Source organism: Nocardia sp. TBRC8007 (genome assembly GCF_056629435.1).
In genome coordinates, this window is sequence record NZ_JBWSOR010000034.1 from 1 (window position 1) to 49,098 (window position 49,098).

A 49,098-nucleotide genomic window follows, 5' to 3' on the forward strand; every position below is an offset into this window, starting at 1 on the left:
TACCAGCGGGCAGACGAAGCGCAACGGAGGAACTGCCAGGTCTGCTGCCAGTAAGAGCTGTGCGGTCAGGGGAACTGCGGCGACTGACCGCTCGGACCGATTCGAATCGTCTATTGCGTTTGTTGCAAGTAGCCCTTCGAAATGTCTTAGGCCTCGATCTTTGGCTCTGTCCGTTGGATATGGACAGAGCCAAAGATCGGTCAGGCTATGGCATTGGCATCGTCGGACGAGCGCCACTGCTGCAGTCGCGGCGCCAGGTACAGCACTATCCCGCGAATCGCGCAGGTGATCACTAGCGCGAAGAATATCGCGTACGCGACCTGCATAGTGATGAGAAGTCCGTATACGCCTGCGACGGTGAGCCCGAAGACCACCTGTCCCCGTGTCGAAAACGGAGTAGTACCAGGATCGGTAATCATGTAGTTGGTGAAAAGCACGAAGGCGACGCCGGTCATCGACCCGAGCACCGACAAGAAGGCATCGTCGACCCAGATCGCGCGCACGAGACCTTGGAGAACGAAGCCACCCACCCACGCGGCTATCAGCGGCATTTTGCCTGTGAGCTTGCCATTCAGCATGGTGCCTGCCATCAGCACACCGAGCGGGATCAGCACATCGAGCGCGACGCCAGTGTTGTTCAGGAACATGTATGGCGGGGTGAAGCCCACTAACGGTATGAGCAGCAGGGTCACTGCTATGCCGGTATTCGATGGATTGAGGTAGTGCTTGAGACGACCCTTTACCCGTACTCTAAATATGTACTTCGAAGCCGCCGCGACAGTCACCGCGAACAGGAAAGGCCATACAGTACTTGTGTAGATGAGCATCGCGCAGGCCAAAGCGGAGATGTGTGCTGGTAGCAGGAAATAGAACAGTTCCGTACGGCCTCCGGCGTACTCGGGCGGCCGTCGATGCGCCCATGCGTCAAATGTTTCCAGTAACAAATGTACTGCGTAGCTGACAGCGACAGCGACGATCGGTACGATCGGCGCCTGCTCGAACCCGAGAAACAGATGCCCGACCACGTTGAAAGCGGTAATCGAAATCGCGAACCTCAGTAGCGCTTTGCGTCGAGGGTCGGCGGGTTTCGGGGAAATCTTTTCCGTTGAGGTGACGCCGTCGGCAGCCGGTCCGTGCGTCTCGGACGACGCGATCTGGATAGTCATGATTGCACCTTCAGTGTGGTCGTCGGCTCGTCGGGATCAATTAGGTCTTCCAGAGCGAATCTGCGCTGATGTAATTCGCCGCCTTGACGCCATGTCACGGTTGCGCTGAGTACATCGCCACGGTGGGTATCAGGAATGCCGAAGTGCGCTATGTCGTCGCTGACTCCAGAATGTCCGTTCGCGGGGTACACCTGCGTTTCCCTGCGGTAGCCGTTCTCCCCTTCGAGGGTCACCGTTGCACCGATCACGGGCGTGTGCGCGCCGCCGATTCCTTCGGTTACCACTCTCAGACTGACGTGACGGTTATCGGTTTCGGAGGTATTCACGTAGGCAAAGGAATCCTCCCACTGATTGGCGATCACGAAGTCCCGCAGTCCGTCGCCATTGAGGTCGGCAGTGGCGATCCCACGCGAGACCTCGTCGTTGAAACCGATCTGCTGACCGATGTCGACCCACTGGTCGTTCATCTCTCGCCACAGTCGGTTGGGTTCATGGCCAGATAGGTCGTCTCCCTCGTTGATACGTAGCCACAGCTCGGGATGTTTGAGGACCTGATCGTTTCCCATCGCAGTTTCCTGCAAACGCGGCCATACGTTGCGGCTGCCTTTGATGAAACCAGTCGCCTGCAACAGGTCATCACGGCCCTCATTGAGGATATCTATGGATTTGAGATCCCAAGACCATCCGCTGTGTGCGATACCGGTCTGCGCAGAGCGGTCTGTGAACGGAACTTCGCCCTTCAGCAGATCTTCGGGGTCGCCATCGGGGTAGAACGCGAAATTCGACTCTTGCAATGCCCAAGGGCTGGTGATGTTGCTGACGATCATCCGAGGCAACTCATCTCCCTCAGCATACGAGAAAACAACCCCCATGCCCTTGAAGGAGTCGTGGCCGAGTACGGTCGATCGACGTTCGGTGAGGGAGCGCCGATCACGCACCGCCTCGAATCGCACGTCACCGGGTTTCGAGTGGTTGACCAACAACTGGTCCGGACCGAAGTCGTTTGCCACGTAGGTCTCAGGCAGGCCATCGCCGGTGAGGTCTTGGAACCCGAACGATAGAGTCCACGAACTAGCCGATTCCTCCGGAATCCGGTTGCTGACGTCGATGAATTCCGGCATCTCACCAACTTCGTCAACGGGGCTGCCGAGGAAAAGCCGGTTTGTACCGGCATTGCGTGCCATGTTCATCCCGGCCTGCATCTGAATTCGCGAGTCCGCGGCGGCAGCAGGATCGAGCACACGTGCTCCGTCGGGGAAATAGTTTCCGACCATGATGTCGAGAACTCCGTCGCCATCGATATCCGCAATATTGAGTGCGGTCGAGTTCCACACGTCCATTGGAGCGACGAGCTCACGCGGCTTGAAGTCGGCGCGGCGAGGTGTGCCATCATCGCTGGACTTACGTTGGTTAAGGAACAGTACGGGTGAGCGGCCCCAGTAGTAGACGATGATGTCGATGCTGCCGTCGTGATTGATGTCGGCGGGTACACAACCTATCGGCGCCATAGTGTCGTCGTAACGTAGACCGTCAGGCCGTAACTCGAACGGCTCGAACGGCTCACCCGTACTGCCTGGTACCGGGAATACTCGCACCTCGTCGTCACGTGGGTCAGTAGTGCATGCGTCGCCCGCGTAGCCCTGGCCTCGTAGGTCCATCGACCCCACCGATGCCCCGACCGCAGAGATCCACGGCTGGATGGGCTCGAAGTCCTGCGCGACGGGCCGTACCCGCTGGTCGGTAGGGGACGGAGGCAGCAGGTGACGGTCGAAGGCGACCCTCGCCGAGGCCTGGCTGACCAACTCGTCGCTCGCCCCTACTGGCCGCATGGTCCAGGTACCCAGACACAGCGCTATCGATAACGCAGGTACCAGCAAACGTCTCATTGTCGCTCCATAACGGTCTCGCATCTCAGGTCGGTGACTCCATCCCAATGGCCCAGCCCCTTCGCGGCATCTCGTCCTGTGCGCGCTCAGTGACTCAGACGGAACGGCGGACTCGGGACGGGTGCTGTGCTGGCCATTCGTAGCCAGACCTCCCGCCCCGCACGGGTGTGGAATTCATTGCCCTTATCGGGCTGTGCGGTCGCCACCGATTGGCTCATACTCTTGGTCTCGCCGAGTAGCAAGACTGTCGGGCACCGGATCGGGATCGAGGTCGAATCGTCGAAGAGTAGCCAGTCGAAGGCACCCGACGGTAAAAATCAGGATGCCACTGGCGAAGAGCACCACTTCACCACGTCCGATCGGCACCAAGGCGACAGTCGAGATGAATTCCACCGTGATCAGGAAATATAGGATCCGTGCGATCGAAGTACTCGAAAGCCGGGTACAGATAAGCGCACCCAGAGGGGCGCCTATGCAAACCACCGGCACTGCCGCGAGCCACATGTCCACTACCGGGCCCGTGAAAGAGCCTTTCGTCAAGGAGGTAGCGAATCCGGCGAGCGTCACCATCGTCATCAGGACCACCGTCGTCGGCGTCACCGTTTTTTCGCTGACCCGGAACAGCAGCACGAGGGCCACAAACATGATGGTGTTTTCCCCGACAGCGGCAATGCCTGATAGCAATCCACCGACGCTTCCTGCCAATACCAGCACAACCTTGTCCTGCAACGGCAACGCCGGCTCGACCAGATCCGTTCGCCGCTCGAAGATCCGTGTGCGCCGGGCAGGACGATAACGTCGACCGATGATCAGCGCGATCATGAGTCCGACGAGGACTGCGGTGAAGATGAGGCGCACATGAGGCGCACTGACCAGGGGCGCAATATTCAGAAAGCTGAAGATGACGGCGACTACACCGGGTAATCCGCCGTACGCGAGTGCGGTCCATTCCAGCGGAACCCGATTCCACAAAATCGAGAGGCTCGCCGCGGTCATGCCGATGCTCTGGATTGCAAAGCTGAAGAGCCGTGCATCTTCCGGCGGCACGGCAAGCACCTTGGTGAGGATCGGAAAAGCCACTGCTCCCCCGCCTTCCGATGTACCGCCGCCTACGAGCGAGCCCAACGTCATCGTGAGCGACACCTGCCAGTGTTCTCCGATGGCCTCGACGGCGCGTGAGCCTCCAATCGCGGCCCAACCTGCGATCACTATCGCCCCGAGCACAACATTGACGATCAGCATCCGGCGAAACGAGACGACGGGTGTGTCTTTCTCATCGGTCGATCCCATAGCGACTACCGCTTCCTCACTCGGACCCATCCAGCAGGGTCGGCGATCTCACGGCGACACTAGAGCCCAGCAGTGCACCCACAGCTCTCATGCATTGCCAACGTTGTAGCAATCGGTAAGAGGTTCGGGACGAAGTGACGTGCCATCGTCGTCCCATCTGCTCGACCCACCCGGACCAGACAAGGAACTATCGATGACCACAGTGCCGACCGATCCAACCGTCATCCCCCAGCGCATCATGGATGCCTGGAAGAACAACGACGCCGTCGCTTTCGCCTCCGTATTCACCGAGGACGGCACGATGATCCTCCCCGGAGTGCACCAGAAGGGCCGCAACGCCATTGCCGGATTCATGACTGAAGCGTTTGCCGGCCCATATGCGGGAACTCAGGTCATGGGTACACCATTCGACGTCAAGTCCCTCACCGACGATGTTGTCATCCTCTTTACCGAGGGCGGGGTACGTCCGGCCGATGCTGATTCGATTCCCGACGGTGCGCGGGTCCGGGCGACCTGGGTCTTGGTACGCAATGGTGATTCCTGGTCTCTCGCGTCGTACACGAACGCACCGTACTGACTGATCTGGATCCGCTACCCGAGGGTGCTCGAGTCACGACGACTGCCCTGAAATATCACCCACCACAACAACGTAAGGAAGGGAGTCAGGACTGTCCGATGAGTGTGGAACCGGCTTTCGCATCCGATGGTTCGCACTCGATGTGCCGCGGCCTTCGAAGGTGACAGCGAAGGAGTCCAAGGCAGGTTTCCACCTCATCGCGCCCTTCCCCGAGACAGATCGGTACTACTGGTGGAATGCCGACTAAGCCGATGTTGTTCGGGCTACGGTCCGCCGCGCGATCAGATAAGTTGTCCCCGGCATCGTCGTCAGGGACATCCTCGCCAATGCTCGGGTCCTGCGCCCGAGCGTCGGCCGCAGCGTCAACCGACGGCTCGCCTCGGCAAGCCACAGCGTGGCTTCCAGATGTGCCAGGGAAGCACCGGGACAGCCACGTGGCCCAAGTCCGAACGGCAGGTATCGCCCGTGGTCGTCGTGGGTGAGGAAGCGGGTCGGGTCGAAGAGGTCGGGCTCAGCCCATCCCTGCCGTTGTACCTCGGCGATCACAACGCAGACGTCGTCGCCGGTACGGATCGGCCAACCGGCTACGACATCGTCGCGGCGGGCACGTCTGCTGACCAGCCATACTGCGGGATGCAGGCGAAGCACCTCCTTGATGACGGCGTTGGTGAGCCGCAATTGCCCCATCAAGCGCAGCAGATCGGCTGGGTCATCGGTGGGTTCATCGGCAGCTTCACGCTCTTCGGCGACAGCATCGGCCAGGTCGGGCCGTCGGCTCAACTCGTCGACCGCCCAGGCCAAAGTGGATGATGTGGTCTCATAGCCAGCAAGTAACAGCGATATGACATCGTCGCGGTTAGCCCAAGTAGGCGGATTATTTTCTGAGACAACAGCATTGGCAGCAGCGATAACCTCGTCTGCGGCATGGTCGAGGACCGTGCGCGCTGCGCGCAGGCGCTGTTCTGCCCGAGGGCGTAGTACGGCGGGGACCCGGTCCTGGGTGACTACCCTGAACATCGCGTCGTCTTGTACGACGTCCAGCGCCGTGAGTATCGGCGCTACATGCGGAGCCGGAACGCCGAGAACCACAGCCAAGCAACGCAGAGTGTATTCCGCGAGCAAGCCGTCGATCGGCATCCGGCGTGGATGGAATCCTGCCAGCTCTGTGACCGATTCGACCGCATACCGGTGAACAGCAGGCGCATGCTGCTGTATCCGACGTGCTCGCAGCCATGGACCGAGGGAGCCACGTGCTCGCATCCATGTCTCGCCTTCGTCGGTCAAGATGCCGCGCCCGAGACCAGCCCGGGCCTCAGCTTGACCAATGCCTTTCTCGTAGCGGTCGGCCGCTGTGACCAGAACATGTTTGACGGCTTCCGGCCCGTTGAGCACATGCAGTGAGCGTCCGGGTAACGGTACCGTGACTCCAGCAGGATAACGGCGTGCCAGACCGGCCAATGTACCACCACGATCGGACAGCATCCCATGCAGCAGTTTCGGCAACCGGCTACGCGGCACCTGCGCGCGGATCATGCCAGCCTGCCTGCAATGGCTCGCCGCCACTCTTCGTAGACCGACCAATCTCCTGCATCGATTCTCGTAGGGTCGGGACGTGCTTGCCAAGTAATCGAGGAGGCCTCCGCCGCACTGCGGCCGCACAATTCCTGCGCTGCGGTTTCTGTGTGTGACACATCGAGGCCTGCTCGCAACCGAGCTTCGATGGCGAACGCGGCCCCCTGAGCGACCCAGCGCCCGTGCTCGTGGGCGCACGCACGGAGCCGTCGTAGCGTCACCGCGTCACGGCCTCCTGCATAGGCGGCCGCCAAACCTACACCCGCCCACAACGATCCGTGAGTGCTGGAGTCGAAGCGATCGACTATTTCGGCAAGCATATCCGGGCTGCCGCCGGCAACGAACCACAGCGCACGGCCGATACCCTGCATCAACTGCTGCTCGCTATCGGCGCGTGTTCCGGGCCAGTACCGCTCGGGGAACGGAACCGCACGTCGCTCTAATACTTCCTTGGTATGGAAGAACGTCTCGTGGAAGCCGTACCCGTCCAAGACAAGCGGAGCAACAAGTGGGTCGAGTCGATCGAGCCGCGGCCAGGCGAACCGTGGCAACCTGGCCAGCGACCAGCCGAGACCGACGTAGAGCATGTAGCTGTGCCGTTCGCCGCTGCAGACCATCAGGTCGGCGAACTGGTGGCCACCAGGACGGAGCCCGTCACGTACGCCGGCCGCCATGCCAAGGCCCTCCATAGCGAAGCCGCGCCACCGAGGGGCCAAGACCTGCAACGCGGCGGCCGCCTGCTGTGGCGTACGGGCTCGGAGCCCAGTGCCGTAGCCAGTGAGGAACGCCCGCCCGACATACTCTGTGATACTCGGCCCCTCCGACCAGGCGAAAAAGCCACGATATGCGGGATCGACCTGTCGTTCGTGCGGCAGCATCATCCGCTCACGCAGCCACGCTCCCGGACCGTTTCGATCGACGAGCAACATCACCGAATCCAAACCGCCATCGAAAGAAGTACGCGCTTGGGGGCAGGTGCCTGTTTCCGGCGCCTCGGTGCTCGCTTTGGTCGTGGGGATATTGCTCATGGGTGTGCTCCTACAGAAGTCTGTTCGGTGATCTGTAGTGCCACGGGAAGTATCTGCTGCCATCCACACGTCGTAGTGCTCATCGGACCGCCACCGTAGCGCTCATGTACGGACGCAACGCCTCGATCAACGGTTCTGGAACTCGGGTCGGGCGGGTGTCACCATTCGGGCCTCGCATGCAGACGATCCGTTGCCTACCTCGTCCGACCAATAACGGACCGTCTGAGTGTTCGCACCAGTACTCGAATTCGAGCTCGAGTGTGGTTTGGCCGAGATCGGCCAACACCATCGAGATCACCAAGTTGTCGAACGCGGTGATCTCGGCGATATATTCGCACTCGACTTTTTGAGTAAAGAGCTTGAGGTCGCCGCGCACGTCATCCAGTACTTCGGGTGCCTTTTCTTTCAGGAACATCTCCCGGCACCGTCCTTGCCAGCGCAGGTAGTTGACGTAGTAGACGTTGCCGACGAGGTTTGTCTCCTCGAAGCCGACAATGTGCCGGTACTCATACGCCGGCGCTCTCATGCGACCACCTTGTCCTCACGTACCGACACCACCGATAGCCAGGCGACAGTCAGGCTCACACGCTGCTTCCATGTAGTCTCTACGTCGGCTACCAGGGCCTGTGCTGGTCCGGCAGCCATTCGGTGGAGCCCGCGCGTACTACCGAGGTCGCGCACCTCGATCTCGCCGGATTCAATGGTGCGCCCGAGGATCTCACCGAAAGCTTCGCGAGTGAGGTCGTCGATAGTGTCGTTGGCGCATCGCACCGCACACGACGCGCCCTCGAGTGTGGCATTCACCATAAGAGTGCACTCAGGCGAAGCCGTGACCTGCACCGAGCCGAGTACTCCCGCATCAGCGAGTACTCGCTCGAAGTGCGGACCGAGCAAAGCTGGTGGCCACCGGTCGGGAACTCGCTGTCGCACCGCGCGCAGGTGCAGTCCGCGCCACCGCTCGACGAGCACTCCGCGCTCATCGAACACATCTATGTCGTATACGTGCAGGGTGCCGCTATGACGGGTCTCGTGGGCTACGAATACTCGCTCGCCGACCGGTGTGGGGTCGAGCACCTCGAGCAGGTCGATCCGCTGCGGTAGTAATGTGGCATCAGGGACACTTACCTGGTTGCCGTGCATCAGTGCGTCACGGATACCAGGGTCGCCGAGTAGCAGATCGGCGGGAAGAGCACTGGAGAACCAGTCGACCTCCGCACCGGATACCCGGCAGCGCACCTGTGTAGAACTCAGGATGTCATAGCCACGAACCCGCTGGAATCTTCCACGTTGGAACAGCAGCTTGCCGTAGAGTTCGGCGTCAGGATCCACCGGCACCGGCTCGGAAGCCTGCGATACCGGTAGTAGGTCCTGGCCCGCGTCGATCGTGGCACCGGTTTCGACAGTCGCCGCGAAATGTGCTACCGCGTAGTCCGATTCCTCAGCGAGCAGCACGACTTCGACCGCACCGTCGACACGACGGACTGCACTGAGACGTATGGTGTAGTCGTCGCCGGCGGGCACGATGACCGGGCGGTCCAGGCGCACATCTGTGAAGCGGACCGGGCCCACGACTCCGGTGATCGCGCTTGCGAACTGGGCCATTGCCTCGAGGCCCATCACGGCGGGCAACACGTAGTCGCCATCGATCTCGTGATCGAGAAGGTAGGGATCACTGCTCAAAGAGAGCACGGCGTCAGCCACCAGCTCAAAGCCCGGATGATGTCGTCGCACCCGGTCCACGAATCGACTGAGTGGTAGATCGACGGGACGAGTACGCAGGGTTGGCACATTGTCTGTGCGCCCGCAGACCACCAGTGTCGACGGCGCATCATGGGTCACAGTCCGGATGAACAATTCAGTGCCGTCCGCAGGCGGGATCGCGGAAATCCCGGCGGCGGCAAGGCTCTCGACCGCGCCCATCTTGACGCCCATACCGATGCCCGACCACACCGACCACTCCAAACATGTTGTCCGGCAGTGTGGGTTGCGCTCGCCATGGCTGCGGGTCACCCGAGAGAGTTCGGCGTTGGCCATGGCATAGTGCGCATCGCCCCACATCCCAGCACGACCGATGACACTGCCGAATGTCACTACATGCCGGAGTGCTTTGCCATCGGCCTCGGTCAGGGTCGATAACAAGGTAATAAGTGAGTCGACTTTCGGGGCAAACGTATTCTCGACGTCTGCCCACGTGAGGCTGTCCAGGTTCGCAGGCTCGTTACGCCCTGCTCCGTGTAGCAGGTGGGTAACCGGGCCGAACCGAGCCACGATCTGCTCGACAGCATTGCGGATGGCGACGGAGTCGGCGAGATCGGCTTGCACATAATGAACCTCGAGGTCGGCGTCTTTGAACCGTCGGAGTGTCTCGGAGACTTCGTCGGTCGTCGCGACAGAGCGCCCCACGATAGCGACTCGTGCGCTCAAATGACGTGCCCATTCGAGCGCGCACTCGGCAGTGATCCCCTTGCCGCCTCCCGTAGCCAGCAGCACAGGCTTGTCGCCTGTCACAGCCACGCTGCCGAAGCCTGGAGCAGGTGTCTCGTCGAGCACATATGGCACAAGGTGGGGTACGTGCCGAATTCCTTCGAGGTAGCGCACGTGGGCAAATCCGTCAGTGACGGCGACCTCAGCGGCGAGCTGCTCAGGCTGAACTGAACCGTCACCGTCGACAACGGTGACCTGAAGCTCGGGGTGTTCCAGAAAAAGCGTCTTGGCGAGCGCTGTCGTCGTATCGTGCCCACCGAGCACTACCAGCCGGCGGCCTGAGCCAAGCGTCGCCGCCTCTTGAACCGCAGAGAACGCAGTGCGCAGGTTTCCGCGGTCTGCGTCGACGGGCAGACTCAGCAGAATGCCACCATCGGTGTTACCCGCGAGCGCCGACAACCAAGCCGTCTCGGTAACGGGCGTCCAACCTTCTGCGTACACGATCCAGGTTGCGGGCTCGGCGGCAGGGTCAGGCGCACTGGTGCGCAGCGGTATGGGAGAGAACTCTTCGATCCATGTGCCGACGAAAGCGTTGACCGCCCCAAGAGGATCTGAGCCTCTGGACGTTCTAGTGCTACCTCGCAGCGACTCCAGTCCGGAAGCAAGCTCACCAATTGTCGATGCCGCCAGGTTCAACGACCCGAAGTCGGTGACACCCACCGCGCTGGCAACCCGAGCTACGACCTGTCCCACCGTGATCGAGCTCAGATGCAGGTCGTCGAGCATCCGGCTCTCCATATGGACCGCATCGAGGGGGAGTTCGGCTCGTTCGGCCGTCATCCTGATCAGAAGATCGAGCACATCGACGTCGCTGCCGGCCAACACCACAGCATCTTTTCCGGGCACTGTGGTGTTGCCACCTCGGTTCCGCAGCCCATCTGCTGCGACATTCTCGGCGGGATTCGAGAGAAAGGTCTGTTCGCGGCTCGGCAGATCACGGTGAAAGCGGTCACTGTTCACGATGGTGGGGTCGGGCAGTGCACCGCCGACCCAGGCCGCAGCCGCGACAGCAAGATACGAGGTCAGATCTGGGTCGTCGGTGTCAAGACTGACAACGGGCACAGTCACGGCGTTCGCCATCGCGAGCCGCGCCATGCTGCGACCTGGACCGACCTCGATCAATAGGTCGCTGCGGGTGGCTACCTCCGCCACCGCTTCGGCGAATCGTACCGGCTCGACGATCTGTCGGCACAGCAGTTCGGCGAGCTCGGAAACGGGCATCTCGCGGTCAGCGGCAAGAACTGCACCGGTTACGGTGGAGACCACGGTGCGCTCCCCCGCGAGTGGCAGAGCACTCAGCCGGACCTTGTCCAGACACCCCGCGAACACCTCGGCAGCTGGCTGCGCTAGAGGAGAGTGGAAGGCATGTGAGACCGGCAACCGGTTACCGGCGATGCCAGCGGATTCAGCGTCAGCGAGCAACCTCTCGACAGCCTCGCACTCCCCCGCGACGACGGTGTGCCGGGGCGAGTTGAGAGCTGCGACGCTCACCTCATGGGTCGGCGGAAGCAATGACAGGACCACGTCCTGTGGTGCGTCAAGGTTAGCCATCGTGCCGGGTAATCCGTTCTCGGCCATGATGGTTCCACGCATCCGGGCCAGCTCGACAAGTGCATCGCTGTCGATGGCACCTGCCCAGGCCAGAGCGCACAGCTCCCCTAGGGAGTGCCCGGTGGCGGACGAAGCGTTGATGCCGATATCGCGCAGCGCCGCGAGGCCGCAGAGGCTACCGGTCACCGTCAGCGGCTGGGCATTTTGAGTAGCGACGACGTCGGTGAGTAAGTCTGCATCGGCACGCTGCTGATGTAGCGTGACGGCGGACAGATGGCGAGCCAAGGCACCCCCTTGCAGGTGACTGCCAGTGCCTTGGCCAGGGAAAAGCAGCCCGATCCGAGCACTCGCGCCGTCCGTTGTGCGGCCGAGGTAGCCCCCGCCAGGTACCTCGACCACTGCCGGGCTTAGCGGATCGTCGGTGAGTGGTCTGCCTTCTTCAAGGCGATCCGCGAGGAGAACGAGCTTGCGCACGGCCTCCTTAGGGGCGGTGGCGACAGCGGCCGCTCGATACGTACCGGCGACTTCCCGCGCCCAGCTCATCGAGTAGTCGGTGAGTTCTGAGTAGCTACTGGTGCGTAGGGTGACGGCGGCCTCGCGCAGTCGGGCAGCAAGTTCTGCTGGAGTGTCGGCAGCGAACAGGAGCAACTCGGCGTCGTGACGTGAAGTAGCTAGCGCACGCACATCCGGTCGCCGGTCCCAGTCGACCACCTCGGCGCCGCCCGGATCGCCCTCCACCACAATATGAGTATTGATACCTCCGAAACCCATGGAACTGACACCGGCACGTAACGGAGCGTCATCGGGCCAGGGCTCGGCGAGCATCACCGGACGGACCGTGCTGTCATGGTCGCTGAAGCGAGGGTGGGGACGACGGCAGCCGATCGTCGGCGGAACGACAGCGTGTCGCACCGCCTGGACCGCCTTGATCAGCCCCGCCACGCCAGCCGCGGCCTTGGTGTGGCCGATCTGGGCCTTGATCGAGCCGATTGCGGCGCGATCAGTGGCACCGGCGGCGCGGCGAGCGTTGGATACGGCCGAGAGTTCGAGATCGTCGCCGACGGGTGTCCCAGTGCCGTGGCCTTCGAAGTAGGGCACGGTTTCGATGCCGAAGCCCGCACGCTCGTAGGCACGGCGAAGGGCGAGTTGATACCCCATCAGGTCGGGGCGAGTCATCGCGCCGGCGCCGTCGGATGAAACTCCCCAGCCGGCGATGTGAGCCAGCGGTTTGCGGCCAGCGGCCAGCGCATCCTCCTCGCGCATCAGCACGACCATTCCGCAGCCTTCGCCTGGCCAGAAACCGTTCGATCCTTTGTCGTAGAGCTTCATCTCTGTCCGGGCAAGAGCGCCTGTCTTGGCGAAACCGACAATCTCGAAGGGGTCGATAGACAGATCGACGCCACCTGCGATCGCCACATCCAACTCGCCGTCGACGAGCGAGCGAGCGGCTGTCGTTACCGACAACAACGAAGACGAACAAGCGCCGTCAACGGTGTAACCGCCTCCATGCAGGTCGAAATAGTTGCAGATGCGACCGGCGATCGTGTTCGCGAGCGAGCCCGCCAGAGTGTCTTCGTCGACGCCGGGGAAGGGTGCCTTGTACGGATCTTCCATAGCGTTGACGAAGTCGGCGACCGCATCGTCGTCCCAACCGATTTCGCGTAGTTGCGCGGCAACGACTCGGCGTACGTACGGCCACCGCAATCTCATCAGGTTGGCGCGGGAGAACTCGCCTGTAAGGGTGTTGCCGACGACGACACCTGTCCGCTCGCGAGGCAGCCCTTCGCCATTCTCGAATCCGGCATCTGCTAGCGCTCTGCTCGCGACGTCAAGGGCCAGCCAGTGGGTGAGGTCTGTGGAATGGTAAGTGCTGCCGGCGATTTTGAAAGCCATCCGGTCGAACTTGTAATCGGCTAAGACCGCCGCATTGTCGGCGTAGAAAGTATCCGGCGTAGCCGGGTCGGCACTGTAGTAGTCGGCCAAGGAGGTTCGTACATCTGGGATGCTCCGGAAGGCTCGACGGCCGCTCACCGAATTCTCCCATAACTGCCGCGGGTCAGTGGCGTCAGGATAGACGCAGCCCATGCCAACGATGGCGATTCGATTCACAGTGCGTTCCTCCAAACGGGATTGGACCGTCACCCGACGGCCCAGCCTTGCTATCGATCGTCTTGATCGGCGACCGTTGCGGCCACTTCATCGTTGCGGGGCTGTGAGTGCTTGTGGTCAGCGCCTGGACCGCCGAGGAGGTCGGGAGCGAGCTGCCTGCGCAATCGGTCGCGCCAGGTGGCGTAGTGAGGTACGGGGCGGTCGTCGGGTCCGGACACCTCGGTGGCATCCACGAGATCCACAGCGTCCAGCACACTCAGCCCGGTGATGGTGGAGAGCGTCTCGACGGTGTGAGTGGGCAGTAGGCCCGCGGTATGACGCGCTTTCACCGCAAGGAGGGCACCGACGCCGAGATCAGGCGCGAATGTCTTGGCTGCAGGCACTAAGGCCGCCAGGTCGTCAGCCTGGCCCGCGAAGGTCGCGGCCAGCCCTACACCGGACCACAGGTCCTCATGGCGTTCGGGTGCGAACCGTTCGATGGCGCGCGCCACCTCGGCCACCTGGCCGGCGTAGGCGAACCACAGGGCTCGCCCCACACCTTGGTCGACAGCCTTCTCGAAATACCACTGCTGGCCTGCGCGCCAGGAGTAGGGCGCGGGCCGCTGCTGGCGACGAAGATAGCGCTCGGGTTGGAAGTAGGCGAGGTCGAAGCCGTAGCCGTCGACAGCGAGCCAGGCCATCGCCGGGTGGGAGGGGAGATCGGCCGGAAGCACCTGGGACCACAGGCGACGAGGAAGGCGCGCCATGGCGAAGCCGATACCGATGTAGTTGAGAAACTGATGCGGAAGCCCGGCTCCGGTCATGATCAGCTCAGTGGCCCTCGGCTCGCGGCGGGACGGAATCGATACCGCATCGAGAATGGTGGCAGCCATCGTGGCGCCTTCGTAGGCGAAACCACGGTACCCCTCCTCGACGAGCGCGAGTCGCGCGTGCACGCCATCAGGGTCACTCTCGCACAATGAGTGCTCCAAACCAATGACCACCGCCTGCGGTACAGCCGAGAGGGATCGCACACGGGGGTCATCGGGATCGTGTCCGAATCGAGCAGCGAGGGTGACTTCTTTGATGCCGGGTGAGACGGCGCCAGCGAGAGTACCGCGAACGAGTTTATGCAGCCGGTTCACAAGATACCTCCACGAGTGAGGGTTCGGATGAGAGAGGTGCCATCTCGAAGCTGTGGTGTGAGAGAGCCGTCGGCGAGCACGGCCAGTGCCGCGGCGTAGTCGGCATGGGCGCGGCTCAGGTCTATATCACAAAGTGTCACAGGCGCATTCAGCTTCGGGAACGACACCAGCCCCGCTTCTTGATCCGGGGCGGTCACCCGGACCTCCCGTAAGGGGATCGAGATGCCGACACCGCAGGCTTTGACCACTGCCTCCTTGCGACACCAGGTTCGGTAGAACTCAGTGAGACCGACTGGTGCCTGCTCGTCGGGAACGACGATGTACCCGGCGATCAGATCGACTTCGGTACCGCTGTCTCGCTTCTCGACGTCGACCCCAACGGGAGCGACCTCAGTGAGCGCGACCAGGACCAAGTTCGAGGAGTGTGCGATCGACACGTACTCACCGCGATCCTCGAGATAGGGCTTGCCGTGTTCTCTGGAACCGCACAGCACGCAGCGACTGGCCACATGAACAGACCCGGGCTCGACTCCGGCGCGCTCGGCGACAGCCGCGCGCAATAGGGAGCGACCGCCGGCATGGCGCAATCGGTCGCCTCGGTTGCGCAGCCGCTTCAGACGACGCTGTTCCTCAGGGGTAAGAAATCCCGCGACCTGTTCTTCGTCTATCTCATCGAGACGCAGCATCCATACGTCGCAATCGATCTGTCTCATGCTATTTGCCACACGGAACGATCGCCGAGCATGCCGGCCCGTGACGCGATGGCAATAGCCTCGCTACGTGAGGCAACCCCTAATCGCTGATAGACCTCCGATAGTCTCCGATACATCGCTCGTTCCGAGAGTGCCTCCGACTCCGCGAGTTCGAGCACAGAAGAGCCGGCTACCAGCCGGTTCAGCCACGCGACCTCCCGAGCGTCGAGCGTATCGTCGGGCGTCGGAGAGCCTAGTGCGAGACGTCGAGCAATGTCATAGGGGAGCGTGCACTGGCCATGCAGAGCAGCCCGCACCGCGATAGTGATGGCCTCTGGTGACGCTCCGAGGTCCACCGCCCCGTGATATCCGGCCGCCAGTGCTGCCACCAGAGTTCTTTCTTCATACGCTGCCGCGACGGTGACGTGGAGTCGCGAGCCGGTGGGAATCAAAGGTCGTGGAAGCTCACCACGATCGTGCACGGCGACCGCCACCACAGCGGAATCCGAGTTTTCCGAGGAATCGTCCAACGATCCGAGGTCAGGTCGCATGCCGGCAGTGCGAAGGATCGCAGTGAGACCACAACGAAGTGTCGGTGATCCTCCCTCCACACGGAAGATGAGAGTCGGCCCAACAACTTCAGGGACAGTCAAGGGTCCACAGCTGAACACCGGGGAATTCACGCCCTCAGGAGGACAGCCATGCGCAGTGATGACATCGTGGCTGTCAGTGGGCCAGCCCTCAGCGGCCATCGTCGTGTGCATCAGTTGGACCTCCGTGTATTCCCTTGCAGGCGGCATTATGCCCTGTGCAGTATTGGTTCGGGCACTGTAAAATTCCGAGTCTGATTGCCTCAATGACAGCCGAGGTGCGGTTGGGAGAATCCAGCTTCACCATGGCGCTAGCAATCAGTCGCTTGACTCCGTGCGGCGAAATTCCCAGTTTCCGAGCGACTTGATCATTGCTCAGTCCATCAGCGATATACTCGAGCGTCTCCTTCTCACGTGCGGTGATGGCATACGCACTGCGAGCGGAACTTCCGGCTGGTCGCTTGCCCATCATCCCACGCAGCATGCTAGGGGGAATTGGATAGGCGCCTTCGAGACACAAGCGCACGACCTCGTCCAGTACGGACGGCGAAAGGTTAGCAATTTCAACGTAACCATCGGCCACCACAGCTCGTGGCGATCCAACTATCGCTCGAGCGTCGACGAGTGATGTCACAGCAACAAGCACGCGAGCATTGATGCCGAGAGGAATCATATCTATGCAATCGTCCGAGACGATCAGCAGGTCGTAGCTACTCAATGAAGACCGATCGGGATTTGGATATCCCACGAATTCGACCAATTTCACCTGCTCGAGCATTGCCCGCAGTCCAGTGCTGATGACCGAACTCGACGATATGACTCCGACGGCAATGCTGCCTTGCGTAGAAGAATCTGAAATTGGTGTACCGCAGTCCCTATACATTATTCCCTGCCGATTGATATTGCGAGGTTCTCGCTCCGTCTTCGTTACCGCGGGTACCACAGAGTCCACGGTGGTCGCGTCGAACCCATAAGAACCCAGGATTTTCGACGCCGCCATGAGCGCGGCCCAGGCTTCGGCTTCCGATGTGTTGGCAGAGTGTTCCGGTGCAGGAGCCGGGACGGGTGTGCTCGGCGCAAGTTTGGCGTTACCCTCCCTGACCTGCCCCTGGATAGTGACTTCATCCTTGAAGCGCCTGAAGGTGCGTCAGGGGTGAAGTCGGTCGTCCGGCTGTAGTCGCCAGCGGGCGCCCACGGTCTGAAAACCCTAGGCGCCACTGTTGTTCGTAGTATCCGCACGTCGTCAATGTGACGTAGGTTGTCTTCGGTCGCAACAGGAAGGCGAGCCCATCGTGGCTGAGGTCGACGAAGACACCACGGACTGCGATTCCCCTTGTACTGTGGAGGCCGGACCATAGCGGAAAGGCCAGATGGCGTAGAAGAGAAGCAAATTCGATGCGAAGTTCCGTGAGGGAGCAGGGCTCCTCTGAGGTCGCGTTTCAGCAGGTGAGAAGTAGTTGGATGAGGCGGTTGAAGTCCTCGGCGTGACGTCGGCAGGCGGCTGCGATGTTGGTCTGGGCGGCGAGGTGGAGCAGGTTGATGGCGCAGAAGGTTTCGCCGGTCTGTTTACGCTTGCCGCGGTGCGGATGATGTGCGGCATCTGGGCTGCGCCGGGGAATCCGACGCCGGCATGGACTTCAGTGGCGTTCAGGGGTGGGTGTCACGGTGTAGGTGAATGTGGTCGTGCGAGGTCGGCAGAGCCGAAATGTCTTTCCAGGGCGGTGTTTCCACTCGTGCGTGCTGGGCTGGTTGCGTTCCACGGTGAAGGTGCAGCGACCGTGGTGATCTGTGCTAGGACGATGCCATTGCGCCGACACAACCCGATCGGCAGATGTACCAGGTTCCCGGCCCCATCCCCGGCGTTCTTCAGGGTTACACCGTCCAGGAATCGGCCCAGAACCTCGATGAGGAAATGCTCTGCTTCGCAAAGAGTGAAACCTGTGAGTCCGTCAGCTCGAGAATCGCGATGTCGAGAACGGCGCTGACGGGGGTCCGGGCCGAACATCCCGATGAACTCAGTGATGCCTCCGACCAAGAAGACTTTCTGGTCGGTACAGAACCGACCAGAAAGATCATCTACGTTCGCTCCTCCGCTCGACGAAACGCACTACGGCATAGGACCTGCTGGCCCACAAGAAATCGAGCGATAGCGCTCTGCGGCTCTCGCCGTGGCGCGGTAGCGTCATTGCCGATACGGAATGTACCGGTCAACGCTGATCTTGCGTGTATTCGCTGAGACCTCGTGCCTGCGTACCGCCCCAACCAGACATCATCGCGCCCTCTCGCAATTATCGGGTTTCGCAGCATAGTCTGGCTGTTAGGTCCCCAAGAGATCGTAGATAGGAAACGCGTGTGATTCTGATGCGTTCGGCAGCGCTCGACGGGGCTGTATAGGATACCGAACGGTTCGATCGGGTTCTGGCTCCGACTACCTCGATCAACCCATCGTGCGTAGTTCGCTGGAGCACCGACGACCGAGAAATCAGTCGTCACATTCGTGTTGTGATGTGACACCGAGACGCTACCGCTCATCATCGGCAGAGAAGACTTTGTCTGTCGATACATTGTCGACTTCGGCTTCTGGCAGGTCTGTACTCGGTTGCGGAGTTCGTGCGCCACGCAACGCCACTACTGCAATACCGGCCAGAGCGGCAAACAGGCCGACGCCGACCCATGCCGTGGCATGCATGCCTGATACGAAGGCCCCGTTCATGTCGTTGACGAACACGCGCAACGAATCCTGAGGAAGATCACGCACCACAGTCGCTGCCTGCATCACGCTCTCTTTGACCCCGACGCTATCGGCCGGGACGTCGACCTCTCCCATCTGGGAGCGGTATACAGCCGATGCGATAGATCCGAACGCAGCGATTCCTACAGCAATACCGAGATGGTTACTGCTCTCGGACAGTGACGCCGCGGACCCGGCACGCTCGGGGGGCGCCCCGCTGACAACTAGGTCCGTGCCGACTGCCCCCATGGGGCCGAGGCCAAGGAAGGCCAGTACGAAGGCGGTCACGAGGAAGATCATGCTGCCCTGCTCGGGAACCTGCGTCATCAGCAAATAGCCTGCAGCCGTGACTAACAGACCACCAGCCACTAAGTGGTTGATGCGAACTTTGCCGAGTAGCCCCGGTGCAGCCATTGAGCCTATGACGATCGCCGCAGTCGATGGCAAGAGCCATAGACCGGCGATAAGAGGCGAATGCCGCTCGACGGTCTGAAGATAGAGGCTGACCACGAGATACATGCCTCCGGTGGTCATGGACCCGAAGAAGAGGATGACCAAAGAAGCTGACAACTGTCGGCTTCGGAACAACCGCAGGTCCACCATCGGGTCGGTGATGACCTGCTGACGACGAAGGAAGATCAGTCCAACCAAGACTCCGCACATGAGCGGAACCCACACTGCCGCTCCGCCTGCGCCGGTCGCAAACTCTTTGAGGGAATATACGATCGGGAGAATGGCTCCCAGCGACAACGGTACGCTGAGTAAATCGATACGACCAGCGTTCGGATCGCGGTATTCGGGGAGCAATCGTGGGCCCAGTATGAGCAAGATGGCCATGATCGGGACTCCGACGAGAAATACCGAGCCCCACCAAAACCAGCTGAGCAGTGCGCCGCCGATAATCGGTCCCAGTGCACCCCCGACCATCAAGCAGCTGAACCATGCGGCTATCGCACTACCCCGCTCGCGGGGGTTGGTGAAGATGTTCGAAATCAAGGCCAGCGTCGATGGCAACAGGGTGGCACCAGCAATACCCATCGCTGCCCGAGCGACGATCAAGGCGGTTGGGGTCGGCGAGAACGCGGCGACCACTGTTGCCACAGTGAATACAGTGGCCCCGAGCAGCAAAAGCTTACGCCGTCCTACACGGTCACCCAGCGACCCCATGGTGATCAGGGAGCCCGCCAACAGGAAGCCGTACATGTCCATGATCCACAGCGACTCGGTGCTCGTCGCACCGAGTTCTCTCGACAGCGCCGGCAACGCCAGATAGAGGATGCTCTGATCCATCGATATCAAGATCGTCGGTAAGCCGAGGACTGCGAAAGCCCACCAGCGTGCGTCGTGCCCACGCGAAGCATTCATCGAATCTCCCAATCAGATCGGTGAGTATTCCGGGCGAGATCAGAGCGCGTTGGCAAGGTTGTCGAGAGCCATCGTGAGTCCTTCGCGAGTGCCGGTGATCATGTCGTCACCCACGAACGAGCAGATCTGCGAGACCACGGTGACCTCGGTCCCGATGTCATTCGGGTCGAGGCTCCACGTCACCAACGAGATAGCCAGCGGTTCCGAGCCCAGCGCTATCGTCTCGCTGTAAACAATGCGGACACCCTCTTTGATATCGAGGTAGCGGACTCTGCCGGTGAGTTCTGCCCGGCCGACAGGTCCGCACCGGAAGTCATCCACCCCGTCCAAGTCGAACGAGGTGCTTACGTATACCACCTCGTGCCCCTCGGGTGCCGTCCATGAAGCGCGCCGGTCGGCGTCTGCATAGGCCGCGAAGATCTTGTCGGGCGACACCGGATAACTGCGGGCCACCTCCACTGTGCTGTGGCTCAGGGTGGGAGTGCTCATCAGGATCCTTTCTCGTCGGTCTGATCTGCCGATTCGGCGGCCATCAGGGCGGCGACCACCTCGTCGAGCCGATCCAAACATGCCTCGTAGCGATTTCGTCTGCTTGCCGACCACCGCTCCAGGCGCAAAAGCCCGTCCTTTCGCAGCTCGTACACCCTGATCCGTCCGACCTTGCGCGATACGACCAAATCGGCCGATTCGAGGTACTGCAAGTGTTGGACTACTGCGGCCAAGGACATATCGAGCGGTCCCGCGAGTGCCGATGTGGTCGCAGGCCCGTAGGCCAGACGCGTGATGACATCACGCCGGGCGGGATTCGCCAGCGCTTTGAAGACTGCATCGATCTCATCTGCATCGATGTCCCCTGCATCGATGTCATCGGGCACGCTACCACCGTAGGCGTGGGCACTGATAACAGTCAAGTAAATACTTAAGTAACAAGGCACCGCACCGTAGGAGAGGTCGCGGTTCAACTGCTCGGACATCTTTGAGGTGACACGGAGGAACGAACCAAGTGCCGTAGGCCCACCAAAATGTCGGTAGTCCGGCCTGCCACTCGAACCTCCCAGAGCAGAGTCAATCGAACGAACGGTGGTGGAGGCATGGCCGAGACGGACCACGACATCCTTGCGAAGCCGCGGGCCAAGCTGGACGAACTCGACGATTCGATCCTCGCTTTGTTGTCGGCGCGTCTGCAGGTGTGCTTGGAAATCGCAGACCTGAAGGCACAGGCAGAGATAGCCATGATGCAACCACACCGTGTCGACGTGGTTCTCGGCCGCGCCCGAGCCGCAGCCGAGGAATACGACGTCGATGCCGAATTTCTTGTCAGCGTCTACCAGCGCATCATCGACGGAACCTGCCGGGCTGAGGAACAGCGTATGGCGCGAAGCGAGGAGACGGCGGGATGACCCGCATCCTGATCATCGACAACCTCGACTCATTCACCAACAACCTGGCCGCACAAGTACACGCAGTGACCGGTAACCCGGCGCTGATTGTCGACAACACGACTCCGTACGGAGACCTGCCGATGGACAAGGTCGACGGAGTGATCATTTCGCCAGGTCCTGGGCACCCTGGGGTACCAGAGGACTTCGGCGTCTGCCGTGAAGTGATCGAACGGTGTGAACGACCGGTGCTCGGAGTCTGCCTGGGTCATCAGGGAATCGCGGAAGTCTTCGGTGGCACTGTAACGCACGCACCCCAGCCGGCCCACGGCGTGACAGACCTTGTAGCGCATTGTGCCGAAGAGCTTTTCGCTGGCTTGCCTGCACCGCTGCGAGTTGTCCGCTACCACTCGCTCGTCGTACGCGATCTCCCCGAGGAACTAGAGGTGACTTCGACGACTTCCGATGGACTGGTGATGGCTCTGCGACACCGTAGACTCCCGATGTGGGGTGTTCAGTTCCACCCGGAATCGATCGAGGCGCAATACGGCACCGCACTGATAGCAAACTTCGTGCGGCTGGCCCGAACCGGAACGCCCCCGAGCACCGGAGAGATGACAGAGAGCGCCACCGCCTTTGTCACCGCTGGCGGGCGCCTCCGCGTCCGCCCGGAGATAGCCGAGATCCCATGGCCGGGTGAACCAGCACACTACTTCCGCACTCAGTTCGAGAGTGCGACCTCGTTCTGGCTCGACGCCGAGAACAGTGACCACACTGACGCCAGATATTCCGTGATGGGCGGGACCAAGGACGACGTCCACCTCACCTATGATGTGGCCCGCAGGCAACTCACGGTGCGCGGACCAACCGGTGCCCGCACTGTGGTCGGTGATCTCTTCGCCTTGATCGGCGATCTGCTAGAGGCAATGTCGGTCGATTCCGACGAACTCCCCGCCGATATCCCATACCGAGGAGGTCTGGTCGGATACCTCGGATACGAGTTGAAGGCGCTTTGTGGAGGAACGTCCGCCCATACCGCGCCTACTTCCGACGCATCTCTGCTCTGGCCGGCACGCTTCGTCGTCCTCGACCATCATGAACGCCGCGCATGGAGTGTTGCGACAGTCCCGCCACCGCGGGAGGCCACACGATCGGAGTCGTCTACAGCACTTCGAGACACATCTGCGGTGGCTTCTAGCGCGGACTATCGACCGGGTCCGGTCGAGGCGGGCGCGCTCAATCTGCGTGATGACCGAACCACCTATCTATGGAATATCCGCGAAGCGAGTCGCCTGATCCGGAACGGCGAGTCGTACGAGGTGTGCCTGACGAACCGGGCGACCTTGCCTGCCCCGCGTGATCCGCTCACCGCCTACGAGCGGATGCGTGCGGCCAGTCCAGTTCCTTACGGGGCCTACCTCAGGCTCGGGGATATCGCCGTGCTCAGCTCCTCGCCGGAGTTATTCCTAGAGGTCGCCGCATCTCGCGAGGTCAGTAGCGCCCCGATCAAAGGAACAAGACCTCGGGGCCGTTCACCTATGGAGGACGAGCACCTGCGGCGCGAACTCGCCGCAAGCGTGAAGGACCGCGCTGAGAACCTGATGATCGTAGATTTGGTACGTCATGACCTCAATGCGGTGTGCGAGCCCGGCTCCGTACATGTCCCAGAGCCATTCACGATCCAGTCCTTTCGCTCTGTACATCAGATGGTCTCAGTCGTCAGGGGCAAGCTGCGTGAAGGCGTGCGTTCAGTCGAGGCCGTGCGCTCGTGCTTCCCCCCAGGGTCCATGGTCGGAGCGCCGAAGATTCGCACGATGGAGATCATCGACCGCCTCGAGAACGAAGCACGCGGTGTTTACTCGGGTGCTATCGGATGGCTCGACGCATCAGGAGCTGTCCGACTGAGCGTGGTGATCCGTACCGCGGTGCTGCGCGACGACGAGGCCAAAGTTGGGATCGGCGGGGCAATCACCGCGCTATCGGACCCTGAGGACGAGTTCACCGAGACGCTGGTCAAAGCGAGTGTGCCTCATCATGCCCTCGCCGGTGCGCCCGCTGTACGTCCCGAGCGGAAGGTAGCACCGTGAGCCCTCGCGTCGTCATCCTCGGAAATGGAATGATCGGGCAATGGATCGCCCGGGACATACTGGCGTCCGAGAACAACGTTGTCAGAGTCGACCTGCATGACGGCGATGTCATTGCTGACGTGACATCGCCGGATCCCGAGTTACGAGCGCTGGTGGGACATGCAGAGATTGTCGTCATATCACTGCCGGATTCCGTCGGCATCATGACATTGCGATGGGTGGCCGGGGCCGTCGGCGCGAACGTGCCAGTGGTGACTACATCGTCGGTGCAAACACCGTACTTCGAGGTCCCGCGCGAGCCTGACTTCCGAGGCACACTCGTGGGGTTCACACCGATGTTCAGTCCCGTGCTCCCTGCTGAAGGCCGTCCGATTCTGGTGATCGCTGACGACCGCAGCCGACCAGCCGCAGTCGATCAGCTGACCGAGTGGGCCCGGACGGTCGGCGCCGCTCCCACTGTCGCTTCACCGGACGAGCACGACGAGGCCATTCGTTTGGTACAGATATTGCCGCACGCAGCAGCACTCGGTGTCGCTGGGGTCTTGGCGTCGTCAGGTGCCGACGCCCGCATGCTCTGGAGCATCGCACCGCCACCGGCCAAGGTTCTTCTCGCTGTTGTCGCTCGTATCCTCGGGGGGTCGCGGGAAGTGTACGGCGATATCCAGCGCGCCGCGCCCGCGCTGGACGTCCGACATCAGCTTCGTGAGGCCATCGGTCGTCTCGATGAACTGAGTTCCGACGGTTTCACAGCACTACTCGACGAGTGGGCGAACAACATCGGGCTCGAGGTGCTCACCGAGGCCAATCGCACCGCTCGAGACTTGTATCGCCTGGCTTAGCAGGAGAGAAAACCGCGACCGTCTGCGCCCGGAACACGCGCTGACCCTAGAACAGACGAAAGAGTGGTGCCCTATGAGTAGCGCCTGTCCGTACCCTGCCCACCGGACCTCGCGGCTGCATCCACCGCGAGAGTACTCGGAGCTACAGGACAAGCATCCTATCCAACGCTCACTGTTACCGAGCGGACGGACCGGCGTAGTCGTCACGAGGTACAGCCACATCCGGCAACTTCTCGACGACGACCGGCTCAGCGCAGATGAGCGCCAACCCGGCTATCCCTTTCTGTACGAGGACGATTTCGAGTCACCACTCGCAGGAACCTTCGCTCACAGCGACGGCGAGCGCCACCTGAAAGTGCGCCGGATCCTCGGCCGCGAGTTCACCCGTAACCGGGTCGAGGAGACCCGTCCGCTGGTCACACGCCTCGCAAACGAGGCACTCGATGCCATGGAGCGCTCCGGACCGCCTGCCGAACTCGTCGGAGACTACGCGCTCCCGGTTGCCGCGGGCACGATCTTCCGATCTCTCGGCGTCTCTGACACCGACCGGTCCATCATCGAATCGAACACGCGGGCGATGATGGACGCCACCAGTTCAGAGCATGAAGTAGGCGCCGCTGTCGGGGCAATCATCGCGCATCTGGACAAGATCATCACCACCAAGGAGCGAGCAGCCGGTGATGATCTTCTGTCCCGCCTGGTTCATGGCGAGCTGCTACCGGGAAACCTCGACCGCGATGACGTGGTCTCGATCGCAATGATCGTGTTGGTTTCCGGCTCGGAGACCACCGCGACAATGATCGGCCTTGGTACCTACTCTCTCTTGCAACACCCGGACCAGTTGCGCCGATTACAAGAAGATCCTTCGCTCTGGAGATATGCCGTCGACGAATTGATGCGGCACCAGACAATCATCACCAACCCGATTCAACGAGTGGCCTTGGCGGACATCGAGGTCGAAGGCGAGGTGATCAAGGCTGGTGAGGGTGTACTGATGGTTCTCGAGGCAGGAAACCGCGACCCGCGGCATTACCCGGATCCCCACACTTTCGACATAACCAGACATGCACGTGACCACCTCACGTTCAGCCATGGGCCGCACACCTGTCTCGCGAGTTCGTTCGCCCGAATGGAGCTCGAAGTGATTTTCGCAGCACTGTTCGCGCGGTTCCCGCGACTACGTTTGGCCGTTGACCCTGAAGACGTGCCGATGAGGCCCGAATCAGTCGGCATGTACGGCGTGGAGCGGCTGCCTGTGGCCTGGTAGCGGCGCGACCGGACCACAGGGCAACGGACTGCCGGTTCAGTCTCTGGCTTGCTCCCGTAGCCGCCACCGGTCGACCTTTCCGTTCACATTCTGCGGAAGGACTGCCAGGCGTTGAGTTCGTGCCGGAACCATATGGTCTGGGAGACGCGCACGCAGGTGCGTGAGTAGCGCGTCGTCCTGAACATTCCCTACGACGAATGCGGTCAACTCGGTTCCCTCACCCACCCTATGGGCTATGACAGCCACGTCGTCTACTCCGGCGCAAGTTCGGGCGCAGTGCTCGATCTCCTGTGGCTCCACGCGGTGGCCGTCGATCTTGACTTGGTCGTCTGTCCGTCCAACGACATACAGCAGAGCACGGCCGTGCTCGTCCGAGCGCTCCTCCACCAGGTCGCCGGTGCGGTACCAGTCCGAATTCTCGGGCTGGTCGACAGCCTCCCACCCCTCGCGAGTGCTGCCCCGGACGAAGGCGCCGTGGTCATCGCGCGATGCGATGTACCCGGCGAATCGCTGCGCGCCACGCACAACCAACTCACCGCGGTTCGCGGCTTCATCCACCGGTATGAGCGAATGGTCGATCGCCGGATGGGGGCGACCGACAGGGAGGACTCCGCGCTGGTCTACCAGCCAGTCAGCGGGGTCACGTGGAGCAATGTAATCGAAGCAAGTGCAGGTGAGTTCGGTTGGTCCGTACACGTTCGCAAGCCTGCTGGCAGAAGCCGCTTCCATCCAGCGCCGCGTCTGGTCGTATCGCAGCAATTCACCCCCGAACAGGCTCCACCGCAGGCCGTCCATCGCCCCTGGCTTCAGGTCGCCTAGCAGATCAGCCATAGTTATCGATTGGGGAGTGGAGAACCAGTGTGTGATGCGAGCCTCTGCGACGAACGAGGCAGGCATCACCAGTACCTCATGCCCGGGATCCACCAAGGCGCCACCAGCGGACCACGCCAGCCACATATTGAAAACTGAGAGATCCCAAGCGATATCAGCTGTCTGAGCAACACGCATCGGCTCGGTTGTCGCATAAGTGCGGACGACATGGGGAAGCCAGCTCCGCAAGTTGTCGTCGGTGATGGGAACGCCTTTGGGCGTTCCCGTCGAACCGGAGGTGAAAATGGCGTAGGCCTCGTTGCGGGGATTGTCGGTTCTCGTGGTCGGGTAGGCCAGGTCAGCGCCTTCCGTCGAGGGATCAACTTGTTCGAGAATCAGTCCTGCGCAACGAATGCTCAACTCATGAGCAAGCCCGACATGGTGTTCAGTGTGCAGCAGTATGCCGACCTCGGCATCTTGCAATGCCGCAGCCAATCGAGAGGCAGTCATCGATGGGTTGAGCGGCACGATGGAGCACCCCAGACGCACCATCGCCCAATACGCGACGTACGTTTCCAGGGTGCGGCTGGTCAGCACACCCACGCGGGTCGGCATGCCCAGGTCGTGGACGATCCTCTGTCCGAGGGCTCCCGCGCGGTCCCACATTTCCCGATAGGTAAGGTCCTCCCCCGCAACAGAAACCGCAGCCGCACCAGGCACGCGGTCCACTGAACGTTGCAGAACATTCCTCAAGAACCGGCCGCTCATCGGTCGTGCCCGTTCGTAACGACACCGAAGACCTCGGACGCGGTTGCTGCCGCGAACACTGCCGTCACATCGAGATCGGTGTCCGGATGTAGCTCGCACAGGGCGGCCATGAGCCGGACTCGGTGCATGGAGCGCCAACGCACCTCCTGATCGAAATCGGAATGCAAACCAGCTGCGTTCACAGGCAATTCGAGACGTTCGACAACCTCGATGAATTCATCCTTGGTCGGCCCGCTCATGCCTCGGTCTCCATGACGGTTACGACGACTGAAGTGAAGGTGAAGCCCGTTCCCGAGCCGTTGATCACAACGTGGTCACCCGGGGTCAACTGCCCCTCGATATGGTTGAGCGCCGCGAATTGGTCACCTGCACCGAGATGTCCAACCGTCCGCCCCCACTCCCAGGTCGATCGTTCGACTGCGACTCCTGCGGCGGTTCGCGCGTCCCAGTCGGTGAGGGTGAGACCCATATTCGGAAAGATCCATGCGGTGACTTGGTCGGTGGCTACGCCCGCCTCGGACAGCGCAGTGTCGATCGTGGACCGTTCAGTGGCTCGAATCCGGGAGACGAGATCGATCATCGCCTCAGGGCCGTGCTCTTCGACGTAGGTTGCGACGCGACCCGCGACGTCGATCGGCCAACCGGATTGTCCGGCATGGCGCACCCAGCTCGCGCCCGCTCGCTGCAATGGCTCGTGCGTGGTGTCGCTTGCCGAGACGATCGAGCGGATCTGTAGTCGCTGAGGCCGATTCGACAGCACCAACGCAGTGCCGGCATCGCCATACAGCGTGCCGGGAGTGCCATAGCGGGCATACATCGGTGGAGCGAATACATCGCTCGTAGCCAGGAGCGCATACGCGGGATCGGTCCGCGCGGCAATGAACGCGGCACCTAATTCGAGCGATGCCAACGCGCCGTTGGACGCCTGCCGTACCTCTGAGGGGACCCCATCGCCCTTGAGTAGCCGGTGGTGCAAGTAGGCGGCGCTTGCAAAGTCGTCCAGGCCCTGGAAGCCCACGCACGCATGTAGTAGCAGGTCTGCGTGAGCTCCGAGCGCTGCGCGGTCCAGCGCCTGCTCCGCGGCGCCTACCGCCAGTTCAATTGCCGGGACATCCTCGCAGATCGACACCGATACATAGCCATCGTCCTCGGCGAGGTCGATCGGGTACTCCCCGGCCGTCACTGCCTCATCGACCGACCGCAACTCACCTAAAACAGTACCGGTTCCAGCGATGTAGATATTTTCCAGTCGCACCATGGCTCCTATCGCCCATTCGATCTACTTCCTCACCGTCGCGAGTCGCCACGCTCCTGCCTTCTCCTGACGTGCGCAGCAGCACGGCAACCCAGAGCAAAGTGGACGAACAACGGATGACGAAGGAGCACAAGGCACGCGCAGAGATGAACAGAAGCCTGCGCGCGCGCGATCGTGATGGTCCCTGTTCTCGAACCAGAGGTGTGACACATGAGTATCGAGGATCAAATCCGATCCATCATCGATGACGACATGATGACGGAATCCGACGCAATGTCCATCAAGGACAGCGACAGTCTTCGTTCCGACCACGGCATGGACTCCCTGGGATTCGTCGAATTACGGGTCCAGTGCGAGAACAAGTTCGGCATCCGTATCAGTGATGACGACTTCACCCCGGAGAACTTCCGTTCTGTCAGCACAATCGCCGAGCTCGTACGAACCCGCCAATGATGGCGAAACGACGTCCCGAAGGGCGGACCACCGACGCACAACGTCTGGCCGACGGCATGGATCTTCATCTCGACCACTACGGCGGCAGGCAGCTCGATCTCGCGATCATAGGCGGTGATGGCATCTGGGCCGATGCCGTTGTCACCGCAGGCGCTCGACGTGGTGAGCTGATACGCGCTATGGACGCCAGCGGCACCTACGCCAGCGCTTGTCTAGGAGCCGCACATCCTGTGGTTGCGGACGCCCTGGCCACCGGACTGGCTGCCGGGCAGGCTACCGACGAAATCGGTGCCGCCGAGCGCTCGGAGTTCCTCCTGGATCTGCTCGGCCCCAATGGGCTGCTCGCTGATCACTTCCCATACGGCGACTATGTTGCGAGCGGCCGTAGCTCGGGGTCGGAGGGGCTGGAGCTCGCGCTGCGACTCGTGCTGGAATCTCGGGTCGACATGTCCACCGGTCGGGCCGGTCCGCGTGCAGGCCGGGACACTGTGCTCGCTTTCGAGGGCGCATGGCACGGTTGGACGGGGGGCCTGCTTCCATTACTGAATCGCCGTCATTACCGACGCGGGCTGCCGACACCGGATACGACGGCGGCTTCAGGGCTGAACGTGCGACACATCCCTTTCGGCGACGAAGACGCGCTGCATGCGTTCGTTGACGAGCACAGTGACCGCTTACTGGCGACCGTGATCGAGCCCGTCCAAGGCGATGCGGGCATCCTCGAACCTCCCGACGGATATCTGCGCGAGGTCGCTGACCTCACCGCGCGTGCCGGGGGCCTGCTCGTCGCCGACGAAGTACTGACCTTCGCCAAAACGGGTGCGCTGCTAGCCATGCGCGACTCCCGCGGACCCGTGCCCACCGACGTGACAGTTGTGGGCAAGAGCATCGGAATGGGAGCTATCCCCTTCTCTGTGGTGATTGCACGTCGCGAGCTGCGTATCCGCACATCAGGCGCAGTGTCCACCAATGACCTACGTCCGCTCGCGTGCAGCGTAGCCAGATACGGGTTGCGCCACATCCATGACACCGGACTACTCGCGTCCTCTGCGGAACGTGGCAACGAACTGATCTGCCGAATGAATCATGAGCTGGTCGAACAGCGGGGCCATCTCTTCCGGGAAGTGCGCGGGACCGGGGCGCTGCTCGGCGTAGAGATGACCGAGCTCGGATCCGAGCGAATCCCCGCACTGCGCCGCTCGCTCGCGGAACACGGCGTACTGGTCGAGTTCATGGCAGGCGCCGGACGCCGCTCCCGGAATCACCGCTACGTGTTTCCCACATTACGTATCGTCCCGCCCCTGACGATCACCTCCGATGAGTCGGCGGAGCTGGTCGACCGGCTGACACGAGGCATCGATGCTTTCGAGGCAGCGGGAGCCTCCACATGAGTCTGGGTTCGCTGCGCCATGTGATCGAGCACGTCGACACCGACGCGCAGGGTGTTGTTCACTTCACGAGGTATCTTTCCTTGTTCGAAACCGTAGCTCTGCGCGGTCTCGATAAGCATGCCGCGGACTCGGTGAACTGGATAGGGGCCCATCAAGATCTGGCCATTGCCACCGTCTCGGCGGTGTACCGTTCCCCGGCACGGTACGCCGAACTGCTCGAAATCACGGCAGAGGTCGAGCGGGTCACTGGAGCGCGCATCGTAGTCCACGCGAGGGCCACTACCCACGAGGGAAGGGTAGAAATCGCCACTGGCATGCTGACGTTCTGCCTCGTCGATCGCGAAGGCCGTGCTCAGCCCATTCCCGCAGAACTGCGGTCGAGTCTCGTGAGCGGACCACCAATCATTTCGCAGGAGAACAACCATGTCTGATGTGTCGACAAGCATCTCCGCCGCACCTACCGAGGATCCCACCGGCCATCGAGTGGCTCACCGTACCGACAGCATGCTCGGCTTCAGCCAGATCAAGGATCTACTGCGGCATCGTCACCCTATGCTCTACCTCGACCGGGTAACGAGGCACGTCCCGGGAGAATCACTTACTGGACTTTTGGCCGTGTCCGGGAACATGGACGCGATCGCCGGTCATTTCCCAGAGCGGGCGGTGTTTCCGGGCACCCATCTCGCGCAGGCATTCTCCCAAGCAGGCATCGTGCTCTACTTGCTGAGTTCCCGCCCGCTCCGGGACGACGAGATGACCCTTATCGGTGCATTGAATTCGCGTTTCACCGCTCCGGTTGTCCCAGGGGATGTGGTCCAGTTCGATCTCCGTGTGCGGCGACTGCTAGACGACACGATGCTCTTCGGCGCCCGAGCTCATGTCGAGCAGCGTACTGTCGCGTTCTTCCGTGGAACATTGAGTCGGGTGTCGCTCGATCGTATGGGCGAGCAACTGTGGTGACACCGGTCGCGATTACCGGCTATGCCTGGTCGACCCCTCTCGGGACCGGGATCGACGAGGTGTGGAGTGCCCTGATCCAGGGCAAAGGGGGCCTCGGACCAGTACCGAGTCCACACCAGCTGCGTAATTCCGACGCAGGGTTGGCCGCAGGGTTAGACTACACCCGGACCAGTCCGGCAGACCGGCTCACATATCTGACTCGGCACGGTCTCTCGGCTGTGCTGAAGAACGCCGGACTTGACGCCGCGGTGTCGACGAAGCAGTGGGCGGTGGTCCTCGGCACAAGTTTCGGCGCATCCCTCGACACTGAGCAGGAATTGTTCGCGTGGGCCGAACAGTCTTGCATCGAGCTCGGATTACCGGCACCAGTCGTGCTATCCACCACCTGTTCGAGCGGAGTAGACGCGATCTCCTTCGGTCGCGACCTAGTTTTGGCCGGTCTCGTCGACGTATGCCTGTGCGGTGGCGTCGATGTACTCACAGAGGCCAAGCGGCTGGGGCATTCCTTACTCGGGACGATGTCACCGCGTACTGTCCGCTCATTCGACACCAGTGCCGACGGCATGCTGATCAGTGAAGGATACGGATTGGTTGTCCTGGAGTCCGATCACCATCTCCGAGCCCGTGGCGGTGCGGTTCTCGGCGAGGTAATCGGCTGCGGCTCGAGTAACGACGCCGTCGGCCTCACCGAACTCGACTCCTCTGGATCACATGTGGCCAGAGCGATCGGAATCGCGCTTCGGGAGGCGGGCGCCGAACCATCGGATATCGCCGTAGTAAGCGCTCATGCCACCGGAACCAGTATCAACGACCATGCGGAGGCGAATGCGCTCGACCTTGCTTTCGGTGACATCGAGCAGGGTCCGATGGTGGCCGCTACCAAAGGCGCGCTGGGGCACAGTCTCGGTGCCACCGGAGCTGTCGAGATGATCGTCACCTTGCAGATGCTTCGTACTCGACAGGTCCCTCCGGTGCTCGGTCTGCGAGAACCTCGATCCGAGCTCCGGCTGCGTGTCTGCGCGACGGCTCAGACCATCGAGCCAGGCGACAACATCGGGGTCACCGTGAGTCTCGGTTTCGGTGGCTTCAACACCTGCGTCGTAGTGAGGGCCACATCATGACTGAAGGGCGATGCCGCCGACACGTGTTCGATCTCGTCGAGAACCCGATGAAACCACCTCGCGGGCGGCTCAAGGCCGACCCCATTGCGTGGATGGTCAGTCATGCTGTGGGCGAACGGATTGCCGAGGAGCCTGTCCCTTCCGAGGCGGGGCCGACCGGTTTGGTGGTGGTGTCTCGTATCGGTCCGGTCATGACCCTGGCGCAGGTGCGGGTCCACATCGACACGGGTCGATTATCGCCGAGGCTATTCGCCGCAGCCTCACCCGGCACGCTCGCAGCGGTGGCCTGCATCGTGCACGGTCTACACGGACCGTCGCTGGTGCTCACCTCTCTGGGCGATCACGGCATGGACATGCTCGGTCCAGTAGTCACTCGCTGGCTGTCGTCGGGCTGCGGGCGCGTCGTCATCGCCTGCCATGAGCAGACCTCGCCTGATTGCCACATAGTGACAACGACAATCCGGCCGAATGGGGCGTCGTGATCGACCATAGCCACCTGCTCCGGTTTCTCGGCACGGCCGTCGATGCGGGTGACAGTGAAGCAAGCGCGCTGGCATCATTCGAACAGACTGCGGCCGTCCTGAGGAAGGCGTCATTCCAGGCAGGAGATGCTGTCTTACTGGCATCGACGCATGGTCTCGGCACCGTCGGCGCATTCTTCGCCATACTCGACGCCGGCCTGGTGCCGGTTCCTCATGGTCCAGGACGCGGCGATCGGCTTCTTTCAGCCGCTTCCACACTGCACTGCTGTGCTGTGCTCATGTTGTCGGGCACAGGGTTACGTCCGAAAATCGACCTGCGCTTCGTCCCGGCGCAGAACAATGAACAGCGGCCATACCGTCCTGGTGAGGTCGTACTGCTGACCTCAGGAACATCCGGCATTGCCACCGGATGTGTGCACGACATCGATTCGCTGCTCACCAACGGACTCCGGCATCTCCGTTCGCTCGGTATCGGTACTGGGCACCGGACGTTGGTGAACTTGCCCCTCTACTTCTCCTTCGCTCTTGTCGCTCAAGTGCTTGCCGCCTTCCAGAGTGACGGCTCGATAGTGTTGGCACCACCACCTTTCACACCAACCAATTTCGATGCGACCGTGTCGCGCTACGAGATCGACATCGCCGCGCTGACCCCGTGGCTGGTTCACGACCTATTGTCCACTGAATGGCAGTCCCCGAGCTCGCTGCGAACACTTTCTGTCGGTGGCGCCCAGTTGCCACTCGAAGAGGTCCGTCGACTCCGTGACCGGTGCAACACCACAAGTCTCGCGATAACCTACGGCTTGACCGAGGCAGGCCCGCGGGTCTCGACTCTGCTCACCGACAACATCGACGATGCCCGGCTCGCCTCCGTCGGGCTGCCGATCGAGGGTGTAAAGGTGGTTTCCCCAACGGTTCCAGGTGAAGTCCGGGAATTGATCGTCCACACAGACACTGCGACGAAACGGCGCGTCGGCGCCGTCCGGCGAAACCGACATCAAGACCAGCGCGGAACGGTCCGCACGGGCGATATGTTCTCAGCCGACGAAGACGGCTATTTATTCTTCCACGAGCGCCATCGCGACATCATCGTGCACCGTGGGAGCAAACTCAACCTGCGCTCGGTACGGCAACTTGTCGAGGAGTCGCCGCTGGTTGTCTATAGCCGCACCAGACCGACACGCGAGGGCTACGCCCTCGATCTGTTCGCCCAACCCACCGCGGACGCTTCCGATAGTGAGATCAGCCGGAGCGCCTTGCGCCGCCTCGCGCTGCGGGAGCGCCCCACACAGATCACGATTTCGCGGGCTGAACGGCCACACAAGTAGCGCAGCCACAGGTGTCCAGTGGTTGCTCAGGATAGGGCAGCAACGCATGAGAGAAGGTGAAGACGGGGTCGAAGTCCGAGCACCATGGCAGTCAAAGCCGCTGATGCGGACAAATTGACGACGAACGAGGCAGGTATGTCCGACCCCACACTCGAGCTGTCTCATATCCGATTCTTCGCAGAAGACGCTGAGGAATCAGCCCGCACATTAGAGCGAGAGTCGGGGCTTCGCCGGATCGATTCAGGCCCCTGGGCTGTGCGGGCTGCTGAGCGGACAGTCTGGCTGCGAGCAGGCAATGCAGTGGGTGTCGTAATCGAACCTCGGCGCGAGCCCCGCGCTGCTGCTTATCTGGCCCGCCATGGCTTCGGCGTCGCCGATATCGCGCTCGAGACCCCTGATGTCGGTGCGGCTTATGCCGCGCTGGTCGAGCGAGGGGTCGAGGGGGTCGAGGAGCCCAGCTCGGTCGCCGGGCAATTGCAGGCTGTCGTCGCGGGCTTCGGCGACATCACTCACACTCTGGTGGAGCCGGTGGAGCATGATGCCGTACTCAGCCCGGACCGAAATCCTGTGGGAGTTCAGGAGATCGACCACTTCGCTTTCCTGGTACCGGGAGGCCAGCTCGAGCCCACCGTGGAGTATTACACCCTCGGATTCGGTTTCGAGCGGGTCTTCTCCGAACGCACAGAGGTGGGTGGCCAGGCAATGAACTCCTGGGTGGTCACCAGTGCCGGGCACAGTCTTACGCTGACGATCCTCGAGCCCGACCTCACTCTCAACCCAGGACCAGTCGACCATTTCCTCAAGAACCACGTCGGCGCTGGGGTCCAGCATGTGGCCTACCGCGTGGAAGACATCGTTCACGCTGTCGAGACCCTCATCGACGGCGGTATCAAGTTCCTCGATACCCCGGACGCCTACTACGACCGGCTGCCGGACCGGGTGCCCGGCCTCGACCGCGATCTAGAGGATCTACGTCGGCTCGGAATTCTTGCCGACCAAGATCACGGCGGCCATCTCTACCAGATTTTCGCCCACTCACAGCACCCACAACGGACTTCCTTCGCTGAGATCATCGAGCGCCGTGGTGCCGAGCTATTCGGCAAGGGCAATATCGCCGCGCTATACGATGCCATCCGACGGGCCGTCTGACGTGACAACTACCGACTGGCTCTCCCGGCTCGGCATGCCCCAATCTCTGGACCAGCGTGACAAACCACAACACTGGCGCCGTCTTCGCGACGCAGGCGCTGCTCACTGGGCGCCGCCGACTGACGGCCGACCGGGGTTCTGGGTAGTACCACGGTACGCGGATGTGCAGGCACTCGCCTCCGATCGACGACTGATATCCAGTCGAGGAAACATGCTGCTGTCGCTGCGGGAGGGGGGAGATCCGGCGGGCGGTCGTCTGATGGCCGTCATGGACCCGCCGGACCATACTGGTCTCCGCAGGATCATGGGCGGCCCATATTTTCGGACCTTCCTCAACGCGCTCCCGCCGCGCATCGAACACGCTGCCACGCTCTATCTCGACGAACTCTTGGACCACGCCGCACAGAACGACGGTGTCGTCGACATCGCACCGCTACTCAGCGAAAAGCTGCCTATCACAGTGGTATGCGACCTCATCGGCATTCCGCAGGCAGACCGCGCGTGGCTGCTCGCGCGCAGCAAGGACGCGCTCAGCGCTGATGAAGCCGATACCGATCCTGTGTCCGGGCAAATCGCGCGAATCGAGGTCGTCGAGTACTTCAACAACCTCGCCCAGATACCTCAGCCCGGAACTCTTCTCGAGATACTCGCCAGCTCTACCTCAACTGAAATGGACAGAGAGCGCATCGCGCTGAACTGCTACGGGCTTCTCCTCGCTGGCGACGAGACGACCAGACTCACCCTGAACTCGGCATTCTCGTTACTCGCTCGCAACCCGCTGTCCTTGGAGGCACTAATTCGCCGAAGTGTCAGCCTCGACGAGGCGAGCGAGGAAATCCTGCGTGTCACCTCGCCCGTCGCTCACATCGCTCGAACCGCTTCTGCGGACATACAACTCGACAATGTGGTCATTCGCGCCGGCGACATCGTCACCAGCTGGATAGTATCAGCGAATCATGACGACCGGGTCTTCGACGACCCGGAAACGCTGCGGTTGAACCGTGGCGGACATCATCTGGCCTTCGGGCACGGCCCGCATTACTGTTTCGGATCTCATCTGGCCGGACTGCAGGTCCGGGCTGTTCTGCGGCTTCTGCGGATGCGAGTCGCCTGGCTCGAACCAGCAGGCAACCCTCGTCCGATCTACTCCTCGTTCTTGCGCGGCTACGCCAACATGCCGGTCGCCCTCAAACCCACGCAGGTAACAACATGACATTCACCCTAATGAACCGTATCAACGGCCATCTGAGAACGCGTGGGTCGGAACCAGCCATCGAGTCGTTGGATACCGACGGCGAAGCAATCACCGTCACCTATGACGACCTGGCTCGGCTGACTGAACGCGCTGACCGCGCACTGACCGAGGTCGGCGTGAAAACTGGTGACCCGGTGAAGGTCGCTATGCGACGCACCCCCGAGCTCATAGCAGTTCTCCTCGCAATCTGGCGTGCGGGCGCCTATTACGTGCCGATCCCTGCCGACACCTCCACGCGGGCACGTCAAATCGCCGAGATGTACCCGAGGGCAGTCACCGTAACGAACGCATCGAGCGGAGAAACACCACGCGTCATCGCGCCGGATAACCACTTCGCAGAAGCCGAATTCGATCAGCAGACCACAGTCGATCCATTTCTGGCCTACGTAATGTTCACCTCCGGTTCCACCGGAACACCCAAGGGCGTCGCGATCCCGCGGGACGCGGTCGAACGACTGGTGCTCGACCAGACCTGGGATGACGGGCACCACCACCGTCTTGGCATGGTCGCACCCCACGCATTCCAGCTGAGCACCTATGAAATATGGGTGCCACTCGCACGTGGCGGGACGATCGTGATGGCACCAGACGGTCCGCTGGATTACAGCGTGCTCGCCGCACTCGCGCAGCGGCTCCAGGGGCAGTCATTACACCTGACCGCCGGCCTCTTCCGCGCCGTCGCCGCGGACCGTCCTTCGCTGCTCACCGGTATCAGCGAGGTGGCGACCGGCGGTGACGTAGTCTCGCCTGCTGCCATCCGCGCCGTCCTGGAGCATTGTCCAGGAACCACGGTCAGGCCGATCTATGGCTGCACCGAGGGTGTACTGTTCTCGACCACTCAAAGCTACTCCAACGTTACTGATGTCGGCTTTCTCGCCTTGGGCGGACATGCTTTCGCCGGCGCGACCATCACGGTCGTCGACGCAGAACTGCGCGAACTACCAGCGGGCGAAGTCGGCGAGATATGTATCGGTGGCGAACGTCTTGCAGCCCGGTACCTGGACCAACCCGAACTCACGCGCGAGCGATTCGTCCGTCGCCCCACAGAACCGTTCGATCGCATCTACCGCACCGGAGACATCGGCCGAATAGATAGCCGAGGTGAGTTAGTGCTGCTCGGCCGGGCCGACCGTCAGGTGAAGATCCGTGGTTTTCGAGTCGAACTCGCGGAAGTGGAATACGCACTGTCGAGCCTGGTCGGGGTTCGCGACGTCGCAGTCAAAGCACTCGACCCCGCAACCGATCACACCCGTTTGATAGCCGCGGTCACCGGAACTGTGGAATCTCCGTCTGCCCTGCGCCGCATGGCAAAAACCATATTGCCCGACTACATGATTCCCGAGGAAGTAAAGGTGATGCCGAGTCTTCCACTCACCCCCAACGGCAAGGTGGACTGGTCCGAGATCGCCGAATCGGTCGTGCCGCGTCTCGTCGACGAGTCGGAGGTCTGCCGACTGTTCGGCAAATTCCTTCACACCGACACTGTCACACCCCACGACAACTTCTTCGATCTCGGCGGGCAATCCATCGCCGCTATGCGTCTGGCTGCCGCACTCTCCGAGCGCACCGGTGTCGAACTGTCAGCACGTCAGATCTTCGACGCACCCTCACCACGGCAACTCTGCGCCGTGATCGACTTCAGGAGACCCTGATGACAGATCCGATCACCACCCGCGGTCTCACCGCCAACCAGCAATTCATCTGCGCCTATGACGACGGCGACGACGGTCCGTTCGGTCCCTATTACACAATCACCCACGGCTGGTGGGTATGCGGCGAGGTGAGTGTCGAAGCGGTACAGCGCGCTCTCGACTCGCTCCCACGCCGTCACGAGGTATTGAATACCGTCATCCGACGCGCCAGTGGAACTACGGTGGGCGAGGCGCGCCAAGAGATCTACCCCGCGCGTTCGGTGCCGCTCTGTGTTGTGCAGGAAACCGGCGATGTCGATCGGGACAGGAGCACAACTGAGCACCTCGCGCACGCTCGAAACAGCCCATTGCCGGCTACCGAGCTGCCTCTGATGCGAGCGACCCTGGTCGTTTTCGACTCCGAAACCCGTTTGCTGATAATCACCTTCCATCACCTGGCTGTCGACGGCGTCGCGGTCCGGGTACTTGTGCGTGAACTTGCCGAACTCTTGGCGCGTGAGCAAGGCTATATCTCGGAGCCACTGCCTGAGCCCGTCCCCTACCGCGACTACGCCACATGGGAAGAGAAGTTTCTCAGCTCGGGCAACGCCGAGCGGCATCGCGAGCACTGGCGCCGCGCTCTGGACGGTGCACGCATCCAGACCTGGCCCACCGATGTTCCTCGCGGTAGCAGTCGAGTCAAAACAACCGGCACCTGCCGCTTCACGATCGATGCGGAAACCACTGCCAGACTCCACAAAACGGCCCGGACACACAACGCGACGCTGTTCATGGTCTGCTTCGCGGCCTACGCGCTACTGTGCGCCGACGAGGGACAGCCCGAGGTTACCGTGCCGACCTTCTCGCCTGGTCGCCCTCCTGGTTTCGAGGAGACCATCGGTCCCTTCTTCAACTTCACCCCATTACGGATCGACTTGCGCGGAGGCCGTACCCTCACCGAAGCGATCGAGCAGGTCCGCGGTGCGGCGCTCGAGGCAGGCGAGAACGATATTCCGGCAATCCCGGCGCTGGTGCCCGAGACCATGATGCCCGCGATGCAATCGGACCGGGCAACAGCGGTGTTCCAGGTTTTCCCTTTCCCCCACTTGCTCGACCACACCCGCGTCGGCGGCCTCGAGTTCACTGAGGTACGTCGCTGGGCTACTGAAAGTGCAAACGAATTGGGCAGTTCGGACGACCAGGGTGCACAGATTCCCGACGGATGCCTCTGGACTCTCTCGCTCGACCCGAGCATGCCCGATATCTCCGGCACTCTCGACTACCGCCGTGATCTTTTCGACCCCGCGACCGCTCGTGGACTGGCACGCCGGTATGTCGATCTGCTCGAGCAGACGACCGCCGCACCTGATGTTCCTGTCGAGCAGCTGACGCTCGAAGACGCTTGAGCCGCACCTACGAAGACACCCAGAACCGACCTCAGAGGAGCCTGCCTTGGACACCACTCCGGTTGACCACCCGACTGCCGTCACCGACTTGGGACAGATCGCCGCGGATCTGCTGCCGATCCTTCGGAACTTTGCTCAGGAGGGTGACGAAGCCCGACGTATGCCACAGCCCGTCTTCGACGCGCTCTCGGAGTCCGGGCTGCCGAAACTGCGGATCCCCATCGCACTCGGCGGTATGGAGGCGGACAACCGCACAACCTACGAGGTCGTACGCGCTGTCTCACGGGGCGACGGCGCGGCGGGCTGGACCCTCGCGGTGTGGGCAGTCAGCTCGTGGATGGCAGGCTTGTTCCCGGACACGGTGCAGAAGACCATCTTCGAAACGCCCAGCTGTCGCGTGGCAGGCATTCTGTCGCCTGGTGGCGTGGCCGTTCCTACCGACGACGGGTACATCCTCAACGGGCGTTGGTCGTTCAACACCGGAGCTGCCCAAAGTCACTGGAACACTCTGGCAGCGGTCATCCAGGAAGAGCACTCCGAGCCCATCCCGGTCATGGTTGCTGTCCGGATAGACGACCTCGTCGTAGACGACGACTGGCATACCTCGGGAATGCGCGGCTCCGGCAGTGTCACAGTGGTCGCGAACGGCATCCGGGTGCCCCATGCGCATGTGCTCCCCATGGGGCCTGCGATCGCAGGCGCCCCCCCGAGCAACAGCAACGCGACTGTGCCCATGTACCGGACGCCATTCATGGTGATGGCAGGCATCACGGTGGGCGCGGTAGCAGTCGGCCTCGCCGAGGCCGCGATCGACACATTCCTCGAGCGGCTGCCTGGCCGTGGCATCACCTACACCGACCATGCCGACCAGAGTCAGGCCGGTGTAACCCACATCCAAGTCGGCGCTGCGTCCCGGCTGATGGAAGAAGCACGTCTCCACGTCTCCCATGCCGCACAGTTCAGCGACGAAAAGAGTGCCTCCGAGGCGTCCTGGACCGTTGAAGAGCGGGTTCGGATGCGGCTGCACCTCGGCGGAGCTACTCGTCGTGCCCGTGAAGCCGTCGATCTGCTCGCGAGCATCAGTGGCGGGTCCTCGACCTACCTGCACGTGCCGATCCAGCGGATTCAACGCGATATGCACACCCTCGCGCTGCACGCGGTAATGAATCCCGAAACCAATGACGAGCTCTACGGACGAGTTGCCTGCGGCATGGCTCCACACACGCTCTACATCTGAGAATGCATGAGCCAACCGAAAAGGAAACCAATGCAACGAGACCACGCCGTCGTGGTAGGCGCCGGACTCGCAGGCCTGCTGACCGCTCGAGTCCTCAGCGACCACTTCACAGATGTCGTCGTGGTGGACCGCGACCGACTGCCCGGGCAGGCAGAGCCACGGCCAGGTGTCGCCCAAAGTCGCCACGCCCATGGCCTGGTTGCTCGTGGCCAGGAAATCTTTGAAACGCTGTTTCCTGGGATCTCCGGAGAACTGCGACAACACGGAGTTGTGCCAGGAGACTTCAACTCCGACATCAACTGGTACTTCGGTGGACAACTCTTCGCACCGGGAAAGTCCGGCCTGACCTCGATACCCGCTACACGGCCCACACTCGAGTTCGAGGTGCGGCGGCGAGTCACTGATCTGCCCAATGTCACTGTTCGTGACCAGACGGAGGTCGCGACTCTACAGACCCGGCACAAGCAGGTCACGGGTCTCGAACTGTACAACTTGCGGACCAAGACCGCAGAGAAAGTCGAGACCGACTTCGTCGTGGATTGCTCAGGACGCGGCGGCAGGTTGGCGAAGTGGATGTCCGCGCATGATATGACCCCACCTGACGAGGAGACCGTCGAGATCGGACTTGCCTACACCAGTGCTCGGTTCGCCGTCCCAGAGGATCCTTTCGGCGACAAGATCGCCACCATCCTCGCCAACTCGCCCGAGGCGCCCCGCGGCTGCTTCTTCTACCGTTCCCCGCAGAGGGACAACGAGGTCGAGGTCTCACTCACCGGCATGCTGGGCGACCACGCTCCGACGGACCTTCCTGGCTTCATGGAGTTCGCGCGGTCCCTGCCCGTGCCATCGATTCACAAGGCTCTGCAGGACGCCGAGGTAGTCGACCCACCCGCAAAGCTGACCTACCCGGCCAGCAGATGGCGCCACTACGAGTCCTGTCCGGAACTCTTCGACAATCTGGTCCCGCTCGGTGACGCGATTTGCAGCCTCAATCCGATCTACGCCCAGGGGATGACGGTCGCGGCGCTCCAGGCACTCGAGTTGGATCGACTGCTCGCAGTGCCGCGCTTCTCGGCGCGGACCTATCATCGAGCCTGCGCTCGCATCATCGGACAAGCATGGTCGGTATCGGCAGGTGCGGATCTGGCCTACCCGAAGGCCAAAGGTCGACGCACAGTACTCGTCAGGTTCGCCAACGCCTACATCAGCAGGCTGCACGTGGCCGCAACCGTTGACCCCGTGCTCTCGAATGCTTTCTTCCAGGTCGCCGGCTTGATGCGGTCTCCGGCCACGCTATTTCACCCCCACGTAGTCGCCAGGGTCCTCTGGGGCAGTCTGCGCGCCGACCGCACTCGATCCCGCATCCCAACCAGGAGCAACCGTGTCCATGCGTGAGTTCACAGTCCACATCGCCGACGAGGAGATCCACGAGGTCCGTCACCGTCTGCGCACCGCACGTTGGCCATATCTCGTTGGCGCAGATGACAATTGGGATCGGGGTATGTCTGCCGAAGCCGTGCGGGGAGCAGCACGGTACTGGGCAGAAGAATTCGATTGGCGCGAGACCGAGAACACCATCAACTCGTTCCCGCAACTCATGGTCCCCGTCAATGGAACCGAGGTGCACGTCGTCCACCTACCGTCGCCGCGAACGGATGCCGTCCCGCTCGTGCTGGTGCACGGTTGGCCGAGTAGCTTCATGGAGTTTCTCCCGATCGCACGCGAACTCGCCCAGCCCACCGACCCGTCAGCGCAGGCGTTTCACGTGGTCGTACCATCCATCCCTGGCTACGGATTCTCCCCGCACCCCGGTACCCCCGGTTGGGATACACGTCGTGTGGCACAGGCGTTCGTCGAGGTGATGGCTGCGCTGAACTATCACCACTATCTCGTACACGGAGGCGACTGGGGGAGCCCGATCGCGCTGCGGATGGCCGAGGCCGCCCCTGGCGATGTCAGGGGGGTGCACCTGTCCATGCTTGCCACCTTCCCTCCGGATGGGCCCGCGAGCGTGGCCGCGCTCAGCCCTGACGACCAAGCGAAGGTGAATTTCGCTTTGGAATTCGAACAAGTGGCTTCGGGCTGGCGCAAGATTCAGTCCACCCGACCCCACACCCTCTCCTACGGACTCCGCGACTCCCCGGTCGGTCAGCTTGCCTGGATCTGCGAGAAGTTTCACGAGTGGAGCGCACCAGGACTAGTGCTCGACCAATGCAGAGTGCCGCTCGAGTTCCAGGTCGCGACCGCGGCGCTCTACTGGTTCACCGGCACCGCGAGCACCAGTGCCGAACTCTACTTCGAATCGAACCGAACAGACGCGGACTTCGTCGCCACCTGGGGCGGACCGTGGGCAGTATCGGCTCCTGTCAGCGTGCTCGAGCTCGGGCAGGACGTCGTCCGGCCGGTGCGAGAATGGGCCGATCCCCTGCTTCCGACACTGCGATCGTGGCGAGTCCTTCCAAACGTCGGCCACTTCCCCGCTCTAGAGGCCCCCGACGCCCTTGTAACCGAGTTGCAGATATTTGCCACTGAGACATCTCCAGCGGTAGCCGGCGACACGCGTGGGCACACCACGACACCGGCTTCCCGCGGAAAGTCGCGGCAACAAGCCATCTGAATATTTGCTGTGGCACTTATCCCCGACTAGTCGAAATGCCGGGCAGGTAACGGATATGACAGGTCGGGGCACCACCGGTCTCCTCGAATGCGAGGATACGCGCTGTCGGTGCGTCGAATACGCACCGACAGCAGCCACACTTCACCGAAACTGCTTCGGCGCCGCTGATGTGCTGGGCTGCTGAAGTTCTCGCCAGCTCATCGGGGGTTGCGGGGAAACGCGCGGAGCGAGTTCATCTCGTTCCTCGACTATGAACGTCGGGATCCGCCAGGTGATCTGTTCGACCGATGCTACTTGGACCCCGGACCCGATAGGGAAGGGAAGGACGTGGTGGGGCAATGCGGTGGAACCTGCTCCGAACTCCTTCGCTCCCCAGGATCGGTCGGTCCGGCGAGTGTTGGTGACTGCGGCCGGTCAGCCTGCGCGGGTCCCGGTGAGTGTCCGCTCCAGTATTTCGTACTCGATTTCGATTGTCTCCAGCACTGAAGATACTGCGGACTCAGTGATCTTGGAGCGGAAGAACGGTACGGTCGCCTCGAGATCGCCGGTCCACTGGAGCTGACTGCCACCATCGACGACAGTCAGGGACGCAGAACCGCGGAGCTTGATCGGTGCTCCGTCTATGTCGAGCAAGAACTCCGCGACACGTGAGCCGTCCGGCCTCTGCGCATCCCACCGTTCGGTCTCCACCACTGTTATCGAAGGCTTCACCAGTGTCCTCACGAACTCGGGCATTCGGGTGGTAGCGAGGCGGCGGCGGGTGACAACCTCGATCCGGTCGCCATCGTGGTGTGTGGCCATGCGGTAGTCGAGCGCGCCGAGAGCCTCGGCTTTGGCTGCCTGGGTGGCAGGGGCGACCAGCGCGGCGTGCACTTCGGCGGGCTCCGCGCTGAAAGTGCGTGCGGTTTCAACGTACATGTGGACTTCCTGGTCTGTCGTCGATAGTGGATCAGCGGGGCAAGGTGCCTCGATAGCTGACGTGAGCACCGCGGTCTTGAAGGCGGCGCACAACATAGGGCGCCGCACGCTCGGCCAGAGCCGCGATAGTGTTGGACGGGTTGACCGTGAGGGCGGTCGGCACCGCCGATCCGTCGACAACGAAGATCCCTTTGTGACCACGTAATTCGTGAGTCGGGTCCAGTGCGCTTATCGTAGGGTCGTCACCGATCCGGCATGACGCCAATGGGTGCACGGTATAAGCGCCGACAAGATCGTTCGTCCATGGAGTAACGGTGCCGAACCCAGGTTTCTCGACAACCTTGGATACCAGTTCGTCGGCCTCCGCCCAGGCCGCGAGGGTGCTCGCGCGCGGCCGGTACCGCAGAGTCCCTCGGCCTAGCAATTGCTGGCTGAGCCGCACTGCGTTTCCGGTAGGCGGCGGGGCGCCGAACACGCCCTCGTTGTCATCTTCGATCAATTGGAACAGCATCAGCCACGATTGCCAGTCGCCCAGCATTTTCTTCTTCTCGAGCCCGAACCAAGCGGGTCCGCCTGGTTCGGGCTCGGACGCCTGAGCGAGAATCGTGCCGAGCCCGGGCGGAAAATAGAGCTGCTCGACAGAGAATCGAGTGAACTCGGCTCGGCTTGCGTCGAGGTGGTCCCAGGTCGAGACCACCGGGCCGCGGCCGACCTGGAACGAGCGGTACGCCGAGCCGTTGCCTGCCTCCAGCCCGAACTCTTCGTGGAGCCGGGAATCGTCGAGAAGCGCGACATTGATCCGCTCTCCATTACCGGAGAAATACTTGCCGACAGCATGTGGCAGCGTGCCGCCGAGCTGCTCGCGTGAACGCTGCAGGATGACAGGGGTTGCGCCTGCCCCCGCGGCGATTACCACAATCTTGCATCGGATGCTGCCATGGCCAGTGTGTTCGCGGTAGTCGACCGGATGCACCAAGCGGTACTCGACGAGATATTCGTCGTCCGCGGTGCGAGTAATCGTCTGTACCTCGTGCAGCGGCCTGATCTCAGCGCCCGCTGCCTCGGCTGCGGGGATGTAGTTGAGCAACATGGATTGTTTGGCGTCCTCGCGACAGCCAGACATCATCCAGTTGCAATTCGTGCAGCGCGAGGTATCGACAGCCGAGGGCAACGGATTGGCGGTGTAACCGGCGTGGTCGCACATCCGTGCCCACATGCCCCCTGGGTAGCTCACGTCATTCCAGTCGTGCCGGGTAACCGGTAATGCCTGTGCTACGCGGTCATACCATGGGTCGAGCGAGGCGCGGTCGATCGCAGTCGGCCAGAGCGGCCGGTTGAGCGAGCCCCGGCGGTCGAAGATGAAGTGGGGCGCTCGCGGCATAGCGGCGAAGTACACGACGCTACCTCCGCCCACGCAATTACCTGCCAGCACACTCATGCCATCGCCCGCGGTGAAATCGAAGAGCTGCGTACTCGAGCTGCCGAACTGGAAGCTCTGCTGGAACTCCTCGCCCTCCAGGCGTGGCCCGCGTTCGAGCACAACAACACTCGCACCGGCCTCGGCGAGATGGAAGGAAGTGATGGCGCCGCCGAAGCCGGATCCGATAACAACCGCGTCGACAGTGTCTTCGTGAACGCTCACGGCATATTTCCGTTCTCATCGGTATCGGGATGGAGTCGAGCCATAGGCTGTCGGTAACTCGCTCGGTCGAAGCCCCAATGTCCGTTCTCGTCCGGCCGAGCGAACCCGAGGGCGAGTAGTCCTGGATGCTTCTCGGCAATCGCAGTGGCGGTATCACGGTGCGGTGCCGAGTCATAAGCCATATAGGAGAAAAGGGCGAGCAGGAACCAGAAGTCGCGCAGAGGTGCGCCCGGCGCGCTGAGATCGGCTACCAATCCCCTCCGTGCTGGATAGTCGAGATCGGCGAAAGGGAGATCCTCGTCCACCACTGCTCCGATTTCGGCCGCTCGCTCACGCGCGTGGTCGTTGAGCAGGTGGGCCATCTCGGCGATGCCGTCTTCGATGCCGGTCGCGGGGTCCTGCAGGACGATCAGAGCACCTGCCTCTACCGCGCCCGGCAGGGGCGAGACGCCCGCTATCGCACGGTCCTGCTTATGCCGCTTACGACCAGGGAGCACGGTGTCAGCGAACGCCTCCAGCGTAGTGGTCTCTATGGCAGTGAGCGCCACGATTGTCCCCTCTGATCGGTTGGACGGTCAGGCTCGAGTGTCTGTGTCGACATCCAAAACGTTAAGCACTCTGCTCATCAGGACGTCTTGTCCTGTGCGCTGCCGGGCCACTGGATGGTCGATATGCCCCCGCAGGGTGTGGCCTGTCCGTTTGGTTCGAGTGTGGTGGCGGGAACCTGACATCAATTTGTCCGACCCCTGACGCACCCGGCCTGGTAGACAATGCGTGCATCGACCCGACCGATCGAGGAGAGATATGCCGGCATCCAACTCGGCGGAGAACGCCCCTATCGCCGCTCTTCGGTTCGAAGCCGAGACCGTGACCGCGCTGCTCACCGATCTCGGCGGCGAAGAATGGGACACCCCAACACCTGCGACAGGCTGGACAGTCCGACACCAGGTCGCGCACCTGATCAGCGTCTATCGCCTCGCCACGAAGGCAGCAACGGATCCGGAAGGCTTTCGTTCGCTGCTCGCCCAGCTCAGCGGGAATTTCAACCGCGATGTAGCCGCTTCGATGAAACCACTGCTCGCTAAGGACCAGGTCGAGCTCACTGCGACGTGGGAGCAAGTCGCTGCCGAGGCCGTCGCTGCCCTTGATTCGCTGCCCGGCGACCGCATGCTGCCCTGGCTGGTCAATGATATTCCAGCCGCTGTGCTAGCCATGGCCGGGACCACGGAGGCCTTTGCCCATGGCCAGGATATCCGCGACACCTTCGGGACCCTGCGCACGCCGAACGATCACGTACGCGCGATCTGTGAGTTCGCCTACCATACTCGCGAATTCGGCTGGCTCGGTCGAGGAGAACAACCGCCCGCTGAACTCGGCCTCCGCTTCGAACTGAACTCGCCGAGCGGTCAGCGCTGGACGATCGGTGATCCCAAGGGCGACGACGTCGTCACCGGCGACGCGTGGGACCTCGCTCTACTCGTCACCCGCCGACGCCACCCCGAAGACCTCGCACTGAGTGGTGGGACAGAGCTGGCACGACGGTGGATGTCCGTTGCACAGGCGTACCGCGGCCCTGCCGGAGAAGACCGACAGCCTGGGCAGTTCGTCGGCCGGGCTGTCGTGGGCGGAGCGCCCTGAGTAGGGTTCCGGTAGAACTCGCCGAGAATCCAAAGTTGTTCGACATGCGCACTGATCAGGATCGAAATCTCGGTGCGGGGCAGGTTTCGCATCGGATGCGAGTCGCCAACTGCGGGCATCTGGTTACAGTCGTTCGAGAGTCATTCTCAGCGCCGATGCGTTTTCGCAGGTTGAACCTGAGTCACATGACACGTACGCGGCAACATCAATCCTTCGGTGATTGGCGATTCACCGCCACCTGACCGGGAACACGTCCATATCCGTTGTTTTCTCGGCGAGTTCTACAGGAACCTCGGATCGGCCAGCATACGGACGCTGCGGTTTCCAGTGCTTCCCGAAGTCGAGCGGCAGCTAGTTGGCATCTAGCTCCCACTCATCCTCATCAGCCTGCATGGACACGCAGTCTGTCCCAAGGCACTCTAAAAATGAGGTACGACACGCGAGCAAAGCCTAATCCGGTAGTTCACGGGGTTCCCGGCGTTCTGTGCCAACCTTTTCGACCTTGATGAAGTAGGAAAACCGAACCTAATAGCAGCTTGTTACTTCGTTTCTGGTGCTTGGCAGTCATTTGGTTCAGTGGTGATGCTCCTTGCTCCAGTGTTCTCCGGAGTTGATCCGGACCGTGATTCCTAGTGGACCGCGGCAGCGGCCGAAATCGCCGAAGCCCTGGCGACGCTGCGCGCCGCAGCCGCGCATGCCCAGTACGAGGCCGCGACCGCCGCCAATCTCGCCATGCTCGGTCGCAGTGCAGGGGCCGCACGATGACCGTGCTGGATGTGTCAGTGCCGGTCTACTACGCCACCGCCATCAAGCTGGCCGATGCCGCGGCCGAGTTCTGGGCTGCGGTGGATGCCGAATGGTCTGAGCTGGCCGAGTCCCATGCCATGGCAGGCTCCTACAACGAGGCGAGAGAGTGGGCCGAGTCCTACGACACCAGCGCTGAGACAATTCTGACCACAGCGCGCAAGTTAGTGCTTCGTTCCTCAAAGGGTATACATAAACCGGCGGCGTAGGGTGCGTGGTTTGGGTGGCGGGCGGCCCCACACCCAGGGACGGGCGCGGGTATTGAGCTGGACGGTAGCGATCCGGGTGGCGTAGGTGATCTCATCGGGATCGGCGAAAGACACTCCAGCGAGGGGCGAGCTTACGGAACAGACGCCACCAACCCTCCTGCATGTTCAGCCAGCAGGCACGTTTGGGGATGAACACATGCCGGATTCTGCGGTGGCCGGTGAGCCATGCACGGGTACTTCTGCTGTCATGGCTGGAAAGGTTGTCGGTGACGACCACGATCTGCCCGTGT

Annotated in this window: 42 protein-coding genes; 21 read left to right on the plus strand and 21 right to left on the minus strand. The window is 62.0% G+C overall.

Annotation, left to right across the window (positions count from 1 at the left end):
• Positions 1–200 precede the first annotated feature (200 nt).
• The 3 genes from ACX4ZE_RS19185 to ACX4ZE_RS19195 form a co-directional block, all read right to left on the minus strand.
• Positions 201–1,166, minus strand: coding sequence for an enediyne biosynthesis protein (locus tag ACX4ZE_RS19185; RefSeq protein ID WP_480274842.1), 966 nt, complete (start codon positions 1,164–1,166; stop codon positions 201–203).
• On the minus strand, positions 1,163–3,052 hold the full coding sequence (locus tag ACX4ZE_RS19190; RefSeq protein ID WP_480274843.1) for an FG-GAP repeat domain-containing protein: 1,890 nt from the start codon (positions 3,050–3,052) through the stop codon (positions 1,163–1,165). The genes ACX4ZE_RS19185 and ACX4ZE_RS19190 overlap by 4 nt, the downstream gene beginning before the upstream one ends.
• A gap of 183 nt (positions 3,053–3,235) precedes the next feature.
• On the minus strand, positions 3,236–4,372 hold the full coding sequence (locus ACX4ZE_RS19195; protein WP_480274844.1) for a TSUP family transporter: 1,137 nt from the start codon (positions 4,370–4,372) through the stop codon (positions 3,236–3,238).
• Between the two features lie 163 nt (positions 4,373–4,535).
• Here ACX4ZE_RS19195 and ACX4ZE_RS19200 point away from each other — a divergent pair, with 163 nt between their 5' ends.
• Entirely contained in the window at positions 4,536–4,919 is a 384-nt protein-coding gene (locus tag ACX4ZE_RS19200; protein WP_480274845.1) for an SgcJ/EcaC family oxidoreductase, read from the plus strand.
• 243 nt (positions 4,920–5,162) lie between these two features.
• Here the strand turns inward: ACX4ZE_RS19200 and ACX4ZE_RS19205 are convergent, their stop codons facing one another.
• From ACX4ZE_RS19205 to ACX4ZE_RS19255, 11 genes are all read right to left on the minus strand, one after another.
• Positions 5,163–6,452, minus strand: a complete 1,290-nt coding sequence (locus tag ACX4ZE_RS19205) for a cytochrome P450 (RefSeq protein ID WP_480274846.1) — start codon at positions 6,450–6,452, stop codon at positions 5,163–5,165.
• Positions 6,449–7,519: a DUF1702 family protein gene (locus ACX4ZE_RS19210; RefSeq protein ID WP_480274847.1), complete on the minus strand. Its 1,071-nt coding sequence runs from the start codon at positions 7,517–7,519 to the stop codon at positions 6,449–6,451. Before ACX4ZE_RS19210 ends, ACX4ZE_RS19205 begins: the two co-directional genes overlap by 4 nt.
• A gap of 79 nt (positions 7,520–7,598) precedes the next feature.
• Positions 7,599–8,045 carry an acyl-CoA thioesterase gene (locus ACX4ZE_RS19215; protein ID WP_480274848.1) on the minus strand — a complete coding sequence of 149 codons (447 nt, stop codon included), beginning with the start codon at positions 8,043–8,045 and terminating at the stop codon, positions 7,599–7,601.
• Positions 8,042–13,663: a type I polyketide synthase gene (locus tag ACX4ZE_RS19220; RefSeq protein WP_480274849.1), complete on the minus strand. Its 5,622-nt coding sequence runs from the start codon at positions 13,661–13,663 to the stop codon at positions 8,042–8,044. The genes ACX4ZE_RS19215 and ACX4ZE_RS19220 overlap by 4 nt, the downstream gene beginning before the upstream one ends.
• 50 nt (positions 13,664–13,713) lie before the next feature.
• Positions 13,714–14,787 carry a DUF1702 family protein gene (locus tag ACX4ZE_RS19225; protein WP_480274850.1) on the minus strand — a complete coding sequence of 358 codons (1,074 nt, stop codon included), beginning with the start codon at positions 14,785–14,787 and terminating at the stop codon, positions 13,714–13,716.
• Positions 14,784–15,500: a 4'-phosphopantetheinyl transferase family protein gene (locus ACX4ZE_RS19230; RefSeq protein ID WP_480274851.1), complete on the minus strand. Its 717-nt coding sequence runs from the start codon at positions 15,498–15,500 to the stop codon at positions 14,784–14,786. Before ACX4ZE_RS19230 ends, ACX4ZE_RS19225 begins: the two co-directional genes overlap by 4 nt.
• The gene (locus ACX4ZE_RS19235) at positions 15,497–16,030 is read right to left on the minus strand and encodes a hypothetical protein (protein WP_480274852.1); all 534 of its coding nucleotides are present in this window, start codon (positions 16,028–16,030) and stop codon (positions 15,497–15,499) included. The genes ACX4ZE_RS19230 and ACX4ZE_RS19235 overlap by 4 nt, the downstream gene beginning before the upstream one ends.
• Before the next feature lie 190 nt (positions 16,031–16,220).
• On the minus strand, positions 16,221–16,847 hold the full coding sequence (locus ACX4ZE_RS19240) for a helix-turn-helix transcriptional regulator (RefSeq protein WP_480274853.1): 627 nt from the start codon (positions 16,845–16,847) through the stop codon (positions 16,221–16,223).
• Positions 16,848–18,590: 1,743 nt separating this feature from the next.
• Positions 18,591–20,165 carry an MFS transporter gene (locus tag ACX4ZE_RS19245; protein WP_480274854.1) on the minus strand — a complete coding sequence of 525 codons (1,575 nt, stop codon included), beginning with the start codon at positions 20,163–20,165 and terminating at the stop codon, positions 18,591–18,593.
• 39 nt (positions 20,166–20,204) lie between these two features.
• On the minus strand, positions 20,205–20,654 hold the full coding sequence (locus ACX4ZE_RS19250; RefSeq protein ID WP_480274855.1) for an SRPBCC domain-containing protein: 450 nt from the start codon (positions 20,652–20,654) through the stop codon (positions 20,205–20,207).
• Complete coding sequence (locus tag ACX4ZE_RS19255) at positions 20,654–21,040, minus strand: ArsR/SmtB family transcription factor (protein WP_480274856.1); 387 nt, start codon at positions 21,038–21,040, stop codon at positions 20,654–20,656. Before ACX4ZE_RS19255 ends, ACX4ZE_RS19250 begins: the two co-directional genes overlap by 1 nt.
• Before the next feature lie 216 nt (positions 21,041–21,256).
• Here ACX4ZE_RS19255 and ACX4ZE_RS19260 point away from each other — a divergent pair, with 216 nt between their 5' ends.
• The 4 genes from ACX4ZE_RS19260 to ACX4ZE_RS19275 all read left to right on the plus strand — a co-directional run bounded on the left by ACX4ZE_RS19260 (position 21,257) and on the right by ACX4ZE_RS19275 (position 25,737).
• A complete protein-coding gene (locus ACX4ZE_RS19260) occupies positions 21,257–21,565 on the plus strand; it encodes a chorismate mutase (protein WP_480274857.1) in 309 nt (102 codons plus the stop codon).
• Positions 21,562–23,631 carry an aminodeoxychorismate synthase component I gene (gene pabB, locus ACX4ZE_RS19265; protein WP_480274858.1) on the plus strand — a complete coding sequence of 690 codons (2,070 nt, stop codon included), beginning with the start codon at positions 21,562–21,564 and terminating at the stop codon, positions 23,629–23,631. The genes ACX4ZE_RS19260 and pabB overlap by 4 nt, the downstream gene beginning before the upstream one ends.
• Positions 23,628–24,470 (plus strand): prephenate dehydrogenase dimerization domain-containing protein, encoded by an 843-nt coding sequence (locus ACX4ZE_RS19270; protein WP_480274859.1) that lies wholly within the window; start codon positions 23,628–23,630, stop codon positions 24,468–24,470. Before pabB ends, ACX4ZE_RS19270 begins: the two co-directional genes overlap by 4 nt.
• A gap of 73 nt (positions 24,471–24,543) precedes the next feature.
• Positions 24,544–25,737 (plus strand): cytochrome P450, encoded by a 1,194-nt coding sequence (locus ACX4ZE_RS19275; protein ID WP_480274860.1) that lies wholly within the window; start codon positions 24,544–24,546, stop codon positions 25,735–25,737.
• Between the two features lie 36 nt (positions 25,738–25,773).
• On the opposite strand, the gene ACX4ZE_RS19280 is transcribed toward ACX4ZE_RS19275, so the two are convergent.
• Genes ACX4ZE_RS19280 through ACX4ZE_RS19290 form a run of 3 tightly spaced genes read right to left on the minus strand, consistent with a single transcriptional unit; the run spans position 25,774 to position 28,573 of the window.
• The gene (locus ACX4ZE_RS19280) at positions 25,774–27,315 is read right to left on the minus strand and encodes an AMP-binding protein (protein ID WP_480274861.1); all 1,542 of its coding nucleotides are present in this window, start codon (positions 27,313–27,315) and stop codon (positions 25,774–25,776) included.
• Positions 27,312–27,554, minus strand: a complete 243-nt coding sequence (locus ACX4ZE_RS19285; protein WP_480274862.1) for a hypothetical protein — start codon at positions 27,552–27,554, stop codon at positions 27,312–27,314. The genes ACX4ZE_RS19280 and ACX4ZE_RS19285 overlap by 4 nt, the downstream gene beginning before the upstream one ends.
• Positions 27,551–28,573: a ketoacyl-ACP synthase III family protein gene (locus tag ACX4ZE_RS19290; RefSeq protein ID WP_480274863.1), complete on the minus strand. Its 1,023-nt coding sequence runs from the start codon at positions 28,571–28,573 to the stop codon at positions 27,551–27,553. The genes ACX4ZE_RS19285 and ACX4ZE_RS19290 overlap by 4 nt, the downstream gene beginning before the upstream one ends.
• Positions 28,574–28,780: 207 nt before the next feature.
• On the opposite strand from ACX4ZE_RS19290, the gene ACX4ZE_RS19295 reads away from it, so the two are divergent.
• From ACX4ZE_RS19295 to ACX4ZE_RS19360, 14 genes are all read left to right on the plus strand, one after another.
• Positions 28,781–29,023, plus strand: a complete 243-nt coding sequence (locus tag ACX4ZE_RS19295; protein ID WP_480274864.1) for an acyl carrier protein — start codon at positions 28,781–28,783, stop codon at positions 29,021–29,023.
• Complete coding sequence (locus ACX4ZE_RS19300; RefSeq protein ID WP_480274865.1) at positions 29,020–30,414, plus strand: aminotransferase class III-fold pyridoxal phosphate-dependent enzyme; 1,395 nt, start codon at positions 29,020–29,022, stop codon at positions 30,412–30,414. Before ACX4ZE_RS19295 ends, ACX4ZE_RS19300 begins: the two co-directional genes overlap by 4 nt.
• Positions 30,411–30,845, plus strand: coding sequence for an acyl-CoA thioesterase (locus ACX4ZE_RS19305; protein ID WP_480274866.1), 435 nt, complete (start codon positions 30,411–30,413; stop codon positions 30,843–30,845). The genes ACX4ZE_RS19300 and ACX4ZE_RS19305 overlap by 4 nt, the downstream gene beginning before the upstream one ends.
• On the plus strand, positions 30,838–31,374 hold the full coding sequence (locus ACX4ZE_RS19310; RefSeq protein WP_480274867.1) for a 3-hydroxyacyl-ACP dehydratase FabZ family protein: 537 nt from the start codon (positions 30,838–30,840) through the stop codon (positions 31,372–31,374). The genes ACX4ZE_RS19305 and ACX4ZE_RS19310 overlap by 8 nt, the downstream gene beginning before the upstream one ends.
• The gene (locus ACX4ZE_RS19315) at positions 31,368–32,495 is read left to right on the plus strand and encodes a beta-ketoacyl synthase N-terminal-like domain-containing protein (protein ID WP_480274868.1); all 1,128 of its coding nucleotides are present in this window, start codon (positions 31,368–31,370) and stop codon (positions 32,493–32,495) included. Before ACX4ZE_RS19310 ends, ACX4ZE_RS19315 begins: the two co-directional genes overlap by 7 nt.
• Positions 32,492–32,977 carry a hypothetical protein gene (locus ACX4ZE_RS19320; protein ID WP_480274869.1) on the plus strand — a complete coding sequence of 162 codons (486 nt, stop codon included), beginning with the start codon at positions 32,492–32,494 and terminating at the stop codon, positions 32,975–32,977. Before ACX4ZE_RS19315 ends, ACX4ZE_RS19320 begins: the two co-directional genes overlap by 4 nt.
• Positions 32,932–34,302, plus strand: coding sequence for a class I adenylate-forming enzyme family protein (locus tag ACX4ZE_RS19325; protein WP_480274870.1), 1,371 nt, complete (start codon positions 32,932–32,934; stop codon positions 34,300–34,302). Before ACX4ZE_RS19320 ends, ACX4ZE_RS19325 begins: the two co-directional genes overlap by 46 nt.
• An 84-nt stretch (positions 34,303–34,386) precedes the next feature.
• The gene (locus ACX4ZE_RS19330; protein ID WP_480274871.1) at positions 34,387–35,451 is read left to right on the plus strand and encodes a VOC family protein; all 1,065 of its coding nucleotides are present in this window, start codon (positions 34,387–34,389) and stop codon (positions 35,449–35,451) included.
• Position 35,452: 1 nt separating this feature from the next.
• Entirely contained in the window at positions 35,453–36,664 is a 1,212-nt protein-coding gene (locus ACX4ZE_RS19335) for a cytochrome P450 (protein ID WP_480274872.1), read from the plus strand.
• Positions 36,661–38,358, plus strand: coding sequence for a non-ribosomal peptide synthetase (locus ACX4ZE_RS19340; RefSeq protein WP_480274873.1), 1,698 nt, complete (start codon positions 36,661–36,663; stop codon positions 38,356–38,358). Before ACX4ZE_RS19335 ends, ACX4ZE_RS19340 begins: the two co-directional genes overlap by 4 nt.
• Complete coding sequence (locus ACX4ZE_RS19345; RefSeq protein WP_480274874.1) at positions 38,358–39,743, plus strand: condensation domain-containing protein; 1,386 nt, start codon at positions 38,358–38,360, stop codon at positions 39,741–39,743. The genes ACX4ZE_RS19340 and ACX4ZE_RS19345 overlap by 1 nt, the downstream gene beginning before the upstream one ends.
• A gap of 46 nt (positions 39,744–39,789) precedes the next feature.
• Positions 39,790–40,980 carry an acyl-CoA dehydrogenase family protein gene (locus ACX4ZE_RS19350; RefSeq protein ID WP_480274875.1) on the plus strand — a complete coding sequence of 397 codons (1,191 nt, stop codon included), beginning with the start codon at positions 39,790–39,792 and terminating at the stop codon, positions 40,978–40,980.
• A 30-nt stretch (positions 40,981–41,010) separates the two neighbouring features.
• Positions 41,011–42,375 (plus strand): NAD(P)/FAD-dependent oxidoreductase, encoded by a 1,365-nt coding sequence (locus ACX4ZE_RS19355; protein ID WP_480274876.1) that lies wholly within the window; start codon positions 41,011–41,013, stop codon positions 42,373–42,375.
• On the plus strand, positions 42,368–43,597 hold the full coding sequence (locus ACX4ZE_RS19360; protein WP_480274877.1) for an epoxide hydrolase family protein: 1,230 nt from the start codon (positions 42,368–42,370) through the stop codon (positions 43,595–43,597). Before ACX4ZE_RS19355 ends, ACX4ZE_RS19360 begins: the two co-directional genes overlap by 8 nt.
• Positions 43,598–44,011: 414 nt before the next feature.
• On the opposite strand, the gene ACX4ZE_RS19365 is transcribed toward ACX4ZE_RS19360, so the two are convergent.
• Genes ACX4ZE_RS19365 through ACX4ZE_RS19375 form a run of 3 tightly spaced genes read right to left on the minus strand, consistent with a single transcriptional unit; the run spans position 44,012 to position 46,705 of the window.
• Complete coding sequence (locus ACX4ZE_RS19365; RefSeq protein ID WP_480274878.1) at positions 44,012–44,515, minus strand: DUF2505 domain-containing protein; 504 nt, start codon at positions 44,513–44,515, stop codon at positions 44,012–44,014.
• A 31-nt stretch (positions 44,516–44,546) separates the two neighbouring features.
• A complete protein-coding gene (locus tag ACX4ZE_RS19370) occupies positions 44,547–46,157 on the minus strand; it encodes a GMC family oxidoreductase N-terminal domain-containing protein (RefSeq protein WP_480274879.1) in 1,611 nt (536 codons plus the stop codon).
• Positions 46,154–46,705 carry a DUF5987 family protein gene (locus ACX4ZE_RS19375; protein WP_480274880.1) on the minus strand — a complete coding sequence of 184 codons (552 nt, stop codon included), beginning with the start codon at positions 46,703–46,705 and terminating at the stop codon, positions 46,154–46,156. The genes ACX4ZE_RS19370 and ACX4ZE_RS19375 overlap by 4 nt, the downstream gene beginning before the upstream one ends.
• 256 nt (positions 46,706–46,961) lie before the next feature.
• On the opposite strand from ACX4ZE_RS19375, the gene ACX4ZE_RS19380 reads away from it, so the two are divergent.
• Both ACX4ZE_RS19380 and ACX4ZE_RS19385 read left to right on the plus strand, forming a co-directional pair.
• A complete protein-coding gene (locus ACX4ZE_RS19380; protein WP_480274881.1) occupies positions 46,962–47,795 on the plus strand; it encodes a maleylpyruvate isomerase family mycothiol-dependent enzyme in 834 nt (277 codons plus the stop codon).
• Between the two features lie 761 nt (positions 47,796–48,556).
• The gene (locus ACX4ZE_RS19385; RefSeq protein ID WP_480274882.1) at positions 48,557–48,808 is read left to right on the plus strand and encodes a hypothetical protein; all 252 of its coding nucleotides are present in this window, start codon (positions 48,557–48,559) and stop codon (positions 48,806–48,808) included.
• Between the two features lie 91 nt (positions 48,809–48,899).
• Here the strand turns inward: ACX4ZE_RS19385 and ACX4ZE_RS19390 are convergent, their stop codons facing one another.
• Positions 48,900–49,085: a transposase gene (locus tag ACX4ZE_RS19390; RefSeq protein WP_480274883.1), complete on the minus strand. Its 186-nt coding sequence runs from the start codon at positions 49,083–49,085 to the stop codon at positions 48,900–48,902.
• Between the last annotated feature and the right edge of the window lie 13 nt (positions 49,086–49,098).

Bases quoted from the DNA above. Each gene is read 5' to 3' on its own strand.
- ACX4ZE_RS19185 (WP_480274842.1), bottom strand. From the start codon at position 1,166: ATGACTATCCAGATCGCGTCGTCCGAGACGCACGGACCGGCTGCCGAC.
- ACX4ZE_RS19190 (WP_480274843.1), bottom strand. From the start codon at position 3,052: ATGAGACGTTTGCTGGTACCTGCGTTATCGATAGCGCTGTGTCTGGGT.
- ACX4ZE_RS19195 (WP_480274844.1), bottom strand. From the start codon at position 4,372: ATGGGTCCGAGTGAGGAAGCGGTAGTCGCTATGGGATCGACCGATGAG.
- ACX4ZE_RS19200 (WP_480274845.1), top strand. From the start codon at position 4,536: ATGACCACAGTGCCGACCGATCCAACCGTCATCCCCCAGCGCATCATG.
- ACX4ZE_RS19205 (WP_480274846.1), bottom strand. From the start codon at position 6,452: ATGATCCGCGCGCAGGTGCCGCGTAGCCGGTTGCCGAAACTGCTGCAT.
- ACX4ZE_RS19210 (WP_480274847.1), bottom strand. From the start codon at position 7,519: ATGAGCAATATCCCCACGACCAAAGCGAGCACCGAGGCGCCGGAAACA.
- ACX4ZE_RS19215 (WP_480274848.1), bottom strand. From the start codon at position 8,045: ATGAGAGCGCCGGCGTATGAGTACCGGCACATTGTCGGCTTCGAGGAG.
- ACX4ZE_RS19230 (WP_480274851.1), bottom strand. From the start codon at position 15,500: ATGAGACAGATCGATTGCGACGTATGGATGCTGCGTCTCGATGAGATA.
- ACX4ZE_RS19235 (WP_480274852.1), bottom strand. From the start codon at position 16,030: ATGCGACCTGACCTCGGATCGTTGGACGATTCCTCGGAAAACTCGGAT.
- ACX4ZE_RS19240 (WP_480274853.1), bottom strand. From the start codon at position 16,847: ATGCTCGAGCAGGTGAAATTGGTCGAATTCGTGGGATATCCAAATCCC.
- ACX4ZE_RS19245 (WP_480274854.1), bottom strand. From the start codon at position 20,165: ATGAATGCTTCGCGTGGGCACGACGCACGCTGGTGGGCTTTCGCAGTC.
- ACX4ZE_RS19250 (WP_480274855.1), bottom strand. From the start codon at position 20,654: ATGAGCACTCCCACCCTGAGCCACAGCACAGTGGAGGTGGCCCGCAGT.
- ACX4ZE_RS19260 (WP_480274857.1), top strand. From the start codon at position 21,257: ATGGCCGAGACGGACCACGACATCCTTGCGAAGCCGCGGGCCAAGCTG.
- pabB (WP_480274858.1), top strand. From the start codon at position 21,562: ATGACCCGCATCCTGATCATCGACAACCTCGACTCATTCACCAACAAC.
- ACX4ZE_RS19275 (WP_480274860.1), top strand. From the start codon at position 24,544: ATGAGTAGCGCCTGTCCGTACCCTGCCCACCGGACCTCGCGGCTGCAT.
- ACX4ZE_RS19280 (WP_480274861.1), bottom strand. From the start codon at position 27,315: ATGAGCGGCCGGTTCTTGAGGAATGTTCTGCAACGTTCAGTGGACCGC.
- ACX4ZE_RS19285 (WP_480274862.1), bottom strand. From the start codon at position 27,554: ATGAGCGGGCCGACCAAGGATGAATTCATCGAGGTTGTCGAACGTCTC.
- ACX4ZE_RS19290 (WP_480274863.1), bottom strand. From the start codon at position 28,573: ATGGTGCGACTGGAAAATATCTACATCGCTGGAACCGGTACTGTTTTA.
- ACX4ZE_RS19295 (WP_480274864.1), top strand. From the start codon at position 28,781: ATGAGTATCGAGGATCAAATCCGATCCATCATCGATGACGACATGATG.
- ACX4ZE_RS19300 (WP_480274865.1), top strand. From the start codon at position 29,020: ATGATGGCGAAACGACGTCCCGAAGGGCGGACCACCGACGCACAACGT.
- ACX4ZE_RS19305 (WP_480274866.1), top strand. From the start codon at position 30,411: ATGAGTCTGGGTTCGCTGCGCCATGTGATCGAGCACGTCGACACCGAC.
- ACX4ZE_RS19310 (WP_480274867.1), top strand. From the start codon at position 30,838: ATGTCTGATGTGTCGACAAGCATCTCCGCCGCACCTACCGAGGATCCC.
- ACX4ZE_RS19320 (WP_480274869.1), top strand. From the start codon at position 32,492: ATGACTGAAGGGCGATGCCGCCGACACGTGTTCGATCTCGTCGAGAAC.
- ACX4ZE_RS19330 (WP_480274871.1), top strand. From the start codon at position 34,387: ATGGCAGTCAAAGCCGCTGATGCGGACAAATTGACGACGAACGAGGCA.
- ACX4ZE_RS19340 (WP_480274873.1), top strand. From the start codon at position 36,661: ATGACATTCACCCTAATGAACCGTATCAACGGCCATCTGAGAACGCGT.
- ACX4ZE_RS19345 (WP_480274874.1), top strand. From the start codon at position 38,358: ATGACAGATCCGATCACCACCCGCGGTCTCACCGCCAACCAGCAATTC.
- ACX4ZE_RS19355 (WP_480274876.1), top strand. From the start codon at position 41,011: ATGCAACGAGACCACGCCGTCGTGGTAGGCGCCGGACTCGCAGGCCTG.
- ACX4ZE_RS19360 (WP_480274877.1), top strand. From the start codon at position 42,368: ATGCGTGAGTTCACAGTCCACATCGCCGACGAGGAGATCCACGAGGTC.
- ACX4ZE_RS19365 (WP_480274878.1), bottom strand. From the start codon at position 44,515: ATGTACGTTGAAACCGCACGCACTTTCAGCGCGGAGCCCGCCGAAGTG.
- ACX4ZE_RS19380 (WP_480274881.1), top strand. From the start codon at position 46,962: ATGCCGGCATCCAACTCGGCGGAGAACGCCCCTATCGCCGCTCTTCGG.
- ACX4ZE_RS19385 (WP_480274882.1), top strand. From the start codon at position 48,557: ATGACCGTGCTGGATGTGTCAGTGCCGGTCTACTACGCCACCGCCATC.